General features: G+C 65.7%; 46 protein-coding genes, 3 tRNA genes, 1 other RNA gene and 2 pseudogenes (1 of these 52 running past the window's edge). 19 read left to right on the plus strand and 33 right to left on the minus strand.

What is annotated here, in order from left to right:
• The 10 genes and pseudogenes from FHT09_RS19040 to FHT09_RS19085 all read right to left on the minus strand — a co-directional run.
• A pseudogene (locus FHT09_RS19040) lies at positions 1-608 on the minus strand (xylose isomerase); the annotation flags it as partial.
• 47 nt (positions 609-655) lie between these two features.
• Positions 656-2149 (minus strand): xylulokinase, encoded by a 1494-nt coding sequence (gene xylB, locus FHT09_RS19045; protein WP_104606747.1) that lies wholly within the window; start codon positions 2147-2149, stop codon positions 656-658.
• Complete coding sequence (locus tag FHT09_RS19050; RefSeq protein WP_184417082.1) at positions 2146-4527, minus strand: glycoside hydrolase family 95 protein; 2382 nt, start codon at positions 4525-4527, stop codon at positions 2146-2148. Before FHT09_RS19050 ends, xylB begins: the two co-directional genes overlap by 4 nt.
• 91 nt (positions 4528-4618) lie before the next feature.
• A complete protein-coding gene (locus FHT09_RS19055; RefSeq protein WP_104606745.1) occupies positions 4619-7522 on the minus strand; it encodes a TIM-barrel domain-containing protein in 2904 nt (967 codons plus the stop codon).
• A gap of 123 nt (positions 7523-7645) precedes the next feature.
• A complete protein-coding gene (galD, locus tag FHT09_RS19060) occupies positions 7646-9316 on the minus strand; it encodes a GH35 family beta-galactosidase GalD (RefSeq protein WP_104606754.1) in 1671 nt (556 codons plus the stop codon).
• Positions 9317-9399: 83 nt separating this feature from the next.
• Positions 9400-11316 carry a sialate O-acetylesterase gene (locus FHT09_RS19065; RefSeq protein ID WP_104606744.1) on the minus strand — a complete coding sequence of 639 codons (1917 nt, stop codon included), beginning with the start codon at positions 11314-11316 and terminating at the stop codon, positions 9400-9402.
• Between the two features lie 103 nt (positions 11317-11419).
• Positions 11420-13681: a cellulase gene (locus FHT09_RS19070; protein ID WP_104606743.1), complete on the minus strand. Its 2262-nt coding sequence runs from the start codon at positions 13679-13681 to the stop codon at positions 11420-11422.
• 110 nt (positions 13682-13791) lie between these two features.
• Positions 13792-16533: a TonB-dependent receptor gene (locus FHT09_RS19075; RefSeq protein WP_104606742.1), complete on the minus strand. Its 2742-nt coding sequence runs from the start codon at positions 16531-16533 to the stop codon at positions 13792-13794.
• Positions 16534-16872: 339 nt separating this feature from the next.
• Positions 16873-19803, minus strand: coding sequence for a TonB-dependent receptor (locus FHT09_RS19080; protein WP_104606741.1), 2931 nt, complete (start codon positions 19801-19803; stop codon positions 16873-16875).
• A 261-nt stretch (positions 19804-20064) separates the two neighbouring features.
• Positions 20065-21036, minus strand: coding sequence for a LysR family transcriptional regulator (locus tag FHT09_RS19085; RefSeq protein WP_016903232.1), 972 nt, complete (start codon positions 21034-21036; stop codon positions 20065-20067).
• A 373-nt stretch (positions 21037-21409) separates the two neighbouring features.
• On the opposite strand from FHT09_RS19085, the gene FHT09_RS19090 reads away from it, so the two are divergent.
• From FHT09_RS19090 to fdxA, 5 genes are all read left to right on the plus strand, one after another.
• On the plus strand, positions 21410-22042 hold the full coding sequence (locus FHT09_RS19090; RefSeq protein ID WP_104606740.1) for a 2-dehydro-3-deoxy-6-phosphogalactonate aldolase: 633 nt from the start codon (positions 21410-21412) through the stop codon (positions 22040-22042).
• Positions 22039-23187, plus strand: coding sequence for a galactonate dehydratase (gene dgoD / locus FHT09_RS19095; RefSeq protein WP_104606739.1), 1149 nt, complete (start codon positions 22039-22041; stop codon positions 23185-23187). Before FHT09_RS19090 ends, dgoD begins: the two co-directional genes overlap by 4 nt.
• Positions 23181-24092, plus strand: a complete 912-nt coding sequence (locus tag FHT09_RS19100; protein WP_047130311.1) for an SMP-30/gluconolactonase/LRE family protein — start codon at positions 23181-23183, stop codon at positions 24090-24092. The genes dgoD and FHT09_RS19100 overlap by 7 nt, the downstream gene beginning before the upstream one ends.
• Positions 24089-24967, plus strand: coding sequence for a 2-dehydro-3-deoxygalactonokinase (locus FHT09_RS19105; RefSeq protein WP_104606738.1), 879 nt, complete (start codon positions 24089-24091; stop codon positions 24965-24967). Before FHT09_RS19100 ends, FHT09_RS19105 begins: the two co-directional genes overlap by 4 nt.
• A 117-nt stretch (positions 24968-25084) precedes the next feature.
• A complete protein-coding gene (fdxA, locus tag FHT09_RS19110) occupies positions 25085-25408 on the plus strand; it encodes a ferredoxin FdxA (protein WP_006453280.1) in 324 nt (107 codons plus the stop codon).
• Between the two features lie 99 nt (positions 25409-25507).
• On the opposite strand, the gene FHT09_RS19115 is transcribed toward fdxA, so the two are convergent.
• Positions 25508-26026, minus strand: coding sequence for a hypothetical protein (locus FHT09_RS19115; protein WP_047130309.1), 519 nt, complete (start codon positions 26024-26026; stop codon positions 25508-25510).
• A 16-nt stretch (positions 26027-26042) separates the two neighbouring features.
• Positions 26043-26951 carry a 4-hydroxy-tetrahydrodipicolinate synthase gene (dapA, locus tag FHT09_RS19120; protein ID WP_104606737.1) on the minus strand — a complete coding sequence of 303 codons (909 nt, stop codon included), beginning with the start codon at positions 26949-26951 and terminating at the stop codon, positions 26043-26045.
• A 92-nt stretch (positions 26952-27043) separates the two neighbouring features.
• Here dapA and FHT09_RS19125 point away from each other — a divergent pair, with 92 nt between their 5' ends.
• From FHT09_RS19125 to FHT09_RS19170, 10 genes are all read left to right on the plus strand, one after another.
• Positions 27044-27670 (plus strand): glycine cleavage system protein R, encoded by a 627-nt coding sequence (locus tag FHT09_RS19125; protein ID WP_104606736.1) that lies wholly within the window; start codon positions 27044-27046, stop codon positions 27668-27670.
• 13 nt (positions 27671-27683) lie between these two features.
• Positions 27684-28034 (plus strand): ribonuclease E inhibitor RraB, encoded by a 351-nt coding sequence (locus tag FHT09_RS19130; RefSeq protein ID WP_047130307.1) that lies wholly within the window; start codon positions 27684-27686, stop codon positions 28032-28034.
• Positions 28035-28071: 37 nt separating this feature from the next.
• Positions 28072-28554, plus strand: a complete 483-nt coding sequence (locus FHT09_RS19135; protein WP_104606735.1) for a peroxiredoxin — start codon at positions 28072-28074, stop codon at positions 28552-28554.
• Between the two features lie 82 nt (positions 28555-28636).
• Positions 28637-30034, plus strand: a complete 1398-nt coding sequence (locus FHT09_RS19140) for a PhoH family protein (RefSeq protein ID WP_104537800.1) — start codon at positions 28637-28639, stop codon at positions 30032-30034.
• Entirely contained in the window at positions 30034-30516 is a 483-nt protein-coding gene (locus FHT09_RS19145) for a hypothetical protein (protein ID WP_104606734.1), read from the plus strand. The genes FHT09_RS19140 and FHT09_RS19145 overlap by 1 nt, the downstream gene beginning before the upstream one ends.
• 6 nt (positions 30517-30522) lie before the next feature.
• A complete protein-coding gene (locus tag FHT09_RS19150; RefSeq protein WP_104606733.1) occupies positions 30523-31194 on the plus strand; it encodes a YoaK family protein in 672 nt (223 codons plus the stop codon).
• Positions 31195-31231: 37 nt separating this feature from the next.
• Entirely contained in the window at positions 31232-32041 is an 810-nt protein-coding gene (gene thiD / locus FHT09_RS19155; RefSeq protein WP_104606732.1) for a bifunctional hydroxymethylpyrimidine kinase/phosphomethylpyrimidine kinase, read from the plus strand.
• The gene (locus tag FHT09_RS19160; protein WP_104606731.1) at positions 32038-32919 is read left to right on the plus strand and encodes an alpha/beta fold hydrolase; all 882 of its coding nucleotides are present in this window, start codon (positions 32038-32040) and stop codon (positions 32917-32919) included. Before thiD ends, FHT09_RS19160 begins: the two co-directional genes overlap by 4 nt.
• A gap of 40 nt (positions 32920-32959) precedes the next feature.
• Positions 32960-33036: transfer RNA gene (locus tag FHT09_RS19165), tRNA-Arg, on the plus strand.
• 110 nt (positions 33037-33146) lie between these two features.
• Positions 33147-33223 (plus strand) — tRNA-Arg (locus tag FHT09_RS19170).
• Between the two features lie 145 nt (positions 33224-33368).
• On the opposite strand, the gene FHT09_RS19175 is transcribed toward FHT09_RS19170, so the two are convergent.
• Both FHT09_RS19175 and FHT09_RS19180 read right to left on the minus strand, forming a co-directional pair.
• Complete coding sequence (locus tag FHT09_RS19175) at positions 33369-34361, minus strand: DedA family protein/thiosulfate sulfurtransferase GlpE (protein ID WP_104606730.1); 993 nt, start codon at positions 34359-34361, stop codon at positions 33369-33371.
• Between the two features lie 44 nt (positions 34362-34405).
• Positions 34406-35350, minus strand: coding sequence for a LysR family transcriptional regulator (locus tag FHT09_RS19180; RefSeq protein ID WP_104606729.1), 945 nt, complete (start codon positions 35348-35350; stop codon positions 34406-34408).
• 133 nt (positions 35351-35483) lie between these two features.
• Here FHT09_RS19180 and FHT09_RS19185 point away from each other — a divergent pair, with 133 nt between their 5' ends.
• Together FHT09_RS19185 and FHT09_RS19190 are read left to right on the plus strand one after the other, a co-directional pair.
• Positions 35484-36185 carry a pirin family protein gene (locus FHT09_RS19185; protein ID WP_104606728.1) on the plus strand — a complete coding sequence of 234 codons (702 nt, stop codon included), beginning with the start codon at positions 35484-35486 and terminating at the stop codon, positions 36183-36185.
• Between the two features lie 61 nt (positions 36186-36246).
• Positions 36247-36321: non-coding RNA, sX9 sRNA (locus FHT09_RS19190), on the plus strand.
• Between the two features lie 303 nt (positions 36322-36624).
• Here the strand turns inward: FHT09_RS19190 and FHT09_RS19195 are convergent.
• From FHT09_RS19195 to rlmE, 15 genes and pseudogenes are all read right to left on the minus strand, one after another.
• Positions 36625-38505: pseudogene (locus FHT09_RS19195) on the minus strand (PAS domain-containing protein); the annotation flags it as partial.
• 235 nt (positions 38506-38740) lie between these two features.
• Positions 38741-38833: transfer RNA gene (locus FHT09_RS19200), tRNA-Ser, on the minus strand.
• Between the two features lie 85 nt (positions 38834-38918).
• Positions 38919-39131, minus strand: a complete 213-nt coding sequence (csrA, locus tag FHT09_RS19205; RefSeq protein ID WP_003481884.1) for a carbon storage regulator CsrA — start codon at positions 39129-39131, stop codon at positions 38919-38921.
• A gap of 138 nt (positions 39132-39269) precedes the next feature.
• The gene (gene alaS, locus FHT09_RS19210) at positions 39270-41918 is read right to left on the minus strand and encodes an alanine--tRNA ligase (protein ID WP_184417084.1); all 2649 of its coding nucleotides are present in this window, start codon (positions 41916-41918) and stop codon (positions 39270-39272) included.
• Positions 41919-42019: 101 nt separating this feature from the next.
• On the minus strand, positions 42020-42508 hold the full coding sequence (gene recX / locus FHT09_RS19215) for a recombination regulator RecX (protein ID WP_016904266.1): 489 nt from the start codon (positions 42506-42508) through the stop codon (positions 42020-42022).
• Between the two features lie 271 nt (positions 42509-42779).
• A complete protein-coding gene (gene recA / locus FHT09_RS19220) occupies positions 42780-43814 on the minus strand; it encodes a recombinase RecA (RefSeq protein ID WP_016904265.1) in 1035 nt (344 codons plus the stop codon).
• 172 nt (positions 43815-43986) lie between these two features.
• Positions 43987-44634 carry a transcriptional repressor LexA gene (gene lexA / locus FHT09_RS19225; protein WP_104537811.1) on the minus strand — a complete coding sequence of 216 codons (648 nt, stop codon included), beginning with the start codon at positions 44632-44634 and terminating at the stop codon, positions 43987-43989.
• 94 nt (positions 44635-44728) lie between these two features.
• Entirely contained in the window at positions 44729-46405 is a 1677-nt protein-coding gene (gene ubiB, locus FHT09_RS19230; RefSeq protein ID WP_104606725.1) for a 2-polyprenylphenol 6-hydroxylase, read from the minus strand.
• A gap of 572 nt (positions 46406-46977) precedes the next feature.
• A complete protein-coding gene (locus tag FHT09_RS19235) occupies positions 46978-47472 on the minus strand; it encodes a CinA family protein (RefSeq protein ID WP_164740302.1) in 495 nt (164 codons plus the stop codon).
• A 318-nt stretch (positions 47473-47790) separates the two neighbouring features.
• Positions 47791-49110, minus strand: coding sequence for a ribosome rescue GTPase HflX (hflX, locus tag FHT09_RS19240; RefSeq protein WP_104606724.1), 1320 nt, complete (start codon positions 49108-49110; stop codon positions 47791-47793).
• 11 nt (positions 49111-49121) lie between these two features.
• Positions 49122-49400 carry an RNA chaperone Hfq gene (hfq, locus tag FHT09_RS19245; protein ID WP_005915027.1) on the minus strand — a complete coding sequence of 93 codons (279 nt, stop codon included), beginning with the start codon at positions 49398-49400 and terminating at the stop codon, positions 49122-49124.
• Between the two features lie 77 nt (positions 49401-49477).
• On the minus strand, positions 49478-50461 hold the full coding sequence (gene miaA / locus FHT09_RS19250) for a tRNA (adenosine(37)-N6)-dimethylallyltransferase MiaA (RefSeq protein ID WP_104606753.1): 984 nt from the start codon (positions 50459-50461) through the stop codon (positions 49478-49480).
• Complete coding sequence (gene folP / locus FHT09_RS19255; RefSeq protein WP_104606723.1) at positions 50461-51363, minus strand: dihydropteroate synthase; 903 nt, start codon at positions 51361-51363, stop codon at positions 50461-50463. The genes miaA and folP overlap by 1 nt, the downstream gene beginning before the upstream one ends.
• 124 nt (positions 51364-51487) lie before the next feature.
• Positions 51488-53428 (minus strand): ATP-dependent zinc metalloprotease FtsH, encoded by a 1941-nt coding sequence (gene ftsH / locus FHT09_RS19260; protein ID WP_181141373.1) that lies wholly within the window; start codon positions 53426-53428, stop codon positions 51488-51490.
• Positions 53429-53488: 60 nt separating this feature from the next.
• Entirely contained in the window at positions 53489-54121 is a 633-nt protein-coding gene (rlmE, locus tag FHT09_RS19265) for a 23S rRNA (uridine(2552)-2'-O)-methyltransferase RlmE (RefSeq protein WP_047128569.1), read from the minus strand.
• A 65-nt stretch (positions 54122-54186) separates the two neighbouring features.
• Here rlmE and yhbY point away from each other — a divergent pair, with 65 nt between their 5' ends.
• Together yhbY and FHT09_RS19275 are read left to right on the plus strand one after the other, a co-directional pair.
• The gene (gene yhbY / locus FHT09_RS19270; RefSeq protein ID WP_104537813.1) at positions 54187-54492 is read left to right on the plus strand and encodes a ribosome assembly RNA-binding protein YhbY; all 306 of its coding nucleotides are present in this window, start codon (positions 54187-54189) and stop codon (positions 54490-54492) included.
• Positions 54493-54507: 15 nt separating this feature from the next.
• Positions 54508-54888, plus strand: coding sequence for an Mth938-like domain-containing protein (locus tag FHT09_RS19275; RefSeq protein ID WP_104606721.1), 381 nt, complete (start codon positions 54508-54510; stop codon positions 54886-54888).
• 214 nt (positions 54889-55102) lie between these two features.
• Here FHT09_RS19275 and FHT09_RS19280 read toward each other — a convergent pair whose 3' ends face one another.
• The 4 genes in view from FHT09_RS19280 to surE are tightly spaced (at most 18 nt apart) and all read right to left on the minus strand, a layout consistent with a single transcriptional unit that may run on beyond the window.
• Positions 55103-55879 (minus strand): peptidoglycan DD-metalloendopeptidase family protein, encoded by a 777-nt coding sequence (locus FHT09_RS19280; RefSeq protein ID WP_181141372.1) that lies wholly within the window; start codon positions 55877-55879, stop codon positions 55103-55105.
• Positions 55876-56490 carry a YqaA family protein gene (locus FHT09_RS19285; protein ID WP_104606719.1) on the minus strand — a complete coding sequence of 205 codons (615 nt, stop codon included), beginning with the start codon at positions 56488-56490 and terminating at the stop codon, positions 55876-55878. The genes FHT09_RS19280 and FHT09_RS19285 overlap by 4 nt, the downstream gene beginning before the upstream one ends.
• Positions 56491-56508: 18 nt before the next feature.
• Positions 56509-57186, minus strand: coding sequence for a protein-L-isoaspartate(D-aspartate) O-methyltransferase (locus tag FHT09_RS19290; RefSeq protein ID WP_104606718.1), 678 nt, complete (start codon positions 57184-57186; stop codon positions 56509-56511).
• Positions 57183-57671: the 3' portion of a 5'/3'-nucleotidase SurE gene (gene surE, locus FHT09_RS19295; protein ID WP_104606717.1), read on the minus strand. 291 nt of this gene lie beyond the right edge of the window; the window shows 489 of its 780 coding nt (coding positions 292-780); the start codon falls outside the window, past its right edge; it ends in the stop codon at positions 57183-57185. Before surE ends, FHT09_RS19290 begins: the two co-directional genes overlap by 4 nt.

Genomic DNA, 57671 nt, shown 5'->3' on the forward strand with positions numbered 1-57671 from the left:
GCATAGCCTTCGCGGCCGCCCCAGAACACGTAGTTCTCGCCGCCCAGCTCGACGGTGGCATCGATCGCGGCCTTGACCTGCACCGCCGCACGCGCGACGACGTTGAAGTCCGGATTGGTGGATGCGCCATTCATGTAACGCGGGTGCGAGAACAGGTTGGCGGTGCCCCACAGCAGCTTGACGCCGGTGTCGGCCTGGCGCTGCTTGGCGATGCCGACCATGTGCTTGAGGTTGCTTTCGTACTCGCCGATGTCGTCGGCATCCGGCGACAGATCCACGTCGTGGAAGCAGTAGTACGGCACGCCGAGCTTGGTGAAGAACTCGAACGCGGCATCGGCCTTGGCTTCGGCGCGATTCAACGCGGTGTTGCCGATATCCCACGGGTAGGCGCGCGTGCCCGGGCCGAACGGATCGGCGCCGTTGCCGCAGAAACTGTGCCAGTAGGCCACGGCAAAGCGCAGATGCTCGGCCATGGTCTTGTCGCCGATCTGCTTGGTGGCGTCGTAGACCTTGAACGCCAGCGGGTTGTCCGAGTCGCGGCCTTCGAAGCCGATCTTGCCGATGCCGGGGAAGTACTCTTTGGCGCCGATGTAGACGGTGTTGCTCATGGGGTGGAATGTCCTTGCTGCTGGGGGAGTTGTAGAAAGCGTGTCGATCAGCCGGCGTAGAGCGGGCTGACCACATGCAGGTGCTTGAGGAAGTGCTGGTAGTGCTGCTGATACTTGGCCACGCGTTGCGGATCCGGGCGCGCCGACAGGTCTTCGTCGATCTGCAGATGCTCCAGCACCACATCCGACAATGCGTCCGCACCGCCGTCATCGCGATCGCAGGCCCACAAGGCCTGCAGCGCGGCACCGAAGGCAGCGCCCTCGGGCTGGGTCGGCACCACGACCTGCAGGTTGAAGATATCGGCCACCATCTGCCGCCACTGCGCGCTCTTGCTGCCGCCGCCGGTGAGCAGGATGGTGTCGAACTGCAGACCCGCCGCGACGAAGGCATCGAAGCCGTTGCGCAGGCTGTAGGTCGCTCCTTCCATCGCGGCGCGATAGAAATGCGCCGGGGTGGTGTTGTGCAGGTCCATCCCGAACAGGCAGCCACGGGCGGCCGGCAAGTCCGGGGTGCGCTCGCCGTTGAAGAACGGCAGCAGCACCAGGCCATCGGCGCCCGGCGTGGTGCTGGCGATCAAGGCGTCGGTGTGCTCGCGGGTGATCGAGAACATGCGCATCACCGCCTCGGTGGCGACGGTGCAGTTCATGGTGCAGATCAGCGGCAGCCAGCCGCCGCTGGACGAGCAGAACGCGGCCCAGCGTGCCTCGTCGTCCACCACCGGGTGATCGGCGTAGGCGAACAGGGTGCCTGAGGTGCCCAGGCTCATGGTCAGGCGCCCCGGCACCACATTGCCGGTGCCGATGGCGGCCATCATGTTGTCGCCGCCGCCGGTGGTGACACGCACGCCGGCCGGCAGATTCAAGGCATCGGCGGCTGCGTCGGACAAGGCATAGACCGCGCCGGTGTCCACCAGCGGCGGCAGTGCCTCGCGCAGGTCGCGCTGCGCATCCACCGCGCCGAGCATGCGCTCGGACCACTGCCGCGTGCGCACGTCTAGCCAGCCGGTGCCGGAGGCATCGCCGACTTCGGCAAAGCGCTCGCCGGTGAGCCAGAAGTTCACGTAGTCGTGCGGCAGCATCACCGTGGTCATCGCCGCATACGCCTCGGGGCGATGCTTGCGCGTCCACGGCAACTTGGAGGCGGTGTAGCCGGCCATGATCGGGTTGCCGGCGGTGGCCACGCTGCCCGCGGCACCACCCACCGCATTCATGATTTCGTCGCACTCCAGTGCGGTGCTGGTATCGCACCACAGCTTCACCGGTGCGGTGACGCTGCCATCGGCGGCCACCGGCACAAAGCCGTGTTGCTGGCCGGAGACCGAGATGCCACGCACCTGGGCACGCTGCTCGCCGTCGAGCTGCGCGAAGCAATGCACGATGCCATCGATCCACCACTGCGCCTGTTGCTCGCGGGTGCCGTCGTCGCGGCTGATCAGTTCCATGGGCGCGGCGATCGTGGCGACCACGGCGCGCTCCTGCGGATCGTAGGCCACCAACTTGACGCTCTGCGTGCCCACATCCAGTCCTACGTACAAGCTCATTGCATCACCAATCGGTTGTTGTTGAGGCCCACCTGCCGGGTGCGACCGGCAGCCAGTTCCACATCCAGTGTCTGTCCTGCGTAAGCCAGTTGATAGCGCCCGCCACGCTCGCTGTGCACGCGTGCCTGCTGCAGGCGACCGCCATCCCATTGCAGGTCCACGCTGGCGCCACCGCGCACGCGCAAGCCACGCACACTGCCGCGCGGCCATGCCTTGGGCAAGGCAGGCAGCAGGAATACGCTGCCGCCCCAGCTTTGCAGCAGCATTTCGGTGATGCCGGCGGTGCCACCGAAGTTGCCGTCGATCTGGAACGGCGGATGCGCGTCGAACAGATTCGGGTAGGTGCGCTCGGGCGAGATCAGCAGTTGCAAGATGCGGTAGGCATGCTCGCCATCGGCCAGCCGCGCCCACAGGTTCAGGCGCCAGCCGATGCCCCAGCCGGTGGTGTTGTCACCCCGCGTTTCCAGCGTGCGCTTGGCCGCGGCGGCAAGCTCGGGCGTGTCACGCAGATTGATCTGGCTCGAAGGATGCAAGGCGTACAGATGCGAGACATGGCGGTGATGAATCTCCGGCGCCTGCATGTCCCAATCCTGCTGCCACTCCTGCAATTGTCCCGCCTTGCCGATGCGGTTGGGCGGCAATTGCTCGCGCAGCGCGCTCAGGTGTTGCGCGAAGGCGTCGTCGACCTTGAGCAGCTTGCTCATGGCGATGCATTGGGCGAACAGATCACGCAGCAGCTGCGCATCCATGGTGGGGCCGGCACACAGCGCGGCGTTGAACGGATGCTGGTTTTCCGGCGACATCGACGGGTTGGTCACCATCGCGCCGGTCTGCGGGTCGCGCACCAGGGTGGCGACGAAGAACTCCGCCGCGCCCTTGAACAAGGGGTAGATCCTGCCCAGATAGGCACGGTCGCGGCCGTAATCCCAGCGGTCCCACAGCTGCTGCAGCAGCCAGACGCCACCCATCGGCCACAGGCTCCACTTGGCGCCATCGATCGGCCCGGCCTGGCGCCACAGATCGGTGTTGTTGTGCACCACCCAACCCGGTGCATCGTACATCGTGCGTGCGGTGCGCGCGCCGGTCTTGGCCAGGTCGAACACCATGGATTCCAGCGGTTCGACGCACTCGTGCAGCGCGTTGGCCTCGCTGGGCCAGTAGTTCATCTCGGTGTTGATGTTGATGGTGTACTTGCTTTCCCACGGCGGCTGCATCAGGTCGTTCCAGATGCCCTGCAGATTGGCCGGCTGGGTGCCGGGCCGCGAGCTGCAGATCAGCAGGTAGCGGCCGAACTGGTGATACAGCGCGGCCAGCGCCGGGTCGTTGCCCTGCGCAAAACGCTGCACGCGCTCGTCGGTGGGCAGCGCTGCCGCCTCGCTGCTGCCCAGGTCGATCGCCACGCGCCGGAACAGCCGCTGGTGATCGGCCAGATGGGCCCGCAGCAATGCGGCATAGTCCAGCTTGCCGGCCGTGTGCATGCTTGCTGCAGTCAATGCGAGCGGATCGCCGTCGACTGCATCAAAGCGTTGGTAGCTGGTGGCAGCGGTGAGCAGCAGCACCACTTCATCGGCGGCCTCGATGCGCAGGCGGTCACGCAGACCGCTGAGCGTGCCGCCCTTGACCTGCGGCAGCACGCGCAAGGCAAAACGCAGCTTGCCGTCGATGCCGGCAAAGCTGCCGTTGCGGCCGCTGAACAGCAGCCCGCCCTGCTCCACCGTGACTTCGCCGGTCTGCGGGCTGTCGATGCCCACGCGCAGGGAAATCGCGCGTGGCCGATCGCAGGACAGGCGCACCACGATGCATTGCGACTGCGCCGACACGAACACCTCGCGCCGATGCAGCGCACCGCCGGAGCGGAACGTGGTGGTCGCCACGCCGGTATCCAGATCGAGCTGGCGGCGATACGCGCTGATGCCGTCGGCACGATCGAAATCCAACAGCAGATCGCCCAGCGGTTGATACGGCATCTGTTTGAGTGGACGCGAGAGCAGCTTGGCATCGGCCAGTGTTTCGGCCTCGGCATAGCGCCCGGCAAACACGAGCGCGCGCACCTGTGGCAAGGCCGCCAGCGCTTCGGGGCTGGTGGCGTCGTACGGGCCGCCTGCGTACAGCGTGTCCTCGTTGAGTTGCAGGCGTTCGTGGGCAATGCCGCCCCATACCATCGCGCCCAGCCGGCCATTGCCGACCGGCAACGCCTGCACCCATTCGTTGGCCGGTTCGCGGTACCACAGCTGCAAGGCATCGGCCGCAGCGACGGCAGGCAGCGATCGCTCGCCGGCAGCCTTGGCCGGCGCAGCAATGGCGGACGCAGCCGGCGCAGCGCCCAGCGCCGCGAGTGCGGCACCGGTTGCCTTGCAGACTTCCCTGCGGGTCAGCACGTGCACCGCCGTGCTGCATGACCGGACCTGCACGCCCGAGCCTTGCGGCGATCCGGCATCTGCGCACTCACTGACTGACAACCAGTTGCGATCATCGACGACGCGCTTTGCCGGACGCAATCTTGCGCTGCAACACGCTGACCGGATGGCCGTCGTACTGGATGCTGGCATCGGTCTTGGGTTCCAGCGCACCGGCGTCCTCACGCGGGCCGTCGACAAAGCGCACATTGACGGTGCGCTTGGCCTGCATGCCGGTCCAGTTGCCTTCGCGCTTGCCGATGCTCAGCTCGCCCTTGGCCTGGTTCCAGCTCATCGGAATGCGGCTGAACTCGCCCTTCTCGTAGCCGTAGCCCTTGCCGTCGTCCTCATACAGCGAGAACTGGCCGTCGGCGCCGGTGTAGACCACCACGGTGAGCGGCGCATCCGGCGTTTGATCCACGTATTCCTGCACCGGGCCGGTCGGCACGATGGAACCGGCACGGACGAACAACGGCATGCGCTCGATCGGGGCGGCCGCTTCGATGCTCTGGCCACCTTCGTAACGCTTGCCGGTGGCGAAATCCAGCCAGCTGCTGCCGGCCGGCAGATAGACCTGACGCGAGGTGGCGCCGAAGCGGGTCACCGGTGCGACCAGGAACGCCGGTCCGAACAGGTACTGGTCGTTGATGTCGCGAACCTTGGGGTCGTTCGGGAAGTCCATCATCATGCCGCGCATGATCACGCCATCGCGCTGATAGGTATCGCCGGCCAGGCTGTAGATGTACGGCAGCAGCGCATAACGCAGGCGGTTGTAGTAAGCCATGCTGTCGTAGAAGGGCGTGCCTTCCGGGGCGATGTTCCAGATTTCGCGGTACGGGAACTGGCCGTGCGAGCGGAAGATCGGCACGAATGCGCCGAACTGAAACCAGCGCGTATTGAGTTCGCGCCATTCCGGCAGGTGCGCCGGGTCCTGGTTCTCGTAGCGCTTCTCCACCGCAAAGCCGCCGATGTCGAAGGTCCAGTTGGGCAGGCCCGACAGCGCCATGTTGACGCCACCGGAGATCTGGTCGCGCATGTCGTCCCAGCGCGAGACGATATCGCCGCTCCACACCGCCACCGCGTTGCGCTGGGTGCCGGCATAGCCCTTGCGCGAGAGGATGAACACGCGCTTGTCGTCGGCCGCACGGTCGCCCACGTACACGCCATGGGTGTGCGGCAGCGGGTAGGAGTTGAAGTATTCGGTGGACGAGCCCAGCGCGTTGGGCGTGGTGCGCGCCTTGCGCTCGCCGATGTCCAGGTTGGAATGCACGTCCGGCTCGTCGGCGTCCATCCACCACGCATCGAAGCCCTTGCTGTTGAGCTTTTCGTTGACCTGGCGCCAGTAGATCGCCTGCGCCTTGTCCGAATACGGATCGTAGAACGAGTTCTTGTAGCCCTTGCCGATCCAGTCCAGCTCACCCACTTCCACGTTGCGCTTATACATGAAACCGGCCGCGTCCAGTTCCTTGTAGTTGGCAGTGGTGGGATAGAACTTGGGCCAGATCGAAATCATGATCTGCGCATGCATGTCGTGCACGGCCTTGACCATGCCGTCCGGATCGGGGAAGTGCTGCGGGTCGAAATCGTGCGAGCCCCAGGCATTCTCGGGCCAGTACGACCAGTCGAGCACGATGTTGTCCAGCGACAGCTTGCGCTTGCGGTATTCGGCCACCGCGCCGACCAACTCGTCCTGGCTCTTGTAACGCTCGCGGCTCTGCCAGAAGCCGTAGGCCCACTTGGGCAGCATTACCGACTTGCCGGTGAGTTCGCGATAGCCGGCCACGGCTTGATCGTAGGAATCGGCGGAGACGAAGTAGTAGTCGATCATCTGGCCGGCTTCGGACCACAGCGACAGGTCCTTCGCTTCGGCGGCCGGCAGCGGGTCGCGGTGCAGCAGCGCGATGTAGCTGGGGTCGATCAGGTCCCACTCGACCTTGACGGTGTGGCGCGTGCCCGGCTCCAGATCCAGCTTGAACTCGTGATTCCACGGGTTCCAGTTCTGGCGCCAGCGATCGACGACCAGCTTGCCGTCCACATACAGCTTGGCGTATTCGCTCGAATACAGCGAGAAGGTGTGCTCGCCGCCGGTGAGCGCTTCGATCTCGCCCTCCCAGGTGACCTGCATGCGGCTTTCCTTGTCCTTGGTGATCGCCTTCTTCGGATACTTGGTCAGGTCGCTGAGGTACTGGTAGTTCACCTCGCTCTCGCGACGTTCGACGATCTGCTTGCCGTTGATCGCGTAACGCGCGGTCAGCGCACCGGCCTTGCCCTTGGCGTCGTACAACTTCAGCGTCTTGGGCAGCGGCTGCAGGCCGCGCGGGTCGCCCAGGCGGCTGATCGAGTTGTTGTCCCACAGCAGGCCGTAGTTGCGGCTGGACACCAGGTACGGCACCGCCATGTCGATGTTGTTCTGCTGCAGCTCGACATTGCGGCCCTTCTGATTCATCCAGCCTTGCTGATGCTGGCCGAAGCCGTACAGGGCTTCGTCATCGGGCGACTGGAAGCGCTGACGCACGCTCAGGTACTGCTTGCCCTCCACTTTCAGCGGCGCAAAGCTGCGCCCGCCGGCAACCTCCGACAACACCGGCTTGCCACTGGCGTCGGCGAAGCTGACATGGCCATCGATGGTGGATACGGTGGCGGTGACCTTGCCGGTCTTCAGCTGCACGCTGTCGCCCTGCTCGGCCAGCTGGAAGTTGCCATCGCCCTGCACCGGCACGCGCATCAGGCTGGGGCTGCGCGCGAAGTCGCCGTCCGGGTCGGCACTGACGCGGATGATGCCGGCATCGACCACCTGCAGACGCACCGGTGCGGCGCCCTTGGCGCTCGGTACCACGGTGACGCCATCGGCGGCCTTGCGCACGTCCTGCGCGTGCGCGGCATTGGCCAGCAAGGCCAGCGACAACGCCAGGCACTGCGCAAGCGGTGTACGTCGGATGGCAGGCGCATGGCCGGCGGAACGGTTGATGGTTTGCATGTTCACTCCCTTGGAATTACGAAACGGTGCCGCGGGGGCGGCAACGCATGGGTTCATTGCGTTCGACCTGGAAGACGGCCTGCTGCGCAGCGATCGGGCTGTGCAGCAGGCGGCCAAGCAGGCTTACTTGTAGGTGGCCAGTTTGATCCTGAGCAGCTGCGGTGCGCTGGAAAAATTGACGCCGTAATCGGTCTGGTCGCCGTTCCAGTTGCGCTCGAACTTCCAGTCGCTGCCGTCGTAGACGCCTTCCTCGACGCGGTCGTAGAGCATGTTGGCAGTCGCCTCGCTGGCCGGATGCAGGGTCACGCGCACGTGGTAGCCGGTGACCAGGAATTCGTCCGGGCCGAGTTCGGCGATCAAGGCCGCGCCGATCGGCTCGGGGTTGCCCGGCGGCTTGCCCTGGAACCAGAACTGCGGCACGCCGTAGGTGATGGTGGCGCCCCAACGCTCGTTGAGCTGCAGCTCCTGCACCGCCTGGCCGGGTTCTTCGGCAGTGCCGTGCAGCTTGCCTTCGGACGCGGCCTTGGCGAACGGACGCATGCCGCGCTTGACCAGCTCGAATCCCAGCGCGAACGGGGCCAGGGTTTCTGCGTTGACGTGCTTGGCGCCCAGCGGATAGTTGGAGTAACGCGTGTAGTCCATGCCGAACGCCGACCACCCGATGCCGTCGTGGCCCAGCGCGGGGAACAGATAGCGCGCGTATTCGGGGCGGTTGCCGGTTTCGGCGACGAACAGCGCATTGTCCGGGCGGGCGTAGCGCTCCAGCACCGTGGTGTAGGTGCGGTATTCGGGCATGTAGATGTCCGGCGCCAGCAGGTCGATATGCGGGCCGGCGGCCTTCCACACATCTAGCACGTTGTCGGTGGGGCCGCCGCTGGCGTACTGACCCGGCTGGCCGGGATTGAACGGGCCACGCAGTGCGGCATTGACGTACATCGGCAGCGGGTATTCGGCTTTGCCGGCTTCGGCCACCTGGTCGATGTAACGACCGATCGACCAGGCATGGAAGATCTCGTCCGCATCGGCACCGAACACCTGCGCCCAGCTGCCCGGCTGCTTGTTCAGGCGCTTGAGCAGTGCGTCCGGCACCGGGCCGTCAAACAGCTGCTGCGCCATCGGCGAGAAGTCGCGCACGCTGCCGTAGGTGCCCGGCTCGTTTTCGGGCTGGATCATGATCACGGTGTGCTGCGGATCGACCCGCTTCAGGTGCTGCATGAAGGCGACGAAGGCCTTGCGGTCGGCATCCAGGGTGGCCTGCGCATGCGGCGACAGCGACCCGATCGCCTTGCCCTCGCGCGTCACCACGCGTGGGAAGCGCTGGTTATCGGTCTTGACCCAGTGCGGCGCATACGCCGGGCCGTTGTTCTTCCAGGTCGCAAACCACAGCAGCACCAGCCGCACCTTGTGCTCGCGCGCCTGCGTGAGCAGCGTATCGACGAAGGAGAAATCGAACTTGCCTTCTTCCGGCTCGACCTGCTCCCAGGCGATCGGCACCTGCACGGTATTGGGGCCCAGCACCTGCATCGCCGGCCACACCTTGTCCATCACGCCGGGATAGTTGCTGGAGTTGTTGACCTGCGCGCCCAGGATCAGGAACGGCGCCCCATCGACCATCAACGCGTGCTTGCCGTCCTTGCTGACGAACTGCGGCATCGGCGTCTGCGCAGCCGGCGCCGCTGCCATGGCAGGCGCGGTCGCTGCGGTGCCGGCAGTCGGCGCGACTGCGGCGGGCTTGGCTTTGTCGTCCTGCTCGCTGGATTGGCACGCCGCCAGGGCCAGCGTCAGCGCGGACAGCAGCAGCGGACGCAGGCAACGGCGTGCAGGGGAAGGAGCGATCACACGAGCAACGGGGGAATGCGTGGACATAGGACTCCGTGTCACCAGGTATCGGTGCGGAAGGGGGAGACGGGAAGGTGTTGGCGATTGACCAGGTTGGCGTCGTCCGGGTTTTCGCTCCAGCCGTAGCGCACCGCCACCGGTGCAGCCACCGCGTCGCTGCGTACGATCACGCGATCGCCCTCGATGCGCGCGGTAGCCGAATGGAAGTGTTGGTCGGCACCGGCGACGCGGAAGCCTTGCACTTCGCCACCATGACGCACCTGCAACGCACTGCCTTGCAGATCGAAGCTCAGCACCGCCTGACCCTGGGCAAAGCGCGCCTGCTCGAACACCGGCGCGCTGTACACCAGCGTTTCGCCATACGCCACATGCCGCGCAGCAAGCGCAAGGCGATGGCCGACATCGTGCTTGTTGGTGGGATGGATATCGGTGGGGTTGCCGAGATCGATGATCACCGCCTGCCCGGTCGCCGGCAGCGCCAGCGTCTTGGACTGCGACTCGCGCAACAGTGCCCACGGGCTCAGCTCGCCCTTGTCGCCGCCGGCCTTGAAGTTGGCCAGCTGCACCCACAGGAACGGCAGCGTTTTCGCGCCGCGTTCTGCGCGCCATTGCTGGATCATCGCGGCGAACTGCTCGCGATACTTCACCGCGCCGGTCTCGGTGGCATCGGTTTCGCCCTGATACCAGATCACGCCCTTGACCGGGAACGGCTGCAACGGATGGATCATCTGGTTGTACAGCAGCGTGAGCAGCTGATTCTTGTTGTCGACCAGCGATACACGCACGGCGGCGGGGCGGAACTTCCAGCCGCCCAACGCGCGTTTGGCACCGGCGCTGGTCTGCACGAAGCGCTGCTCGTCCGGGCCATGCATGCCGCCACCGCCGCTGAGATCCTCCACCCGCACGGCGATGTGGTTGACCCCTGCATGCAAGGCCGAAGCCGGCACGGTGTAGACGCGCGGCAGGTTCCATTGCTTTTCGGTCGTGCCCACCTGCTGGCCATTGACGTAGGTGATGTCCGAATCGTCGATCTGCCCCACGCCCAGCGTGATACCGGCCTTGGCGTCGGCAGCGCTCAAGGTGACGGTGGTGCGATACCAGGCGATTCCGTCCATGCCGTCATAGCCGCTGGACTCCCATTGCTGGGTGGTCGGGATGCTGTCCCAGTCGCTGTCGTCGAACGTCGCTTCGCGCCACTGCGGCATCTCGCCATCCACCTTGGGCCAGCGCGCGATGCGCTTGCCGGTAGCGGCCCGCGCGGCGGCATCGCGCTGCTTGATCGCCTCGATCGCGCCCTGGTTCTGCCCGGCATTCAAGCCCAACGAGGCTGCATCCATCCACGCCTCGATCGCGCTGCCGCCCCAGGTGCTGTTGACGATGCCGATCGGCACGCCGGCACTGGTGCGCAGCTCCTTGGCGAAGAAATAGCCGACCGCAGTGAACTCGCCGGCGTTGTCCGGCGTGGCGGCCTTCCAGTCGCCGCCGGTCAGGCGCGCTTCCGGCTGCAACGACCACGACTTGGGCACCTTGAAGTGCCGCAACTGCGGGTCGTTGGCGGCGGCCACCGCCTGCGGGCCATCGCTGGCCTGCGCCAACGGCCACTCCATGTTCGATTGACCGCTGGCCAGCCACACATCGCCGACCAGCACATCGCGCACCTGCAACTGGCCGCCGTCGCCCTGCACGCTCAGCACATAGGGGCCACCGGCGGTGTGTGCGGGCAAGCTCACCTTCCACTGCCCCTTGGCATCGGCCTTGGCGGTGGCATGCTTGCCGTCGAAGCTGACCGTGATGGCGGCATTGGGCGCGGCCCAGCCCCACACCGGCATCGCCTGGCCGCGCTGCAGCACCGCGCCATCGCTGAACAACACAGGCAAACTCGGTTGCGCCAATGCGGCGGGGCTGGCCAGGACCAGGCCCAACAGGCAGCCACGGCGGATAAGGGAAGCGGTCATGCAGTGATCTCCAGAAGCGGCGCGGCCACTCGCGCGGCGATGCGACGGCGCCTGCCGCCATGCTCGGTAAGACAGCGCGCTGACGCGCACAGGCACGCAGCGCTCATCGTGGGTCGCCGTAGAAGATGCCACGCCCACCGGTGGCGAAGTACACGCGCCCCGGGATGCGCGGATCGCCGGTAACGCTGTAGGGCTTGCCGAACCGGTGCGCGTCGTCGTTGATGCGCAACCACTGCGCGCCTTCATCGTCGGAGCGGAACACGCCGTCGACTCCATCCACGCGGCCGGCCAGATACAGCGCCGGCGGTGCGCCATCGCGCAACGCCTTGCCAATGCCCAGCGAACGCGCCTCGTCCGGCCTGGACAAGGTCTGCAAACGCCCGTCCTGCCAGCGCATCACGCCCAGCGCGGGGCTGGCCAGATACACCACCCCTGCCCGCCACGGATCCGGGCGCAGCTGCGGGCGCGCCCGTTCGTCGCGCGCCGGGTTGCCGGCCTGTGCACCGGTGTCGCGAAAGTTCACTGCACCATCGCGGCTCTCGTACAAGCGCCCGCTGGCGGTATCCACTGCATACCAGCGCCGCGCATCGACGCGATCGGCCACCGCCACCGCGGTCTCGGGCAGGCCCTGCACACGTTGCCAGTGCTTGCCGAAATCGGCGGTGCGCCAGTTGCCACCTTTCTCGGGCGCCCACACCACCTGCGACGCATCGGCGGCAATGGCGATGTTGCCGGCGCCCTGCCCGGCGGGCGGCTCGCTGGCGAACGCCGTCCACTGCGCGCCGCCATCGCGCGAATACAGCGCACGGATCTCGTTGTTGCGGCGATCGCGCACGGTGCCGCTGCGCACCACCCACTGCGCGGCCTGCCCGGCGGCATCGATGCTCTCGCCATTGGTCAGGCGCGGGCCGGCGTACTGCAACTGCGCACGCTCCAGATCGTCATGCCGGAAGCCGTCGATATCGCCCAGCGCACTGAGCAGGTGCGCACCTTGCATCGGGCTGAGCAGATCCAGCGGCACGGTCTCCTCCAGCCCGCGATCCTGGAACCACCACTGCAACGGCCGCTGCTGCCTGGCGAAATCCTGCAGGTTGCGCGAGGCCCAGATGCCGTAGCCGGTGACGAACAAGGCGTGGTTGCTGTCGAACGGATCGATCGCCAGCGCGCCCATCCAGTGCGGCGAGGCCTGTGCGGTCCACGGCGCTGCGCTGTGATCGAACTGCGCGCCCGCCAGCAACGGCGTCCAGCTGCGCCCGCCATCCACGCTGCGGAACAGCTCATCGCGCGGGCTACGACGGCGGAAGGTACTGGCCAGCAGCACCTGCGGCTGTTGCGGATCCACCGCCACCGCGCCCCAGCCGAAGCCATCGCCGCTGGCCGGCTGCGCGAGCGGGCTGATCTCGCTCCAGCGCGCCTGCGCCGGGGTGTATTTCCACAGCGCGCCGCCGGCCATCAGGTCCGGCCCGGGCTGGTCGCCGTAGCTCAGATACCACTGCCCATCGCTGCCGCCTGCCATATGACTGGGACGCAGGCCCTTGGGCTGCCCGGCCACCGCCGACCAGCTGCGACCGGCGTCGTCGGAAACATACAGACTGGTCTGCGCGGTGGACACGCCGACATAGATGCGCGGGGTCGGACGGCCGGCGCGGCCGCTGGCGGCATCGAAGACGACAAAGGCAATGCCCACTGCCTGTTCGCGTCCGACATGATTGCGCGCCGTCGCGCCCGCCAAGGCCCCGGCAGGAAATGCGTCCACCCGCGCCCAGTGCGCGCCGCGATCGTCGCTGCGCCATAGACCCGCATCGCGTGAGCCGAGCAACAGCACACGGCCATCGTGCGGGTCCACCGCCAGCCGTTCGCCATTGGCACGGCCCAATTGATTGCCGCCGAGTTTGAACGGCAACTCGGCACGCTCGAAACTGCGGCCGCGATCGAATGAGCGCAGCACCGCGGCATTGCCGGCGCGCTCGTGCATGTAGGTGCCCGCAGCCAGATACAGCGCCTGCGGGTCGGCAGGATCGACCGCGAATGCGTCGATCCCCATCAGGTTCCAGTCGTCGGCGCCCAGCCAGTCGGTCAGCGCCACCCACTGCTGCGCGCGCGCATCCCAGCGGTACGCACCACCGACATCGGTGCGTGCATACGCAAGGTCGCGCTCGGCGGGATGAAACAGCACACCGGTGACGAATCCGCCACCGCCGATGGCGACGCTGCGCCATTGGTAAGGCCCCTGCACCGCCGGGTCAGCGGCCTGCAGCGGCAAAATCGAAAGCGACAACAGCACCAGCAGTGCCAGCCATACACGGACCGGCCACATCGCTGCGGTAACGCGGCGCACAGTAGGCGGATCGATCACAGCGATCATTCCTCCGGCTCCTCTTGCGATCGACGGCATGCCGTCGATAGGAAAAACACCGGTCCGACGGGCTGCCTGCACAGCTCGCCGGACCGGAGACGCACTTCCTACGGCGCGTTCTACAGGCTGGCCCGCAATGTCAGGCCATACCGACGATCGTTGATCACGAAGTCACGGTAGCGCGACTCGGTGCCCAGATAGCTTTCGCGACGGGTATCGAGCAGATTCACGCCATCGAGCGAAATCGACCACACATCATTGATGTTGAAACGCAGCGAGGCATCCAGCTGGCCGAAGCCCTTGTTGTAGACCGGCAGGTTGCCGGTGCCGTTGCCCGCGGTGGTCACCAGCCAGTCGCTGCGCCAGTTGTAGGCCACACGGCCCTGGAAGCGCGAGGTTTCGTAGCTGAGGATCGCGTTGTAGCTGTTCTTGGACAGGCCTTCCAGCGGCACGGTCAGCGCCTGGCCGTTGGTGTCGGTGGCAGTGGGGCTCGGCGCCTCGCTGTCAACATAGGTGTAGTTGGTCTGCAGGCCGAAGCCGCTCAACCAGCCCGGCAGGAAGTCGAAGAACTGCGTATAGCCCAGTTCCGCACCGCGGATCTTGCCGGCATCGCCGTTGACCGGACGGGTGATCTGCCACACGCGTCCGTCGTAAACCTCGTTGAACACGCTGTCGGCGATGAAGCCTTCGACCTTCTTGTAGAACAGGGTGCCGTACATCATCGAACCCTGACCGAAGTACCACTCCAGCGCGGTGTCGAACTGGTCGGCCTTGACCGGCTCCAGATCAGGGTTACCTGCCCTGCCGGTAAAGGTCGAGGCCCCGTTGGACGAAGTGCCAGTGCTCAGGCTCAGGTTCGGGTTCAGGCGGTCAAAGGTCGGGCGTGAAATGCCGCGCGATGCCGCAAAACGCCACTGCAACTGGTCGCTCAGCATCCAACGCAGGTTCAGGCTCGGCAGCACGTCGGTATAGGTCTGCTGCGCATCCACCGGAATCAGGCCGCCACCTTCGCCATCAGTTCCGGTACGAACGCCCGTCGAGCCGACTTCGGTCCTCACCACACGCACGCCGATGTTGCCGTCGAACGGAATCGAGTCGCTGTCCACGCCGAAGCGCAACACGCCATAGGCCGCATAGGTCTTCTCGGTCTGCGCGTTGATATTGTTGGGCGAAAACTGCAGAGGGCTGGCACCGAAGGTGGCCAGGGTCTGCTCGTAATTGGCCACTGCCGCATCCGATGCAGTCAGGGTCGGGCCGAATGCCCTGCTTTGGCCACGGAAGAAATCGGTGATGGGATTAGGCACCAGGCCGATCGTCGGGTACTGGGAGAACGGAATTTTATCTTGCTGGTCAGCCACGCATGCATTGAGGCACAAGAAGCGATAGATGTTGCCCTTGGTCTCGGCATCGCGGTCGGTGTAGCGCACACCGGCCTTGAAGCTGCGCACGAAGTCGCTGTCGAAAGCCAGGTCCATATCGGCGCGCCAGGCGAACTCGGTGCCCTTGTTGTCGTCCTTGTTGTCCAGGTGATAGCGCCAGCCGTCGTAGTTGTTGGCATCGGCTAGATAACCTTCCGCGCCGCTGGCATCGGTCACCGACAGGCGCGGCAGATCGCCACGGAAATCGACATTGAACTGGGGGCTAGTGGTCTGACCGGTAGACAAGATGTATCGCGTGCCTGTGGTGGTGGCATCGACGTATTGGAAGTCGGTGCTCAGAGTCAGCTTCTCGTTGACCGTCCACTTGGCGCCTAACGAGTAGTCGGTGGTCACCGAATGCCGCTCGGTCAGACTAGTGTTGGATTCGGTCGGTACGTTCTGGAACGAGCCATTGACGAATTCATTGCGATTGTTGACTTCGATGCCTGGCAAGCCCTGCATGTTGTTCTGGCCAGTCAACGCAAAGAACGAATAGTCGTGCCAGCTGAAGTCATATTCCGAACGCAGCACCTGCGTGTAGACCTCGACCGAATCGTTCGGACGCCATTGCATTGCGAACGCACCGGTCTTGCGCTCACGCTCACCAACGGTGGTGTTGATGCCAGCGCCGTGGGGTACAGAAACTTCCTGGCCGACGTAACCCGGCAGATCGGTCTGCGTGTACCACGGCTCGATCGAGATGGTGTCCTGGCGGAACGGGCTCTTCTGCTGCGAGTAATTCACAAGCAGGCCGATCTCGCCGATGCCGGTCTGCCAGCGATCGCTGAACAGGCCCGAGAACGCCGGCTTGCCGTCGTCGGCCAGGTCGTAATAGTTGTACTGGACGCTGCCGGCGATCTTGCGGCCGTCGTAGTCGAACGGCAGGCGCGTGCGCAGATCGACGGTGCCGCCCAGGCCACCTTCGATCATGTCGGCCGAGGGATTCTTGTAGACGTTGACGCCGCCGAGCAGTTCGGCCGACACGTCCTCGAAGCTCAGGCCACGGCCATCGTTGGCGGTGAAGATGTCACGGCCATTGAGTTCGGTGCGCACCTGGGTCAGGCCGCGGATGGCGATCGAGCTGCCTTCGCCGTAGTTGCGCGAAATCTGGATGCCGGAGATACGCTGCAGCGCCTCGGCGACATTGTTGTCGGGCAGCTTGCCGATGTCTTCGGCAACGATGGAATCGACGATCTGCTCGGCGTTCTGCTTGACCAGCTGCGCCTTGGTGACGCTGCTGCGCGTGCCGGTGACCTGCACGGTGTCGAGCTGCTGGGTGGTGGCGTCCTGGGCCGGGGCGGCAGTGGTGGTCGCGTCCTGCGCGTAGGCCTGCGCGCTCAACAGCGTGGCCACACTGAGGGCCATCACGGAGCGGCGGAAATCACGGATCGAACGCTGACCCACAGTCCGGCCTGCCGGAATGTGGCGATGTTGCACTGACATGGTGCTCCCTCCCAGGACGCATGTACTTCTAGTTTTTAGCGGGCCGGTGCGCGAACGCCCTGCCCGTCGTTGGTGCTGGCCCGCATCCGCCCACGACCGGAAGGCCGGGCGGGTGCGATGCGTGGTAATCCTGACGAGGCTTACCTAGCGGCTGCGGCCGGAGCATAGGGCGGCGCCGTCGTGCCACACCAATGAAATATTCCTGGAAAGGTATTCGTAAAACCTATAGCAACGCCGACAAACCCGCTGGGTCTGGCATTGCGGATCCGGATGGCCGGATCGGCCAAAGCGGGCTCAAGTCTGCGAGCCCGCACACGGCGGTTCCGTGATGGCCTTCGCTTACCAGTTCATGCGCAGCACCAGCGAATAGCGCCGGTCGTTGACAAACGAGGAGCGCGTATACAGACGCGGGTCCACCTCACCGCCTTCGTACGAGGTCGGCCCCATCAGCACCTTGGTCACCGTATTGGTCAGGTTGTTGGCCTGCACGCCCAGTTGCAGGTGCTCGTTGAAGCGGTAGAAGAACGAGCCGTCGAGCTGACCATAGTCGTCGGCCCAGGTCGGCAGACGGGTGGACGCATCGCTGGTGGTCAGCAGGTAACGCGAGCGCCAGTTGTAGGCCAGACGCAGCGACAACGGGCCCTTCTCGTAGATACCGGCCAGGTTGTAGCTGCGCCGCGACAGGCCTTCCAGCGGCAGCTCGACCCCGGTAACGGTGGTATTGGTGTACGGGTCGGTGGCGGTGTTGGCGCCGCCCTGACTGTCGACGAAGGTGAAGTTGGCATTGACGCCGAACCCGCTCAACCAGCCCGGCAACTGGTCGAAGAACTGGGTATAGCCCAGCTCCGCGCCGCGGATGGTGCCCTCGTCCATGTTGTACGGGCGTGTCACCAGCCAGGGGCGGTTGTCGTAGATCTCGCTGCGGGTCTGGGTGGAGAAGTAATCCTTGACCTTCTTGTAGAACAGCGTGGCGTACAGCATGTCGCTGGTGTCGAAATACCACTCCAGCGCGGTGTCGAACTGGTTGGCCACCATCGGCTTGAGGTTCGGGTTGCCGGCGGTGCCGACAAAATCGGTGGCCTGGCCGGCGTCGTTGGTTTCCACGTTGAGCAACACATACGGCTGCAACTGGGTGTAGTCCGGGCGCGCCATCGCCTTGGAAGCGGCAAAGCGCCACTGCAGGCTGTCGGTGAAGCGCAGACGCAGGTTCAGGCTGGGCAGCACGTTGGTATAGCTGCCCTGGGAATTGTTCTCGAAGTACTGCCCGGTATAGCGCGCCTGCAGTTCCGGCAAGACATTGAGCCCGGCCAGGTTCTGGAACTGGCCGAAGCCTTCGGCCTGGGTCTTGGTCTGCACCACGCGGATGCCGATGTTGCCGTCCACCGGCATGCCCCAGGCCTCGTCGTTGCCGAAATACAGTGCCGCGTAGGCGGCCTGGGTGCGTTCGAACTGCCGGTTGGTGTCCTGCGGCTGATAGCTGTCCGGCGCCCAGCCGTAGCCGCGCAGCGCCACGATCTGCTGGATCATCTGCGAGGCGGAGCGGTAGTTGTTGACCAGGCTGCTGTTGGGCACCACCAGCGTGGTCGGCACGTTCACTCCACCGCGGAAGAAATCGGAGAAGGTGAACAACGACGACTGGTCGGTCATGAACTCGGACATAGTCGCCAGGCCGTTGCTGGTGCCGGGAATGGCGGCCCAGTTGTCGGAGATCACGCCCCAGTTGTAACCGGAATTCTTGTTGATCTGATTGCGGTCGGTGGCGCGCATGCCGAAGCGCGCAAAACGCAACCAGTTGCTTTCATCGAAGGTGTATTCCAGATCCACGCGCGTGGACAGCTGCCGCCCGCGGTTCTTGCCCAGGTGGTCCATCGCCGCCGCCCAGAAGTAGTTGGACGGGTCCTGGGCAAAGGCCGGGTTGGCGATCTGCACGCTGGGATACTTGCCCGACACGTCGTACGACAGGCCCGGCAGATAGGTCGCACTGAACACGGTGAAATCCAGCTGTTCGTTCTCCGACTCCACCAGTTGCATATCGCCCTTGATCTGCAGGTTGTCGTTGAAGAAATGGCTGAAGCCCACCGACATGTCGGTGGTGGTGGTGCGCTGTTCGGAATAGCGGTTGTCGGTATTGAAGCGCACGCCGTCGCCGGTGAGCACCCCGCGCCACGAGCTGGACACCGGCGAGCCGCGCAGGAAGGCGCCGCGCTCGTCGTAGTCGAAGCTGGTGCCCGGTGCCGGCGTGATGCTGTTGTTGCTGTCGTTGAAGAACGCGGCGCGCTCCTGCCAGTTCATGTCGTAGCGCGAGCGCAGGAACTGCGCATAGATCTCGGTGGCATCGCTGGGCCTCCACTGGAACGCCGCCGCGATCCCGTCGCGCTTGCGCTCGAAATCCAGCTGACGCCAGTTCACCCCGCCCGGCACGAACACCTCGCTGCGCCCGCTGCCGGCCAGCACGGCCTCATCGGTCCGCCGCACGTACGGCTCCACCTGGATGCCGTCCGAGCGCGTGGCCAGCTCCGAATGCGCCACATCGATCATGAAGCCCATTTCGCCGATGCCGGTGTTCCAGCGGTCGCTGAACAGGAACGAGGCCGACGGCTTGTACTTCTTGCTCATGTCGCCGTAGTTGACATCGACGTTGCCGCCGACGATCCGGCCCGGATTGTCGAACGGCATGCGCGTGCGCAGATTGACCGTGCCGCCCAGCCCGCCTTCGATGATTTCCGCCGAGGGGTTCTTGTAGACGTCCACACCGGCCATCAACTCGGCCGGCACGTCTTCGAAGCTCAGGCCGCGGCCGCTGGCAGCGCTGAAGATGTCGCGCCCGTTGAGTTCGCCACGCACCTGGGTCAGGCCGCGGATCATCACGCCGCTGCCTTCGGCGGAGAAATGGTCAGGGTCGCTGCGTGCGGCGAAGTGATCGATAGTCACGCCGCTGACGCGCTGCAGGGTTTCGGTGACGCTGCGGTCGGGCAAGGCGCCGATGTCCTCGGCACTGACCGAATCCACGATCTGACTGGCGTCGCGCTTGATCACCTGCGACTTGATCAGGCTGGCGCGCACGCCGCGCACTTCCACCGTATCCAGATCCACCGCGCTGTCGGCGGTCTTGCCGGCCGGGGCGGTCGGGGACGGTTGCGTCTGTTGTGCGTACACCGGTGCGGCGAGCAACAGCCCGATGCCCACCGCCATGGCGGAATGACGCAACCGCGGGGTACGACGTGCGTGCACGCCCGTCCCTGCCGAGGCATGGCTTGAGAACTTGTGCATCTGAATCCCTCCCAGGACGCAAGACGGCTGAAGACTGGTTATCGCGGCTCGTCAACCGGCCGCATGATCGTGCAGGGCGCGGACGTCGCCGCCCGGCTCCACATCCCACCACATGGCGGTTTGCCCGCCGATCACCTGCCCGACTTCACGTGCGCTTCAGCGTGCGATCTGACTCACAGATATAGGCGCGTGGTCTAGCGCCAGCCAATGAAGAATTCACGGCTTGGTATGCCCTGCCGGAATACAAATGGCAGAGCCTGCTTAACCAGTGGATTCCGGCCCGCGCAGACCGGGATACAAACGCCGCGCGGTGGTGCGTAGCGCCTGCAGAATGCGCTCGGCACCCGGCGGCAAGATGTAATCGCGCCGACGAATGATGCCGAACGACTCCATGCGGACGCCCAGCTCGATCGGCAGCACGGTCAGCAGCTTGGCCTGGATCAGCGGCGCCACCGATTCCACCGGCAAGGCGGTCAGCATGTCGGTGCCGCGCAGCAGCGTGGAGGTCACCGGCAGCGACGAGGTCTCGATCGCATTGGTCGGCGTCTGCACGCCGTGCTCCATGAACATCGAATCCAGCCGCGCGCGCAGCACGCTGTCGGCCGGCGGCAGGATCCAGCCATGCCGCACCAGATCCGCATGCTGCAGGCCGGCCCGGCTGGCCAGCGGATGGCCGGCACGCGCGATCACCGAATGCGGCTCGTCGGCCAGCGGCTCGAATTCCAGCTCGCCCACGCCCTCCGGCCCCAGGATGCGGCCGATCACGATGTCCAGCTGGCCGTCCAGCAACTTGGCCACCAGCGGGCGGCTGTAGTCCATTTCCACCCGCACCAGAATGTCGGGAAATTCGCGCTTGACCTCGGCGATCGCCTGCGGCACCAGGTTGGTGCCCGGATTGACCACGGTGCCGATCGAGGCCTGCCCCATACGCCCGGCACGCAATGCGGCGATTTCTTCCTGCGCCCGGCCGATTTCCGACATCGCCGCACGCGCACGCCGGATCAGCACATGGCCGTACCAGGTCGGCTCCACCCCGCGGGCATGCCGCTCGAACAGTTTCACACCTAGCATGTCTTCCATTTCCGCCAGCAGCTTGGAGGCGGCCGGCTGGGTCATGCTGGCAGCCTCGGCCGCACGCAGTACCGAGCGTTGTTCGTGCAGATGCAATAGCAGCAGCAGCTGGCGGGTCTTGAGGCGGGCAGCGTTGAACCAGGGAGTGCCGGAATTTGCCATGGGAGGTCGCCACGCAGCTGTATTCGTAGGAGGAATAGAATATGCCGAAAATTTCATTTGCAGCACATATCTCCCCGCGCGAGGCTATCGAACGCCGCAGCAGGAGCCCCTACCTCCCGGGCGCGGCCAGAACAGACGTGACCCATCTTTCCCGAGGTGGCAACACGCACGCCATGATTGCGGAGGTGGACGACGATGACGGCAACTTGCCGGCCAATTGCAGGCCGTGGGAGTGCGCACGCAAGTGCCGCAGCCACTTCGTCGCGACTGCCTGCCGCTCTCCGCGCGCCGCCATGCAGCGCAGCAACCTCCCCCGACGTTGGCGACCATCCGGTCGCCGACGGCCGTTTTCCGCTCTATCGCGAGTAACACGATGACTTCAGACTCCACCGCCAGCCTGTTCGCCCTGCCGCTGATCGCCATCCTGCGCGGCATCACGCCGGAAGAAGCGCTCGACCATGTCGGCGCATTGATCGACGCCGGTTTCGACGCGATCGAGATCCCGCTCAATTCGCCGCGTTGGGCCGAGAGCATCGCGCTGGCCCAGCAGGCCTACGGCGAGCGCGCCTGGATCGGCGCCGGCACCGTGCTGCGCAACGACGATGTCGATACCCTGGCCGAGATCGGCGCGCGCTTCATCGTCACCCCGAATACGCGCCCGTCGCTGATCCGCCATGCGGTGTCGCGCGGGCTCACCGTGGTCGCCGGTTTCGCCACCGCCAGCGAGGCGTTCGACGCCATCGATGCAGGCGCAACGATCCTGAAGCTGTTCCCCGCAGCCACCTATGGCGCCGCGCATGTGCGCGCGCTGCGCTCGGTGCTGCCCAAGCACATACCGGTCTATGTGGTCGGCGGCGTCAGCCCGCAGACCCTGGCCGGCTTCCTTGCGCAGGGCGCCGCCGGGGCCGGCATCGGTGGCGAACTGTACAAACCCGCGCAATCGCTCGAAACGACCCAGACGCATGCACGCGCCTTCGTGCAGGCCTACCAGGAACTGCAAGGATGAAGATCACCCGCCTCACCACCTACCACGCCGCACCGCGCTGGCTGTTCCTCAAGGTCGAGACCGACGAGGGCATCACCGGCTGGGGAGAGCCGGTCATCGAAGGGCGCGCGCGCTCGGTGGAAGCCGCCGTGCACGAACTGGCCGGCTACGTCGTCGGCAAGGATCCGGCGCGCATCAACGACCTGTGGCAGACCATGTACCGCGCCGGTTTCTACCGCGGCGGCGCCATCCTGATGAGCGCCATCGCCGGTATCGACCAGGCCTTGTGGGACATCAAGGGCAAGGCGCTGGGCGTGCCGGTGTACGAGCTGCTGGGCGGGCTGGTGCGCGATCGCATGAAGACCTACCGCTGGGTCGGCGGCGACCGCCCGGGCGCGATCATCCAGCAGATCACCGACTACCGCGCGCTGGGCTTTGACACCTTCAAGTTCAACGGCACCGAGGAGATGAAGCTGATCGACAGCGCGCGCGCGGTCGATGCGGCGGTGGTCAAGGTCGCCGAGATCCGCGAGACCTTCGGCAACAGCATCGACTTCGGCATCGACTTCCACGGCCGCGTCGGCGCGCCGATGGCCAAGGCGCTGCTGCGCGAGCTGGAACCGTTCAAGCCGCTGTTCGTCGAGGAACCGGTGCTGGCCGAGCAGGCCGAGTACTACCCGCGCCTGGCCGCAAGCACCTCGATTCCGCTGGCGGCCGGCGAGCGCATGTTCTCGCGCTTCGAATTCAAGAACGTGCTGTGCGCCGGCGGTATCGGCATGGTGCAGCCGGATCTGTCGCATGCCGGCGGCATCACCGAATGCGTCAAGATCGCCGCGATGGCCGAGGCCTACGACGTCGGCTTCGCCCCGCACTGCCCGCTCGGCCCGATCGCGCTGGCCGCCTGCCTGCACGTGGACTTCGTTTCGCACAACGCGGTGCTGCAGGAACAGAGCATCGGCATCCACTACAACGAAGGCGCCGACCTGCTCGATTACGTCGTCAATAAAGACGATTTTCAGTGTGTCGATGGCAGTATCGCCGCACTGCCCAAGCCCGGGCTCGGTGTGGAGATCGACGAAGACATGCTCAAGCGCGCAAACGAAAATCCGCCGGACTGGCGCAACCCGGTCTGGCGTCACAGCGATGGCAGCATCGCCGAATGGTGAGCACGCCCGAACACACCGCCGTGCTGGCGGTCGACAGCCGCTGCACGCATGGCGAAGGTGTGCTGTGGTGCGAGCAACGTGAAGCGCTGTACTGGGTGGACATCAGCGAGAAGCGGCTGTGGCGGCATCATCCGCACAGCGCGCGCACGCAGTACTGGACGCTGCCGGACCGCCCCGGTTGCCTCGGCCTGATGGACGACGGCCGCGTGCTGATCGCGCTGGCCAAGTCGATCTGCATCGCCGACCCGGACAACGCCGACGCCGACACGCTGCCGCTCGAGCACCTGGCCGACATCGAAGCCGACAACCCGCACACGCGCAGCAACGACGGCCGCGCCGACCGCAACGGCAACCTCGTGTTCGGCACCATGGACGAGCACGACCACAAGGCTGCGCGCGGCGCGATGTACCAGTTCTCGCTGCGCCACGGCCTGCGTGCGTTGCCGCTGCCGGGCGTGTCGATCCCCAACTCGATCTGCTTCAGCCCCGACGGCCGCACGCTGTATTACTGCGACTCGCTGCGCCCGCAGATCCTGTGCTGCGATTACGACGCCGCCACTGCGCAGACCAGTAACGTGCGCGTGTTCACCACGCTGGACCGCGACGATGCCGAGCCGGACGGCTCCATCATCGACAGCGAGGGTCATCTGTGGAATGCGCAGTGGCGCGCCTGGCGCGTGGTGCGTTACCGCCCGGACGGCAGCATCGAGCGCATCGTGCAGTTGCCGGTCAAGCACCCCACCTGCAGCGCCCTCGGCGGTGCCGCGCTGGACCGGCTGCACGTGATCAGCTCGCGCCTGGACCACAGCGCCGACGAACTGGCCCGCACCCCGGAAGCCGGCGGCCTGTACGTCTGCGACGTGCCGATCAGCGGCCTGCCCGAGAGTCGGGTGGCCAGCGCATGATCGCCATCGACTGGGGCACCAGCAGCCTGCGCGGCTACCTGCTCGCTGCCGACGGCACGGTAGTGGAGCAACGCCGCGGCAGCGGCGGCATCCTGGCCTGCCAGGGCCGCTTCGCCGAAATGCTGAGCACGCTGATCGACGGCTGGGACGGCCCGCTGCTGCTGTCGGGCATGATCGGCAGCCGCAATGGCTGGGTCGAACAGGCCTATCTGCCCTGCCCGGCCGATACCGCCGCCCTGGCGCAGGCGATGCGCAGCTACACCGACCTGCTGCCCGGCCGCACGCTGTGGTTCGTCCCCGGCGTGAGCACCGGCGGGCACCGCGGTGTGCCCGATGTCATGCGTGGCGAGGAAACCCAGCTGGTCGGCCTGATCGCCGCACTCGGCGACGGCGAACACGTCGCCTGCCTGCCCGGCACGCACAGCAAGTGGGCGCAGATCGCCAACGGGCAACTGACCGGTTTCGCCACCGTCATGACCGGCGAGCTGTATGCGGTGCTGCGCCAGCACAGCATCCTGGGCAAGCTGATGCAGGACGACCCTGCAGACCTGGACACCGACGCCTTCGCGCAAGGCGTCGACCGCAGCGCCGCGCCCGGCGGCCTCAGCCACCACCTGTTCGGTGCCCGCACGCTGGGCCTGTTCGACCGCCTCGCCGCCACCGCGCTGCCGTCCTACCTTTCAGGCCTGCTGATCGGCCACGAACTGCGCGACCAGTGCGGCACTCACGCCAGCGTGCACCTGGTCGGCAGCCCCGGGCTGGCGCAACGCTACGCGCTGGCGCTGGCGCAGTTGGGCGTGCAGACGCAGCTGCATCCGGAAGATCTGGCTGCGACGGGATTGTTCGCGCTGGCCAGGCAGCGCGGGCTGGCCTGACCGGAGACGGTCAGGACCACGCCGAGCGGCCAGGGCTGGAGGCCGACACATCCCGGCCAACCCCACACCGGCCACCGGACTGCTTTAGAATTGACAGGCTAAACGCCGGATTCCGCCATGCCTTTTGTTGTCACCGAAAACTGCATCAAGTGCAAATACACCGACTGCGTCGAGGTCTGTCCGGTGGATTGCTTCCACGTCGGCCCGAATTTCCTGGTCATCGACCCGGATGAGTGCATCGACTGCACGCTGTGCGAGCCGGAATGCCCGGCCAATGCGATCTACCCGGAAGACGACGTCCCGGCAGGCCAGGAAGGCTTCGTCGCGCTCAACGCCGAGCTGGCCAAGGCCTGGCCGGTGCTGACCGTTCGCCAGGAGCCGCTGCCCGATGCCGCCGAGTGGGACGGTAAGCCCAACAAGTTGCCGCTGCTGCAACGCTGAATCAGCGCCTGGCAGCATCCAGCCGGGCAACCACGCAGCAAAAACGCAGAACGGGCGCCCGAAGCGCCCGTTATGCTGTCTGCGATTGCTGCAGCGGTCTCAGCCGCCCAGCTTGCCCTTCAACGCCGTGATGACCGCCACCGGCGCTGCCGCCGTGGCCGGCATGCCGCGCGGATCCACCGCCGACACATAGCTGCCGGCGTCGACCTTCACCACGCGCACCAGGAAGCTGGACCCCTCGTAGCTCACGTCGTAGGAACCGAGCATCTGCGCCTTGCTGGCGATGGTCAGGCCGGGGATGTCGGCCAGCGCCGCGCCGACCTTGGCGAACACCGCGTCGCGCTCGCCCGGCACGGTGAAGCCGCTGTTGGCGCTGGCAGACGGCGGCGCCGAGGCATTCTGCTGTGCGGTCGATGCCAGCGTCGGCACCTTCATCGCACCGGAGGTGTCGGGCAGGTTCAGATCCGGCGGCACTTCCAGCGGACGGGCTTCCGGGGCCAGCGCGTAGTCACCGCGTGCGCCCTTGTGGAACCAGCTGCAACCGCTCGTGGCGGCGACGGTGGCGGTCGCCAGCAACGCGAGCGAGAGCACGCGGACGGGGGAAACGGAATGACGCATCGATAGATCTCCTGGGTCAGGCCGCGAGCATTTCGCGGCTGGAAAGCGCTTCCAACGCAACAGCGTCGGCGGCAAGGCGGTCGGCGGCAGGCTGGTGCGCCGCAGAGAGGGGCAGTAACGGCAGACGCAGGCCGTGCCCGATCCCGGCGCGCTGCAGCAGCGCCTTGACCGGGATGGGATTGGATTCGATCCCGCAGAAACTGTGGTACTCGCTCAGGCGTGCGTCCCACGTAGTGGCCGCCTCGCGCTGGCCATCGCGGGCCAGATCGCACAGCCGCCGGTACGCCGATGGCAACGCGTTGGACGCCACCGAAATCAGCCCGTCGGCACCGGACAGCATCGCCTGCGCGGCGCTGCCGTCGTCGCCGCTGAGCACTGCAAAGGACTCGCTGCGCAGCGCCACCAGCGCGGCGACGCGCTCCGGTTCGCTGCGCGCTTCCTTGATGCCGACGATGTTCGGATGGCCGACCAGCGCGGCAACCGTCTCCGGCAACAGGTCGCATCCGGTGCGCCCGGGCACGTTGTACAGCACCATCGGCAGCCCGCCGTTGTCGGCAACCGCCAAAAAATGCGCCTGCAGGCCGGCCTGGGTCGGACGCACGTACGGCGGCGTCACCACCAGCGCGTACCGCGCACCCAACGCCGCGGCGCGGCGCGTCTGCGCAATGGTCTTGGCGGTGCCTGACAGGCCGGTACCGGCCAGCACCGGCACGCGGCCGGCCACCTGCGCAACCGCGGCACGCAACAAGGTGTCGTACTCCTCGTCGCTCAATGCCGCGGCCTCGCCGGTGGAACCGGCGACGACGATTCCCTGCACGCCGCCGTGCAGTTGCTGTTCCAGCAACCGCCGCCAGGCATCCAGGTCGAGTGCGCCGTCCGGACCGAAAGGGGTCGCCAGCGCGGTGATGATGCCGGAAAGGGACAAGATTCTGCTGCTCTTACGTGACAGGAAAGGCCCGCGCGCACGCGGGTTGTGGCCGCCTGCATGTTACTTGCGGCGCGAAACCACGGGCAAGTATGCTGGTCACCGCCAGGGCGCCTGCCCGGGCGGCCATTCAGCCTGATGCAATGCCGGAAGCCCCTTTGACCGACTCGACTCCCCGGCCTTCGCCGACCGAAAACCACCTCCTGATCAACGCCTACACGACGCATCCGGAGTCCCCCCTGTTGCCCGTCACCCGCCGCATCGCCGACAGCGGCTGCAATCTCGTGGACGCCCGCCTGGCTACGGTGGGGCGCGATGTCTCGGTCACCGCCCTGGCCACCGGCTCCTGGGATGCGGTCGCTAAGCTCGAAGCGATGCTGACCCGGCTCGAGCGCGAGGAAGGCCTGAAGCTGGTGTGGTACCGCACCGGCCCCAAGCAGACCCAGTCCAACCTGCTGCCCTACATCGTCGAAGTCATCGCCGCCGACAAGCCGGGCATCCTGTTCCAGCTGGCCGATTTCTTCGACCGCCAGGGCATCACCATCGAGAACCTGCAGAGCACGCGCTACCGCGCCATGCAGACCGGCGCGGAGATGTTCTCTGCGCAGGTGACGATCGGCGTGCCGGCCAACATGCACATCGCCGCGCTGCGCGATGATTTCCTGGAATTCTGTGATCACCTCAATCTCGACGCGATCATGGACCCGATGAAGTTCTGAGGCAGACGTTCCGATGGCCATTGCCCTTTCCGCGCTGAAACAGATGTTCGCGCACATCCGCTCCGAGACCGACTGGAATCTCGACGGGCCGTTGCGCTGGGAGTATTTCTTCGCCGACCCGGCGCAGCAACCGCTGCAACACCTCGCCGAGCAACTGACCCAGGACGGCTATCGCGTCATCGACATCTTCCTCGGCGAACGCGACGAAGACGATGGCGACGACGAGGAGTCGTACTTCCTGCACGTGGACAAGCTGGAACAGCACACCATCGAGTCGCTGAATCAGCGCAATGCGCAGTTCGATGCGCTTGCCAAACGTTTCCATGTGGCTGCTTATGATGGGATGGACGTCGGTCCGGCATGACCGCGCCGTACGCCCCTCCACTTAGGGCTGAGCAACGATGACCGACGCTGTACTGGAACTACCCGCTGCAAGCTTGGACCTGCCACTGTTGCTGTCCGGCGGCACCCACACCACGCTGCGCGGCTACGCCGGCAAATGGGTGGTGCTGTATTTCTATCCGAAGGACAGCACGCCCGGCTGCACCACCGAAGGCCTGGACTTCAATGCACTGCTGCCGCAGTTCACACAGGCCGGCGCGGTCGTGCTGGGTGTCTCGCGCGACTCGGTGAAGTCGCACGACAACTTCTGCGCCAAGCAGGGGTTCGCCTTCCCGCTGATCAGCGATGGCGAGCAGGCCCTGTGCCGCGCCTTCGATGTGATCAAGGAAAAGAACATGTACGGCAAGCAGGTGCTGGGGATCGAGCGCAGCACCTTCCTGCTGTCACCCGAGGGGGCCGTGGTGCAGGCCTGGCGCAAGGTCAAGGTCGCCGGCCATGCCGACGCCGTGCTGGCCGCGTTGAAGGCGCACGCCGGACAGTGATGCCCCCTGGTTTCCCGTGTCCTCCATCACCCTGCCCCGCAGGCGTGATGGCTCGCCCCTGCTCCATCACTTGGAAGACCCAATGACCCAAGGCAAGCGCATCTACGTGCTGGACACCAACGTGCTGATGCACGATCCCACAGCGCTGTTCAAATTCGAGGAACACGATGTGTTCCTGCCGATGCAGGTGATCGAGGAACTGGACAACGCCAAGAAGGGCACGTCCGAAGTCAGCCGCAATGCGCGCCAAGTCAGCCGCTTCCTGGACGAACTGCTGGAGAACACCAACGCCGAGCAGATCCAGGCCGGCATCCTGCTCAGCCATCCGCAGGGTATCCAGCTCAAGGGCCAGGCGGCGATCGGCCGGCTGTACTTCCAGATCCATCCGATCGACCCGGGCCGCACCTTCGGCGCGATGGTCCCGGACAACAAGATCCTGGCCTCGGTGCTGGCGCTGTGCGAAGAGCATCCGGATGTGCCGGTCATTCTGGTGTCCAAGGACATCAACCTGCGCATCAAGGCCTACATCAGCGGCCTGAACGCGGAGGACTACCAGAACGATCGCGCGCTGGACGATTTCAGCCTGCTGTTCACCGGCGCCATCGAGCTGCCGGACAACTTCTGGGAAAAGCACAACCAGGACCTGCGCAGCTGGAACGAGCGTGGCCGCACCCATTACGAGATCGTGCTGGCCGACGACGAAGACTGGTATCCGAACCAGTACCTGTATCTGCCGGGCGAGGATGAAGTGGAACTGCGCGTTGCCAAGGTCGGCGGCGGCAAGGCCACGCTGTGCCTGGTCGATGATTTCCGCAGCGGCCAGCACGCGGTCTGGGGCATCGTGGCGCGCAACCGCGAGCAGAACTTCGCGCTCAACGCCTTGATGGACCCGGAGATCGACTTCGTCACCCTGCTCGGCACCGCCGGTACCGGCAAGACCCTGCTCGCGCTGGCCGCCGGCCTGGCGCAGACGATGGATCAGCAGCGTTACCGCGAAATCATCATGACCCGCGCTACCGTCAGCGTCGGCGAAGACATCGGCTTCCTGCCCGGTACCGAAGAGGAAAAGATGACGCCGTGGATGGGCGCGCTGACCGACAACCTGGAAGTGCTCACCCACAACCAGGACGGCGGCTCCTGGGGGCGTGCGGCCACCAACGACCTGCTCGCCAGCCGCATCAAGATCCGTTCGATGAACTTCATGCGCGGGCGCACCTTCCTGTCGCGCTACCTGATCCTGGACGAGGCGCAGAACCTCACCCCCAAGCAGATGAAGACGCTGATCACCCGTGCCGGCCCCGGCACCAAGATCGTGTGCCTGGGCAACGTCGAACAGATCGACACGCCCTACCTCACCGAAACCACCTCGGGCCTGACCTATGCGGTGGACCGCTTCAAGGCCTGGCCGCACAGCGCGCATATCACGCTGCGTCGCGGCGAGCGTTCGCGCCTGGCCGACTTTGCCTCGGAGGTGCTGTGATGCACATGCTGCGCGGCGCTGCGGCTCTTGCCGTCATGGCACTGGCCGGTTGCGCGACCGCGCCGCCGCCAGCAAGCGTGCCGACCAACCTCAAGAACGGGCAGTCCTGGGTCATCACCCGCCAGGGCATTGCCGAGCAGGTGTTGGACACCTGCTCGCGCGACAGCCCGGCGCGGCATCCGGGCCAGGTCACCGGCTACTGGACACCGAGCCAGCAGCAGATCGAACAGCTCGAATCCAGGCAGGATGCCTTGACCCCGACCATCCCCGAGCCGCGCGATTTCGACCGCCAGTACGTGGGTGTGGTGATCCAGGGCCAGCAGCTGATCTACATCAATGCCTTCAGGCTGCCCAACGATCCGCCAGTGAAGCCGGCCAAGGAAGCGATCCGGGTATGCGACGGCGGCAGTGCCTTCTGGGGCGCGCTGTACGACCCGCAAACCGGCGCGTTTTCGCAGGTCGCCGTCAACGGCACACCCTGACCGGCGATGGGAATCCTGCTGCCGCGCTGGGTCTGGATGGGCGCGGTGGCATTGTCGGGCGTGGCCGGCATGGTCAACGTGGTCGGCTACCTGGGCTCAGAGCACCAGGTGGTCAGCCACCTCACCGGTACCACCAGCCTGCTCGGCGTGGCCCTGGTGCAGAACAGCGCGCCGGAGATCGGTTTTCTCTGGGGCATCCTGATCGCCTTCTGCGCAGGCGCCATGCTCAGCGGCCTGATCATCCAGGACGATGTCCTGCGGCTAGGGCAGCGCTACGGTGCGGCGCTGCTGCTCGAAGCGTTGCTGTTGCTGGCTGCGATCCCGCTGTTCAAGCTGCACCATGTCGGCGGCGCGCTGGTCGCCGCAGGCGCCTGCGGCCTGCAGAACGCCATGGCCACCACCCTCAGTGGCGCGGCGGTCCGCACCACCCATCTGAGCGGCATGTTCACCGACCTGGGCATCGGCCTGGGGCACCTGCTGCGCGGGCGCCCGCTGCAGGTGCGCCGGCTCACGCTGAGCGGACTGATCATCGGCGGCTTTCTCGGCGGCAGCATGCTCGGCACCTGGCTGTTCCTACGCTGGCACTATGACGCGCTCTACCTGCCGGCCGGCCTCACCGGATTGACCGGTGCAGGCTATGTTGGCTACCTGCAATGGCGTCGCTGGCGTACGCGATGATCCGCACAACCACCAGGCGGCAGGGCAGACTCCACGCATGACCACGTCCAGCACGCTGTGCGCCCTGACCATCGCCGGCTCCGATTCCGGCGGTGGTGCCGGCATCCAGGCCGATCTCAAGACCTTCGCCGCGCACCGTGTGCACGGCCTGTCGGCGATCGCCGCATTGACCGCGCAGAACACGCGCGCCGTCACCGCCGTGCATCTCCCGCCGATCGCGTTTTTGCAGGCGCAGGTCGATGCCTGCTTTGCCGATTTCCAGATTCAGGCGGTCAAGCTTGGCATGCTCGCCAATGCCGAGGTCATCCATTGCGTGGCCGATCTGCTCCACACCCATCGCCCACCGTTCGTGGTGCTCGACCCGGTGATGGTGTCCACCAGTGGCGCCCGCCTGCTCGAAGATGCCGCGCTGGAGGCCCTGCGCACACGCCTGCTGCCGCTGGCCACGCTGATCACACCCAATACGCCCGAAGCCGAACTGCTGACCGGCCGCCGCATCGACGGTAGCGACGCCGCCGAGCACGCCACCGCCGCCCTGCTCGAACTCGGTGCCAACGCGGTACTGCTCAAGGGCGGCCACCTGCACGAGGGCACGCGGGTGATCGACCGCTTCGATGACGGCGTCATCCAGGACGTGTTCATGCATCCGCGCCTGCAGGTCGATGCGCACGGTACCGGCTGCAGCCTGTCGGCGGCCATTGCCGCGCAGCTGTGCCAGGGCCTGTCCCTGCGCAATGCCTGCGAAGCGGCGATCGACTACGTCGCGCGCGCCATCGGCCTCGGCCATAGCCCCGGTCACGGCGAGGTGCTGGTGCTGGACCATTTCGGCGCCGCGCCCAGCCCATGAGCGTGCAGGCCAGCACGCTTGCCGTCGCCGCCGCGGATGGACACGCCTGGCAGGTGCTGCGCCACGCACCGGCGCGGCCGATCGCCAGCCTGCTGTGGCTGCCGGCACTGGGCGTTGCTGCGCGACACTACCAGCCGTTCGCGCACGCCCTGGCTTGCGCCGGCATCGCGGTGTATCTGCACGAATGGCGCGGCCATGGCAGCAGCACGCTGCGCCCCTCGCGCCAGCACGACTGGGGCTATCGCACGCTGCTTGCCGACGATATCCCCGCCAGCCGGGCGCTGCTCGACCTGCATGACCCGCGGCTGCCGTGCATGCTGGGCGGTCACAGCCTGGGCGGCCAACTGGCTTGCTGCCATGCCGCGTTGCAGCCCACACGGATTGCGCAGCTGTGGCTGGTCGCCAGCGGCTCGCCGTACTGGCGCAATTTTCCGGTACCGATGCGCTACGGCCTGCCACTGATCTTCCGGCTGCTGCCATGGCTGGCACGCACGCAAGGCGTGCTGCATGGACGAACGCTCGGTTTCGGCGGCACCGAGGCGCGCAGCCTGATCGCCGATTGGGCGCAGGTCGGTCGCAGCAATCGTTATCGTGCGGCCGGCACCTCGTGGGATCTCGAGCAGGCGCTGGGCCAGCTCGAGATGCCGATCAGCGCAGTGACCTTCGCACGCGATCGCTTCGGCCCGCCCGGCGCCTTGCAAGCCTTGCTGCAGAAAATGCCGCAGGCACGCGTCGAACTCGTCGCCTTGGACGATGCGCAACTGGGCGCGCGCAGCGATCACTTCGCCTGGATGAAGACGCCTGCCGCCGTGGCCGCTGCGCTGCGCCGGCGTCTTGGCGATGAGGGTAGCGACAATCGAATGTCACAAAGGGATTGACGAGGACTCCGGGCATCCGCATAATTCCGCTCCTGACGACGCGCCCGTAGCTCAGTTGGATAGAGTACCTGGCTACGAACCAGGCGGTCGGGAGTTCGAATCTCTCCGGGCGCACCATCTTCAGAAACAACAAGAGACAGCCTTCAACCGCTGTCTTTTTAGTTACAAAGGTCCGATCGCACCGCGAAGGACCTGCAAGTTAGGAATGCAAGTCAAAACAAGATAATGCGCCCGTAGCTCAGTTGGATAGAGTACCTGGCTACGAACCAGGCGGTCGGGAGTTCGAATCTCTCCGGGCGCACCAATCTTGAAGAAAACGACCAGCTTGCTGGTCTTTTTTTTGCCTATCGTTCGAGTGCACGGCGTGGCTGCGCTGGTACCACGCAGCGAACATGACGCAGCAAGTGCCAAAGACCAGCATGTGCGCCGCAAACACCGCGTCACTGCGGTCAGGCCATCGCACCCAGCGCATCGGTCCGGGCAACCCCCGCCACCGGCAGCAACGAGGTCACCGGATGCCCGGCGTCGCGCCACGCATCCAGCCCACCCAGCAACGGCCGCACGTCGCGATATCCGCGCTCGCGCATCCGACCGGCCAACCACGCCGCCGACACCTCGGCCGGACACGCGCAGTAGATCACCACGCTGCGATCGCGCGGCACGCTGGCCAGGATCTGCGCGAGCTGACGCTCGTCGGCGAACACCGCGCCGGGAATCGTGTACGGCTGCAGATCGCGATGGCCCGGCGCCCGGATATCCAGAACTGCCGGCCGTAGCGCTTGGTCGCCATCGAGCAGCGGCACCAGCTCCTCCACCGCGATACGCGCATGCTCCAGCGAGCGCAGCAAGACCTGCCGCCGCCACCAACGCCAGCCGACATAGCAGGCCAGCGACACGGCCAGCACGACAACCGCCCCGGACCCCAGATCGGACAGCACTGCGAGCACGCCCTGCACCTGGTGCGCAAACAACGCGCCCAGGCTCAGCCCGACCAACGCCCACAGCGACGCACCCAGGGCGTCGTAGCGCAGGAACGCCGCCGGGCGCACCCGCATCGCACCGGCCATCGGCACCGAGACCATCGACAGACCGGGCACGAACTTGGCCACCGTCAATACCCGTACACCCCAGCGCGAGAAGAACCGCTCGGTCTTTTTCATGCAGGTATCGCGTGACAGCGACAGCCGGCACAGCGACTGCAAGGTGCGATTGCCGAAACGGCGGCCGGCCAGATACCAGGCCAGGTCGCCGAGCAGACTCGCCAGCACCGATACTGCCAATGCCGTCAATCCGGCCAGCCATGCATCGCTCCCGCCCTGCAGCGCGTAGCTAGCACCGACCAGCACCAGGGTCGGCAGCGCTGGCACCGGCAGGCCCAGTGACAACGCCAGCACGTTGGCAAACACCAGCGCCAATCCGTACTGTTCGATCAAGCCTTGCATGCGGCGACCCTGCGCGACGGCGAGGGCCCATTATCCGCCCTTCCTCACACGCGCGACTGCCCGGCGGCGGCGGAACGATACGTTTCGGCAAGCGACTGCAGCCAGCCATCGAACAGTCCCTCCCGACGTAGTGCGCGCCGCCACCAGCCCAGTGCCTCTCCCTCCTCGCCCGGCCGCCATGCCAGGTAGAAGGTTTCGTCGGGTTTGCGGGTTTCCACCTGCAGCTCGCACAGCCGGCCCTCCTGCAGCGCGCCGCGCGCATACGGCTCGGGCAGAAAGCCGTAGCCGGCACCGGCCAGCTGCAGTTGCAGCTTGGCCTGCATGTCCGGCACGGTGAGCACATCGCGCGCGGAGAGCAGGCCCACCGTGCGTGGCAGCAGACGCCGCGCCGAATCCGCCACCGCGATCGCACGGTGTTCGGCCAGCTCGGCCGCGCCCAGGGTGCCGGCGCCCGCCAGCGGATGCGTGGAGGCCACCGCGAACACGAAGCGCAGCGTGCCGATCGCCTCGGCGACATAGCCGCCACCGCTCGGCCCCTCGCCTGCCGCGACGATCAGATCCACGCGCCGATCCAGCAGCGCCTCCCAGCTGCCGGACAACGATTCGCTCACCACGCGCAGACGTGTGCTATCGGCCACCGTGTAGAAGTCCAGTATCTGCGCCTGCAGCAAGGCCACCGGCAGGATCGCATCCAGCCCGATCGCAAAGTCCGACTCCCAACCCGAGGCCACCCGCCGTACCCGCACCTCCAGCTCCTGCGCGGCCCGCAGCAGCTGCCGCCCTTCGCGCAGCAACTCACGCCCGGCCTGGGTCGGTGTCGCCTTCGGACCGACCCGTGCGAACAGCTGCACGCCCAGATCGTCCTCCAGCTTGGAGACCGTGTAGGAAATCGTCGACGGCACCTTGAACAACACCTTGGCCGCGGCCGTGAACGAGCCGCGGCGGTCGATCGCATCCAGGATCTGCAACGCTTCCAGGCTGATCTTCATTGTTCGATTTTTTCGATGATAACGCCCAAATCTACTCGCTTTTTGACGCCGATGCGGAAGTGGAGACTACCCATCAAGTGGCCGGAACACCGATTCACTCCCGGCAACACCGACCCTTTCAAGGAGAAGCAGCATGCTGAATGTCCGCAAGAGCGAAACCCGTGGCCGCGCCGAACACGGCTGGCTGTCCTCGCGTCACACCTTCTCTTTCGCCAGTTACCACGACCCGCGCCACATGGGCGTCGGCCCGCTGCGGGTGATCAACGAAGACAAGGTGTCTCCAGACGAAGGCTTCGGCACCCACGCCCACCGCGACATGGAGATCATCTCCTACGTCCTGGGCGGCGCACTGGAGCACAAGGACAGCATGGGCACCGGCTCGGTCCTGCACTACGGCGATGTGCAGCGCATGAGCGCCGGCAGCGGCGTCACCCACAGCGAGTTCAATCACTCCGCCAGCGAACCGGTGCACTTCCTGCAGATATGGGTGATGCCCGAACGCAACGGCATCGAGCCCAGCTACGAGGAAAAGCATTTCGATACCGACAGCAAGCGTAACCAGCTGCGCCTGATCGCCTCGCCCGGCGGCGAGGACGGCTCGCTGCGCCTGCACCAGGATGCGCGCCTGTATGCCTCGATCCTCGATGGTCAGGTGCGTCTGCAGCAGCCACTGGCCGAAGGCCGCATCGGCTACGTGCAGGTGGCGCGCGGCAGCTTGAGCGTCAACGGCCAGGCGTTGTCGGCCGGTGATGCGCTGCAGATCACCGACGAGCCGGAGATCGTGCTGGCCGATGCACGCGATGCAGAAGTAGTGGTGTTCGATCTGCCGAAGTAAGAGCGACTGACAGAACCACTGCGCAGCCGCCAGGCGGGCGCGGCCGGTGCTCGGAATCGGCACGTACCACACGTACACTCCGATTGCTGCGCGCCGTCCGCACCGCCTGACGACTGCTCGCTACGTTTTGTTAGCCGCTCCAAGCGCCCCCCGCCCAACGTGCAGTGTGCCGCAGACAAGCCCGCACGCTGCGGGCTGGGGCTTTGCCCACATCAAGAAGCCCGCTTCCGGCGGGCTCTTTGTGCTCAATCCAAGTTGCAAGCAAGCCGCGGGCGATGACGCATGCTACGCATGACGCAGTCGCGTCCACACCGCCGCACAGCACTGCATCACTGCGCGGGGATCACGCAGCCTGTGGCCTGGCAGGCCTGGCAGGCCTGGCAAGCGGTTGGACCGGGGACTCACTCTGCACGGCAGCGGCCTCTGTGCCGTCATCGCCATCGCCATTGACCAAGGCAAACAGCGCATCGGCATCTGCTTCCAGCACACGCGCCGAGCGTGCCAGATTGTCGACCATCTGCGCCTGATCGCGCGCCTGCACACCGATCGATTGCAGCGCGGTGTTGGCGGTGGAAATATCCCGCGCCTGCTCCTGACTGGCAGCGGCAATCTGCTCCACGGTCTCAGTGACCCGCAGCACCGAGCTGACCATGTCCTGCATCACCATCCCGGCCTGCTCGGCCAGGCGCGAACCATCGCCCGCCTGGTCAGTCGCGTTGTCGATCAAGCCACGGATTTCCTTCGCCGAGACGCTACAGCGCTGCGCCAAGCTACGCACTTCGGTCGCTACCACGGCAAATCCACGCCCCTGCTCGCCAGCGCGCGCCGCTTCCACGGCTGCATTCAGGGCCAGGATATTGGTCTGGAACGCGATGCCGTCGATCACCTCGATGATCTGGCCGATGCGATCGGTGGCCAAGCGAATGCCGGCAGTGGTCTTGACCATGTCGGCGATGACGGTGGCGCCGCGTCGCGCAACATCGGCCGATGCCTCGGCCATGCGCTGCGCCGAACCTGCGCTGTCGGAATTGGTGCGTACGGTTTCTGCCAGTTGATCGATGGTGAACGAGGTCTGCGCCACGGCCGCCGACTGCGTGGATGACCGGCTCACCAGCTCCTGATTGCTGACCGAAATATGGTGCGACTCGCGTTGCACGTTCTGCGCGACGCTCATGGTCTGCTGCATCAACCGACGCATGCGCTCGGCCGAGCGCACCTGACCGGTGACATCGGTGGCGTACTTGACCACCTTGTACGGGCGCCCGGATACATCCAGGATCGGGTTGTAGGACGCCTGGATCCATACCGAACTCCCGTCCTTGCGCAGCCGCCGGTACCGGCCCGCGTCGAACTGCCCGCGCGCCAGCTTCGACCAGAAATTCCGATAGTCTTCGGAGGCGCCGTAGCTTGCGTCCACGAAGACGCGGTGATGCTGGCCGATCGCCTCCTCGGCGGAGTACCCCAAAATGGCCAGGAAGTTCTCGTTGGCACTGAGTACACGCCCCTCCAGATCGAACTCGATCACGCCCATCACCTTGTCGATGGCCTGGATGCGTCCATCGGCATCGGCCGAATCGATCACCTGACGGGTCACGTCGGTCGCGTACTTGACCACCTTGTACGGCCGCCCGTGCTCGTCGAGTACCGGGTTGTAGGACGCCTGGATCCACACCTCGCTGCCGTCCTTGCCAATGCGCTTGTAGCGGCCGGCATCGAACGCGCCGCGCCCGAGCGACTCCCAGAACGCACGATAGGCCGCGGACTGACGCGTTTGCGTGTCCACGAACATGCCGTGATGCTTGCCGCGGATCTCGTCGAGCCGGTAGCCCATGACGGCAAGGAAATTCTCGTTGGCATCGAGCACCGTGCCATCCAGCGAGAACTCGATGACCGCCATGACCTTGTCGATCGCCTCGATGCGGCCTTCGAAATCGGCGGTCTGACGCACCTGCGCGGTGATGTCGGTGGCGTATTTGATCACCCGATAGGCCTTGCCCGCGCGATCCAGCAACGGGTTGTACGAGGCGTTGATCCATACTTCGCGCCCGTTCTTGTCCAGGCGGCAGAACCGCCCGGCATTGAAGTCGCCGTGACGCAGCGCCTGCCAGAACTGTCGATAGCTTTCGCTGTCGCGATCCCCGGAGGTCACGAACATGCGGTGATGCTGACCGACGACCTCGTCCAGCCGATAACCCATCAGGGACAGGAAGTTCTGGTTCGCATGCAGGATGCGGCCATCAAGATCGAACTCGATCACCGCCATCACCCGGTCCACCGCATCGGCCTTGTGCTGCAGCCCACGGCTCCGGAAAGAAAACAGGCGTCCAAGCAGCGGCGGTAGGCGCATTGGGTCGAGATCCGAGAGAGGTGTCACAGCCTTAGCGACCCACGCCTGGGTTACTTGAATCGCTGCCTGCCGCGCGTTTGTGGCAATTCAGACGGTGCCGCCGGTGTTGCTGCCGGTCGTGCACGGTTGCCGTCAGCACACCCCTCACCTACCCTTCGACACAAATGAAAACGCCCGCAAATCAGCGATTTGCGGGCGTTTAGAACACTGGCGGAGCGAGAGGGATTCGAACCCTCGATAGAGTTTTTGACCCTATACTCCCTTAGCAGGGGAGCCCCTTCAGCCGCTCGGGCATCGCTCCAGTTTTTTTGCGTCCTGCCGCGTTGTCCGTTGCAGGCCGCGAAGAATACCGGGTAAGAGGGGCTAACGTAAACCCTTTATGACGATCAATTCGAAGAATCGTCGCCGTGATGCGCACCGGACGCGACCGGCTCATCCCCACGCTGGATCCGCTGATAGATTTCTTCGCGGTGTACGGCAACATCTTTCGGTGCGGTGATGCCGATACGCACCTGATTACCCTTGACGCCGAGCACGGTCACAGTGACCGAGTCGCCGATCATCAAGGTTTCGCCTACCCGGCGAGTGAGGATCAACATTGTGCAAATCTCCTGGAACCGGTGGGTTTCCCACCAGCATCGGCGGCCTGCGGACAAGGCGCGCCCTAGGTAAAGGGAATAGACCGGAAATGGTAGCGGGACACCCTGCCAACCAGCAAGGCATACCAGGACAAGTGTTCAGCCCAAGTGTTGCTTGACCCAGGAGGGCACGCCTTCCAGCGCGGTCGCAAGGGCGGGACCATCCTCGCCACCACCCTGGGCGAGATCCGGACGACCGCCGCCCTTGCCACCGATCTGACTGGCGATATGGGCGAGGAGTTCCCCCGCTTTGACCTTGCCGGTTGGGCTTCCGTTCACGCCGGCTACGAGCGCAACCTTGCCGGCAGCAGCGCCTGCCAACACGACGACCGAATCGCCCAACTGCTGCTTGAGACGATCCATTGCATCGCGCAAGGCCTTGGCGTCGAAGCCCTCCAGACGCACGGCAATCACCTTGACTCCCGCCACATCAACAGCGTTGGAACCCAGGTCTGCAGTCGCGCCGGAGGCCAACTTGGCCTTGAGCGACTCCAGCTCACGCTCAAGCCGCTTCTGACGCTCGGTGAGCGCGCGAACCTTGTCGACTACCTCGGTGGCGTTGCCGCCGAGCAGGCTGGCCGCCTCGTGCAGACGTCGCTCTTCATCGGCAACATGGTCCAGCGCACCCTGCCCGGTCACCGCCTCGATACGACGCACGCCCGAGGACACACCGCCTTCGGAGGTGATCTTGAACAAGCCGATGTCGCCGGTGCGGGTGACATGGGTGCCCCCGCAGAGCTCGGTGGAATAGCCACCCATCTTCAGCACGCGCACGTTCTCACCGTACTTTTCGCCGAACAGAGCCATCGCGCCGAAATCCAGCGCCTCCTGCATGGCCATGTTGTGCACTTCGACACTGTGGTTGGTGCGCACCTCGGCATTGACTTTGCGTTCGATCACAGCGAGCTCTTCTGACGTGATCGGCTGGAAGTGCGAGAAGTCGAACCGCAACCGGTCCGGCGCAACCAACGAACCCTTCTGCTGCACGTGGGTGCCCAGCACCTCGCGCAAGGCCGCATGCAGCAGATGCGTGGCCGAGTGGTTGAGGATGGTCTTGCCGCGACGCTGCACGTCGATCCCGCCCGCCAGCACATCGCCCAATACGAGCGCACCTTCGGCGATGCGCCCCACATGGCCATGAAACTGACCGGCAAACTTCTGGGTGTCGGCGATCTCGATGGAGACATCGCTGCCGCTCAACTGGCCGCTATCGCCGACCTGACCACCGGACTCGGCGTAGAACGGCGTGCGATCGGTGAACACGATGACCTCGTCGCCGGCTTCCGCCCGCTCGACCGGGCGGCCCTGCTTGAGCAACGCAACGACCTTGAGCGCATCGGCGTCGTAGGCCTCGTAGCCCAGAAACACCGTCGGCGACATGGTGGCGACCAGATCGGCCGGCAATGCGACGCCGCCACCGAACTTGCCGGCGGCACGCGCGGTCTCGCGCTGACGCTCCATGGCGAACTCGAAGCCCTCCATGTCCACGCGCAAGCCGCGCTCGCGTGCGATATCGGAGGTCAGATCGACCGGAAATCCGTAGGTATCGAAGAGGCGGAACGCATCGGCACCGGGGATCACTTCCTGCGCGCGTGCGGCGACGTCGTCGAAGATCTTCATGCCGGCGTCCAGCGTCTCGGCAAAACGCTCTTCTTCGGCCAGCAACGCGCGCGCAACGGTCTCCCGCGCGACCACCAGTTCCGGATAGGCTTCGCCCATCAGCTCGACCAGGGTCGGCACCATCTTGCTGAAGAACGGCTGGCGCACCCCCAGCATCCAGCCGTGCCGCAGCGCACGCCGGATGATCCGGCGCAGCACATAACCGCGGCCTTCATTGGACGGCAGCACACCGTCGACGATCAGGAACGAACAGGCGCGGATGTGATCGGCGATCACCCGCAGCGACTTGTTCTCCAGATCGGCGACGCCGGTCAGCGCACTGGCCTTGCCGATCAAGGCCTGGAACAGATCGATCTCGTAGTTGGTATGCACGTGCTGCAGGATCGCAGCCAGACGCTCCAGGCCCATGCCGGTGTCCACGCACGGCGCCGGCAACGGCACCAGGGTGCCGTCGGGCTGGCGGTCGAACTGCATGAAGACCAGGTTCCAGATCTCGATGAAGCGATCGCCATCCTCGTCCGGCGAACCGGGCGGACCACCGGCGATATGGTCGCCATGGTCGAAGAAGATCTCGGTGCACGGGCCGCACGGGCCGGTATCTGCCATCTGCCAGAAGTTATCCGACGCGTATGGCGCGCCCTTGTTGTCGCCGATGCGCACAATGCGGCTTTCCGGAATGCCGATCATGTCGCGCCACAGCGCGAAGGCTTCTTCGTCGGTGTGGTAGACCGTGACCAGCAGCCGCTCGGCCGGCAGCTTCCAGACCTGGGTCAGCAGCTCCCAGGCCCAGCTGATGGCGTCCTTCTTGAAGTAGTCGCCGAACGACCAGTTGCCCAGCATCTCGAAGAAGGTGTGATGGCGCGCGGTGTAGCCCACCGAATCCAGATCGTTGTGCTTGCCGCCGGCACGCAGGCAGCGCTGCACGTCGGCCGCGCGCACATAACTGCGCTTCTCCGCACCAAGGAAGACGTCCTTGAACTGGACCATGCCGGAATTGGTGAACAGCAAGGTCGGGTCGTTGCCCGGCACCAGCGGCGCGGATGGCACGATGGTGTGGCCTTTGCCCTCGAAAAACGCGAGGAAGTCACTACGGATCTGGGAAGTGCTGAATTTGGCGGGTGCGTTCATGTGCTGGCATTGGGCGGGCGGCAGTCCCGGTCACCCAATGAGATGTGGGCGCAGATGAGCGGAACAACCTGAAACCACGAAGGGTAGCAGGCCTGACGCCCTCAGTCCTCAAGGTCGAAGCGCGTGGCGCTCCGAATGCTGTTGCCATCAAAACCACGCCGGGCCAGCAGATCGGCGGCCTTGCGCCGTTGCGGCAGATCGGTTGGACCCTGGTCGCCAAAGCGACGGCGGATCAGATCACGTGCGTTTTCGGTCCAGTCGCCTTCAAATGTCGCCATTGCGGCGCTGATGGCATCGCTGTCCAGGCCATGGGTGCCGAGTTCGGCGCGGATATGCAGTGGGCCGTAGCCCGAGCCTGCACGATTGCGTACGACCGAGGCCGCAAAACGGGTATCGTCCTGCCAACCCTCGTCCGCCAGGCGCTCCACGGCCGCCTGGGCAGCGTCCGGCTCGATACCGCGCGCCAGCAGCTTGCGATTCAATTCCTTGCGCGAATGCTCGCGCCGCACCAGCAATCCCAGTGCACGTTGGACCGGCGTCTGTTCCTTGAACCGGCGTCCCCGCTTTGGCGCGGGCTGTTGCTCGTCCATCGTGGGTGTCCCAAGTACCAAAATCACACAACCTCAATGCGCCATCCATGGCGCCTGCCCTCCTGGCCTTCGATAGATCTACCGCGGGAAGCAACGGCACTGACTCCGCCGTCCCCGCGATAGAAAACCTGCCGCAGCCATCAGCGCTGCCGGTCCCCCATCAGGCGGACGCGGCAGGCAGGCAGAACGGGGTGGCCCACTCGGACGTCCCGGTTCGCGCTTGCCGCCACACCTGCCTGATGACGACTCGTCCCGCGCCGCCTGGCGGCTGTTATTCCTTCTCGACGTCGTCGCCGGCTTCGCGCGGCGCTTCGGCCGGCTGGAACTTCTCGCGCAGTTCGGCTTCCAGCCGCACCGCGACCTGCGGGTTGTCGCGCAGATAGCCGCGCGCGTTGTCCTTGCCCTGCCCGATGCGTTCTTCGCCATAGCTGTACCAGGCGCCGGCTTTTTCGACCAGTTTGGCTTCCACGCCCATGTCGATCAGCTCACCTTCGCGGCTGATGCCTTCGCCGTAGAGGATTTCGGTCACGACCTGCTTGAACGGAGGCGCCAGCTTGTTCTTGACCACCTTGATCTTGGTCTGATTGCCGATGATTTCGTCGCCCTTCTTGATTGCGCCGATACGACGGATATCCAGACGGACCGACGCGTAGAACTTCAGCGCGTTGCCGCCGGTGGTCACTTCCGGACTCTGGCCCGGCATCATCACCCCGATCTTGTGGCGAAGCTGGTTGATGAAGACCACCAGCGTGTTGGAACGCTTGATGTTGCCGGTCAGCTTGCGCAGCGCCTGGCTCATCAGGCGGGCCTGCAGACCCGGCAACTGATCACCCATTTCGCCTTCGATTTCGGCCTTCGGGGTCAGCGCGGCGACCGAGTCGACCACCACGATGTCCACCGAACCGGAACGCACCAGCATGTCGGCGATCTCCAGCGCCTGTTCACCGGTATCCGGCTGCGACAGCAGCAGGTCGTCGACATTGACGCCCAGCTTGGCGGCGTAGATCGGGTCCAGCGCATGCTCGGCGTCGATGAAGGCTGCGGTGCCACCCTTTTTCTGGCACTCGGCAATCGCCTGCAGGGTCAGGGTGGTCTTGCCGGACGATTCCGGACCGTAGATTTCGACCACACGGCCCTTGGGCAGGCCGCCGATCCCCAGCGCGATGTCCAACATCAGCGAGCCGGTCGGAATGACTTCGACGGCCTCGATCACACGGTCGCCCATGCGCATCACCGAGCCCTTGCCGAATTGCTTTTCGATCTGGCTCAGTGCGGCGGAAAGGGCGCGCTTCTTGTTCTCATCCATCTGGGTGATCCTTGTCAGTGATTTCGGTGTAGGGCTAATGTAACGGCGGTGTATCGCACAGGCTGAGACTGGCTGCGACATACTCAGATTAGAGTGGTGACCATGGCGGTGGCAGCGGGGAATCCTGCATTACCAACTCGGGATAACGCCATTATGTCCGTCGGCGCAGCGCTCAACGATTCGGCCTCAGCAGCCCGCAATACAGGCCTTCGATCGCGAAATCCTGGTCCGGCAACACTTCGATCGGCGCATAGTCCGGGTTGCGCGGCAGCAGGCGGATACGGTCCTTGCCGATCTTCAACAACTTGACCGTGATCTCCTCATCGATCCGCGCCACCACGATCTGCCCCGAACGCGCGTCGCGGGTGCGGTGCACCCCGATCAGGTCGCCATTGAAGATGCCTTCGTCGCGCATCGAGTCGCCCTGTACCTTGAGCAGATAGTCCGGCGACGGCGAGAAGAACACCCGATCCAGCACCACGAAGTCGTCCGAGCCGATATCCGCGCCGATCGGCAGGCCTGCCGCCACGCGCCCCAGCACCGGCAGGCGCAGGACATCGTCGCGCATCGGTTCGTTTGCAGCGGCAGGTGGGGTGCGCGACTGGGCGCCCTGCCCGGCCAAGCGGATGCCGCGGGCCTGGCCGGGGACGCGACGGATCGCACCGGCCTGTTCCAATGCCTCCAGATGGTATTGCGCGCCGCGTACCCCCTTGAAGCCGAAGGCGCGCGCGATCTCGGTCTGCGAGGGCGGTACGCCATCGGCATCGATGCGCTCGGCGATCAAGGCCAGGATTGCTTGCTGGGTATCGGTCAGGTCCATGGTTAGTAGTATTACTACTAACTGACGCCTGCGCAATAGCCGTGTGGTGCGCGATGCGCGGTTCTGCAATCGGGGGGCGACACGCGCGTCGCGTCTAACGGCGGCTCCGCCAGATGGAGAACAGGATCCAGACGCCGCAGATCGCTGCGCCGATGAAACCACCGACCCCCAACGCAAGTAGCCAGCGGCTGGCACTGCCACCGACACTGTTCATGACGATCGACGAGCCGATCACCAGCGCAGCAGTCACGATCCCCATGGTGAGCCGGTTGGCCGCGCGATCGACCTGTTCGCCGAACTCGCGCAAGGCACGCGTTTCGATCTGCAGTTGCAGCTTGCCGCGTCGTGCGGCCTGCAGCAGCCGTTTGAGATCGCGTGGCAGATCGCCGATCAGGTCGATCGCACCGGTCACGGTGCGACGGCTGCGCCGCAGCATCGCGCTCGGAGCATAACGCTGCAGCACCACGCGTTCGAGATACGGTCGCGCCTCGGTGGCCATGTCGAAATCCGGATCGAGCTGACGGCCCATGCCTTCGAGCGTGAGAAACGCCTTGATCATCAGCGCCAGATCCGACGGCAGGGTCAACCCGTGATCGCGCAGGATCGAGGTCACATCGCCCAGCATCGCGCCGATGCGCAGCTCTTTCAGCGGCACCCCGCGGTACTCGTCGACGAAGGCGCCGATATCCTGCTGCAGTCGCGACTCATCGATCTCCAGGCTAGTGCCGGCCCATTCCAGCAGTACGTCGATGACCGCTTCGGCGTCGTAGCTGACCATGCCATGCAGCAGTTGCGCGACCTGGAAGCGACGCTGCTCGGAAACGCGTCCGACCATGCCGAAATCGATGACGGCGATGCGCCCGTCGCGCAGATAAAAGATGTTGCCCGGATGCGGGTCGGCGTGGAAACAGCCATCATGCAGCACCATCTTCAGCACGATCCCGGCACCGGTACGTGCGAGCGCCTTGCGGTCCAGGCCTGCCGCATCCACAGCCGCCAGATCCCGCCCCGGGATGCCATCGATGAATTCCTGCACGTTGAGCGATTCGCAGGTCCACTGCCAATAGACGGACGGCACCACCACCTGGGCGTCGCTGGCGAAATTGGCTGCGATGCGCTCGGCATTGCGACACTCGGCGGCGAAATCGAGTTCGCGCCGCAAGGAGACGGTGAATTGCCGCACCACTTCAGCGGGGCGATAACGCTTGAGATCGGGCGCACGCGTTTCCACGATTTCCGCCAGGCGTGCCAGCAGCCGCAGATCCGCATCGATAACATCGCCGATGCCGGGGCGGCGGATCTTCAGCACCACCGGTGTGCCATCGGCCAGCCAGGCGCGATGCGTCTGCGCCAGCGATGCCGCAGCCAAAGGCTGTTCGTCCAGGCGTGCGAACACGCTTCCCGGCTCCGCGCCCAAGGCTGCGACCAGTTGCGGGCGGAGCTGTTCGAACGGTAGCGCAGGCACTGCGTTCTGCAGCCCGCTCAGCTCTTCGATCCACTCCGGCGGCAGCAGGTCCACACGCGTGGCCAGCACCTGTCCCAGCTTGACGAAGGTCGGCCCGAGTTCCTCGAGCGCGCGCCGCACCCGCATCGCCGCAGACATGCGCAGGCGGCCCTCGGCGTTGTGCCAGTGCAGCAGCTTGCCGGCGCGTTCCAGCACGTCGGCCAGGCCGATGCGACGCACCACATCGCCGAATCCATAACGGATCAGCACCGCAGCGATTTCCTGCAGCCGCCCAAGGTCCCGAACGGTGCCGAGTGCTTCCCACATCAGCGCACCGCCTGCGATTGTGCTGCGGCACCGAGCCCTATCGCATCAATGTGCATCGCTGCCCGCCTGGCGTGGCTGGAAGTGCGCATTGACCATGCACCACTACGCGCAATGCCGGTGGCTGCATGATCGCTCGCGCACAAGACCGCGCACTGACCGGCCGCCTCGAGCGTCGGCTGCGGGACGGCTGCGCGCCGATCACCCAGCAACGCCAGCACGCTGCCAGCAGATCGGTGCGGGGCGGACAACAACAACGCATGAGCGGAAAGCGGCAGCATCGGCACGCAGGTTGGCAACGAGACCTTGTTTGTAGCCGATCTGCACGTGCCTGTCGCGTCATGGGCGCCTGCGGGCTTAGCCGAGGTTGCGCTGACGCATGGATCTTGGTGCCGATGATCGAGGCTGGAAACACTGCTGGCAGAACCTGCGGAGCGCACAACGAACGCACTGCCATCAAGGCTGCATTGCAGCCACGTACCAAATGCGCAATCGCTGACTGTCCAATAGAATCGCCGCAGCCAGAGTCACGCGCTTCGCAGCATGGCGTGCGCGCGCCTTCTTCCGCACCGGGACTAGAGCAATGCGCTCAGGCCCCGCAGCGCGGCGACCACGGTCTGACGACGCACTGCATCGCGATCGCCAGCGAAGTGGAACAACTGCGCAGTGGCATAGCCGCCACGCCGCTTCCAGCCGATCCATACCGTGCCGACCGGCTTGTCCTCACTGCCGCCACCCGGCCCGGCGATGCCGGTCACCGCCACCGCGATGCTCGCACCGGAGTTGACCAGCGCGCCGGACACCATTTCGATCACCGTTTCGCGACTGACCGCACCATGCACTTCCAGCGTGTGCGGCCGCACACCCAGCAAGGCCTGCTTGGCCTCGTAGCTGTAAGCGGCCATGCCGCAATCGAACCAGTGCGAGGATCCCGCTACATCGGTGACCGCCTTGGCGATCCAGCCACCGGTACAGCTCTCGGCAGTGACCAGGCGCTCACGCGCGGCAAGCAGTTGCTGACCAAGGTGTTCGGCCAGCTGCTGCAGTTCGGAATCGGCGGACATGGACATGGGCACGACGAATGAAGAAACAACCGACGTTTTAGCCGAATTTGCCGCGCCTGTCTGCGCTGGCGCCCATCCCGCGCCAGCGCAGACGGGGCCGGGGTTCAGTGGCGGTATGCAGCCAATGGCAGCAGGCATCGGTAGCGCTGGCGGCCGGATCGCAACGGTGTCGGCGGCGATGGCCGACATTCTTATGCCTGCACAGACACCCATCCGGTCGCGCAAACAAACGGGATGCCAGGACCGAGACCGACGCACGATCGCCGCCGCCTGCACCCTGACAACGGCGATCCGCACGGCCGGCGCAAGCCGACCGTGTAGCGATCACGACTCCCAGTCTTCTCGACGATCGGGCAGCATCGCGCGCAGTGGCGCACCGTCGTTGCCGGCAGCCAGGCGCTCGGCCTCGACCATCGGCAGGTCCACATCCAGCAACCAGCCGTCCTCGTCTGACTGTTCGCCGCGCACCACCTCCAGTTGATGCAACTTGGAGCGCAGACGGCCGGCGGACGGCGGCAACCGCAATTGCCCGGTCACATGACGCAGATCCAGTCGCTGCCCGAGCGCGTGCTGCAACTCCTGCAGCCCGCGCCCGTCGCGCGCAGAAACCCACACGCGTTCGCGCCGCGCCTGGTCGGGAATGCCGTCCTGCGCATCGTGACGCACCTGCGCGCCTTCGATCTTGTCGATCTTGTTGAACACCAGCAGTTGCGGCAAATCACCTGCGCCCACCGCGTGCAACACCTCATCGACCTGCTGGATGCGTTCCTCGCGCAGCGGGTCGGCCGCATCGACGATATGCAACAACAGATCGGCGTCGCGCGCCTCGGACAAGGTCGAACGGAATGCGGCGACCAGCTGGTGCGGCAGATCGCGCACGAAGCCGACCGTATCGGCCAGGATCGCACTGCCACCGGGCAACGCGATGCGGCGCACGGTGGGATCGAGCGTGGCGAACAACTGGTCGGCCACGTAGGCCTCCGCACCGGTCAAGGCGTTGAACAGCGTGGATTTGCCGGCGTTGGTATAACCGACCAACGCAATCCGCGGCAGCTCGCTGCGCATGCGCGCACGTCGCATCTGGGTGCGCTGCACCTCGACCTTTTCCAGCCGCTGCTGCAACTGCTCCACCCGCTTCTGGAGCAGGCGGCGGTCGGTTTCCAGCTGGGTTTCGCCAGGGCCGCGCAGGCCGATCGAACCACCGCGCTGACGCTCCAGGTGGGTCCAGCCGCGTACCAGGCGGGTGGCCATATGCCGCAACTGCGCCAGCTCCACCTGCAGCTTGCCCTCGTGGCTGCGTGCCCGTTGCGCGAAGATGTCCAGGATCAAGCCGGTGCGGTCGATCACGCGCCGCTCCAGATAGCGCTCCAGATTGCGCTCCTGACCGGGCGACAAGGTGTGGTTGACCAGCACCAGATCCGCGCCGGTGGCCTCGGCGGCGGCCTTGATCTCTTCCAGCTTGCCGCTGCCGATCAAGGTCGACGGATTCGGTTTGTCGATGCGTGCGGTGAGCGTGGCCGCCACCGTGGCGCCCGCCGACTTGGCAAGGTCGGCGAACTCCTCCAGCACATCCTCTTCGGCAGGCCCACCGGAATGGGTCTGAATCAACAACGCGTGTTCACCCTTGCGGGAGCGATCAAACACGCACTACTCCATTACTGCTCGACGTCGTCATCTTCCGCCTGGTTGCCTTCATTGGATTGCACATACCCACCACCCGGTCCCACGCGCACATTGCGCGCCGGCACGACCGTGGAGATGGCGTGCTTGTAGACCATCTGACTCACGGTGTTGCGCAGCAGGACCACGAACTGGTCGAACGACTCGATCGTGCCCTGCAGCTTGATGCCGTTGACCAGATACACAGAGACCGGCACCCGCTCGCGCCGCAGCGCATTGAGGAATGGGTCCTGTAAAGATTGCCCCTTAGCCATCGAAAACTCCTCTTCATTATTGTTCTTATAGTCCCGGTCGATACCCGCCATCCCCAGCTGGCCCCGGAAACGGGATGTTACACGCCTGAAGCCTGCCGCACAGTGGGACGTTGGCCGAGGAAGTCGACAAGTGCGCTTTCCAATCGATGGCGGTCACGCTCCGGGTCGAACCAGCGCGCGTCGAGCTCGCCACGTAGCCAGGTGAGCTGGCGCTTGGCCAGCTGACGGGTGGCCTGCACCGCCCTGTCGCGGAAGTCGGCCAGGCTGCCGGCCCCATCCAGATACTCCCAGGCCTGGCGATACCCAACGGCGCGCACCGCTGGCAGATCCAGCGGCGCAGCGACCGCACGCAAGCGCGGCAGGGCCCGCAGGCGTTCCACTTCGGCCAGGAAATCCTGAGCCAGCATCGTGTCCAGGCGCTGTTCGATGCGTGCATGCAGCACCGCGCGCTCGCGCGGCGCCAGCACCACCTTCAGTACCCGCACCGGCAAGCGCGGGCCCGGCGGTCGCGCCTGCCAGTAGCTGATCGGCCGGCCGCTGATCCGGTAGACCTCCAGCGCGCGCTGGATCCGTTGCGGATCGGTGGTATGGATCCGCGCAGCCGCGACCGGGTCGACGTCGGCCAGTTGTGCGTGCATCCGGGCCCAGCCAAGCCGCCCGGCTTCGGCTGCGATTGCCGAGCGCACCGCCGGGTCGGCCTCGGGCAACTGCGACAGCCCCTCCAGCAAGGCGCGGAAGTACAGCCCGGTGCCGCCGGCCAGAATCGGCAGCTTGCCGCGCGCCACGATCTGCTCGATCGCCTGCCGCGCATCGCTGGCGAATTCCGCCGCCGAGTAGATCTGCCAGGGATCGCGCAGATCGATCAGGTGGTGTGGCACCGCCGCGCGCATCGCGGCATCCGGCTTGGCCGCACCGATGTCCAAGCCGCGGTATACCAGTGCCGAATCGACGCTGACGATCTCGCCGTTCCAGCGCTGCGCGGCGTCCAGCGCCAGCGCGGTCTTGCCGCTGGCGGTCGGCCCCATCAGTGCGATCGCCAGCGGGCGGCGGTCGGCCGGCATCAGTCCTCGTCCGGCCAGCGAATGCTCGGTGCCGCAGGCGCGTTCACGCGCGGCAGCGGAATCGCCGCCATCGCGTTCCACACCTTCAGGGCATCCACGGTGGCGGCCACATCGTGCGCGCGCAGCAACATCGCGCCGTGCTGGGCGGCGAGCAGATGCGCGGCGACCGAGCCGTACACGCGCTCTGCGGCGACCTGGCGCCCGGTCAGCTCACCGATGCTGCGCTTGCGCGACAGCCCCGCCAGGATCGGAAGGCCGAACTCCTGCAGCCGCTGCAACTGCGCCAGCACGGTCAGATTGTGCGTAGTGGTCTTGTCGAAGCCGAAACCCGGGTCGAGGATCAACCGGCGCTTGTCGATCCCGGCCATTTCGGCAGCGAAGATGCGCTCGGCGAGGAAGCGATGCACCTCGGCCACCACGTCGTCGTAGTGCGGCGCGTCCTGCATCGCATGCGGCGCGCTGCGTGCATGCATCAACACCACCGGCACCCGCAATTCGGCCGCAGCATCCAGCGCACCCGGCGAGCGCAGCGCATGCACGTCGTTGATCATGCCGGCGCCGGCCGCGACCGCCGCGCGCATCACTTCCGGCTTGAAGGTGTCCACACTGATCGGCACAGTGGTCTGCTGCGCCAATGCCTGGATCACCGGGATCACGCGCTGCAGTTCTTCCTCCAGCGACACCGGCGTGGCGCCGGGACGGGTGGATTCACCACCGATATCCAGCACCGCAGCGCCCTGCTCGACCAGACCCAGGCCATGCGCGATGGCGGCCTCGCAGCTGGCGTGCTGGCCGCCGTCGGAAAACGAATCCGGCGTGACATTGACGATCCCCATCACCTGCGGCGCGTCCAGTCGCAGCACGCGACCGGCGCAATCCAGCTTGAGGGCGGTGTCGAACATCAGTGGTGTCTCCTTGGATGGTTGCGATAAGCGCTGACCGGGCGATGCGGCCCTACAACGCATCAAGGCCGGGAATCGCTTCCCGGCCTTGATGAATGCGTCTGCAGCTGGGCGATGCGCGGCGTTACAGCTGCTCGGCCGGCCCGGCAATCGGCGGCAACGGACGCGGGCTGCCCTTGTCGTTGTTGTTGCCGCCGTCCTTGTCGGACTTGCCCCAACCCGCCGGCGGCGGCGGCTCGCGGCCTTCCATGATGGCATCGATCTGCGGCACGTCGATGGTCTCGTACTGCAGCAGCAGCTGCGACATCGCATGCAGCTTGTCCAGGTTCTCGGTGAGGATGGCCTTGGTCTTGCTATAGGCCTTGTCCAGGATCGAACGCACCACTTCGTCGATCATGCGCGCGGTCTCGTCGGAGACGTTCTTGTGCTGTGTCACCGAACGCCCCAGGAACACCTCGTCTTCCTCCTCGCCGTAGGCCACCGGGCCCAGCTCGTCGGACAGGCCCCACTTGGTGACCATGTTGCGCGCCATCTTGGTCGCACGCTCGATGTCGTTGGACGCGCCGGTGGTGACCTTGTCGCCGCCGAAGATCAGCTCTTCCGCCACGCGGCCGCCGTACAGCGAGCAGAGCTGAGATTCGATTGCCACCCGATTCATCGAGTACCGATCGCCTTCCGGCAGATACATCGTCACGCCCAGGGCGCGACCGCGCGGAATGATCGTGACCTTGTAGACCGGGTCGTGCTCGGGCACCAGGCGACCGACAATGGCGTGGCCTGCCTCGTGATACGCGGTGAGCGTCTTCTCGTCCTCGCTCATGGCCATCGAGCGGCGCTCGGCACCCATCAGGATCTTGTCGCGGGCACGATCGAAGTGGTCCATGCGGACTTCCTTCTCGCTGCCGCGTGCGGCAAACAACGCCGCCTCGTTACACAGGTTGGCCAGGTCGGCACCGGAGAAGCCCGGGGTGCCGCGTGCGATGACCATCGGCACCACGTCGTCGGCCAACGGCAGCTTGCGCATATGCACGCGCAGGATCTGCTCGCGGCCCTTGACGTCCGGCAGGCCGACCACGACCTGGCGATCAAAACGACCCGGACGCAGCAACGCCGGATCCAGCACGTCGGGGCGGTTGGTCGCAGCGATCACGATCACGCCTTCACCGCCTTCGAAACCGTCCATTTCGACCAGCAACTGGTTCAGGGTCTGCTCGCGCTCGTCATGCCCGCCGCCGAGCCCGGCGCCGCGATGACGACCCACTGCATCGATTTCGTCGATGAAGATGATGCACGGTGCATGCTTCTTGGCCTGCTCGAACATGTCGCGCACACGGCTGGCACCCACGCCGACGAACATTTCCACGAAGTCCGAGCCGGAGATGCTGAAGAACGGCACCTTGGCTTCGCCGGCGATCGCCTTGGCGAGCAGCGTCTTGCCGGTACCGGGCGGTCCGACCATCAGCACGCCGCGCGGAATCTTGCCGCCCAGCTTGGTGAACTTGGTCGGGTCGCGCAGGAAGTCGACCAGCTCGCCAACCTCTTCCTTGGCCTCGTCACAACCGGCAACGTCGGCAAACGTAATCTTGACCTGATCCTCGCCCTGCAGCTTGGCGCGCGACTTGCCGAAGCTCATCGCGCCCTTGGCGCCACCGCCACCGCCCTGCATCTGGCGCATGATGAACAGCCAGAAGCCGATGATCAGGATGACCGGCAGAAAGTTGAGCACCAACGACCAGAAGCCGGGCCCGGTGGAGGGCTTCTGGCGGGTCATCTCGATGTTCTTGCTATACAACACGTCGACCAGCTTGTCGTCGCGCGGGCCGTAGACGGTGGCTTCGCTGCCGTCGGTGCGCTTGAAGCGGATCGCGTTGACCGCCAGGTTGGTCTCGTCGGTGTAGTCCACCAATTTGACGCGTCCGGAGTCCACTTCCTTCAGGAACTGGGTGTAGGTAATCGAGTCGGGGCCGACACCGCCCGCCATCCGCGGCGAGAAGCTCTGGAAGACGACCATCAGCACAACCGCGACGACCACCCACAGCAGCAGATTTTTGGTCAAGTCGTTCATCCTCATTGGCTCCGGTGCCCTCTACTCTTCAATTCTTGAAACACGGTGGTCATTGGCAGCTTACTTGATCTGGACACGCTTGCCCTGACCGAGCGCATAAACTTCCGGGGAGCGCTTGCGCGAGGCCGCCGGTTTGCGAATCGTCACCTTGTCATAGCGGCGGCGAAGCTCACGAATGTAGTCGTCGGACCCGACACCCTGGAACAGCTTGATCAGGAACGCCCCGCCCGGTTTGAGGTGGGCGTCGGCAAATTCCATCGCCAGTTCCGCAAGGTGCATCATCCGCGGTTGGTCGACCGCATCCATGCCACTCTTATTGGGGGCCATATCGGACAGCACAAGGTCCACCGGCACATCGCCCAGCATCGCCTCGAAATCCGATAGGACGGTTTGCTCCCTGAAGTCGCCGTGAAGGAACTCCACGCCGGCAAGCGGCGGCATCTCCAGGATATCCAGCGCCACGACCCGGCCGCTGTCGCCCATGGACTTGCGTACTTGCTGCGACCAGCCGCCTGGTGCGGCGCCCAGGTCGACCACCACCATGCCCGGCTTGAGCAGACGGTCGCGCTGGAGCAGTTCTTCCAGTTTGTAGGCCGCGCGCGAACGCATGCCTTCGGCCTGCGCCTTCTTGACGAACGGATCGGCGAAGTGTTCCTTGAGCCAGCGCTGGCTGCTTTTACTACGGGAAGGCATCGGCAAAGGGGTCTGTACGGGTCGCCATGATACCCTGAACACCCTTTGCTGCCTTTTGATCCTGCATGTCCATTGTTCTCACCTCCGCCCAGAACCGTTTCCTGCGCGGCCAGGCCCACGATCTCAAGGCACTGCTGCAGACCGGCGGAAAAGGGGTCACGCCGGCATTTCTGGCCGAACTCGAGGACGTGCTCGAGCGCCACGAACTGATCAAGGTGAAGGTGACATCGGAGGATCGCCAGGCCCGTGACGCCATGATCGCCCAACTGACCGAGCAGACCGGCAGCGCGCTGGTGCAGCGGATCGGCCACGTCGCCATCCTGTACCGCCCCAGCAAGGAAAAGCGCCAGATCGTGCTGCCGCGCGGCTGACCCGACAGGTTCGACATGCCTTTAAGCCAGGAACACCCCGATTACGCCTATGCGCTGCGCGCGGCCGATGGCCGCCATGCCAAGGTGAACGACCAGATTCTGCAACGCAGTTTCATCCTGATGCCCGACGAGCTGGTGGAAGGCTGGCCGGTCTCCGCTCTGGAGCAACTCCAGGTCGCGCACATGGACGCGGTGCTGGCGCTTGCCCCGGCGGTGATCCTGCTCGGTACCGGCGAGCGGCAGCAGTTTCCGAAGACGGACGTACTGGCAGCCTGCCTGACCCGCGGCATCGGCCTGGAAGCGATGACCAACGCGGCCGCGGCGCGCACCTACAACGTGCTGGCCAGCGAAGGCCGCCGGGTGGCGTTGGCGATGATTCTGGAAGGCCGGGATTAGGGAATCGGGAATCGGGAATCGGGAATCGGGAATCGGGAATCGGGAATCGGGAATCGGGAATCGGGAATCGGAAAAGCAGGCCGAGCTAAAGTTTTTCTGTCAAACAATAATTTGACAAAGACTAAGATGCCGCGCCTTTGCCGGGCATCGCACGCGGCCCACCGATAAAGCTCCAGGCCAAGGCTGTTGCGATTCCCTATTCCCTATTCCCTATTCATTTTTTAGGTAGATACAACAGCGGATCCACCGGCTTGCCGTTGTAGCGAATCTCGAAGTGCAACATGTCGCGGGCAGCGCCGCTGCGGCCCATTTCGGCGATCTGCTGACCGGCCTTGACGCTCTGGCCTTCGTTGAGCAGACGCTTGCGATTGTGCCCGTAGGCGGACAGCCACTGGTCGTTGTGCTTGATGATGATCAGTTCGCCGTAGCCGACCAGGCCGGCGCCGGAGTACACCACCACGCCATCGGCCGCGGCACGCACCGCCTGCCCGCTGGCGCCGGCGATGTCCACGCCCTGTTTGGTGGTCTCGCCGGTGACGAAGGTGCCGACCACCACGCCATCGGCCGGCCAGCGCCACGGAAATCCGCTGCTGACCGGTGCTGCGATCGGAGCGCTCGGACGCGGCGGAACCACCGTACCGGCGGTAGAGGTGCTGCCGCCCTGTCTGCTGGCTCCGGGCGGGTAGAGCTTGAGGGTCTGGCCGGGATAGATAGTGTTCGGTGAGGACAGGCCATTCCAGGCTGCCAGATCCGGCGCGGTGATGTTGGTGCGGCGCGAGATGGCGTACAGCGTGTCGCCGCGTTGGACGGTGACGCTCGCACCCGGGCGCGGCACCGACGGACGCGGTGCTGCGGACGGACGCGCGGACGACGAACCGCCGCCGGCTCCAGGCGAACGCGTCACCGTGGCGCTGCTGCAGGCGCCCAGCCCGACGGCAAGTGCGAGCAGGACTGATGTCTTACATACCGAATTCATCTGCAACTTGCTCATCCGTTGGTTGTCTTCCACACCAGCCACCCCGCTCCCACCGCCAAGACGGCCATGGCCACCCAGCCCAGCGGCTCGATCCAGCGATGCAACGCGGCCTCGGCACGCGCCCCACCCAACCGGATCGCGCCGGCCACCAGATACACGCGCTTGCCGCGCCCGACCAACATGCTGGCGATGAAAGGCAGGATCGGCACGCCGACCACGCCCGAGGCCCAGGTAAAGATCTTCAACGGAATCGGGGTAAAGCCCACCAGCACCAGCGCCCAGAAGGCCTTCCACGGCGAATCGGCGACCAGCGTGCGCAGCGTCTCGATCTGCGTCTGGATCTTCGCACTCCAGCCCAGCCATTCGATCAGCGGCTGCAATGCGGCGAAGGCGAAATGGCCCAGCAGATAGCCGACCAGCGCACCGCAGACCGAGCCGATCAGGCTCAAGGTGGCGAACCACAAGGCGCGCCTGGGTTCGGCCAGCGACATCGGCGCCAGCATCACCTCCGGCGGCACCGGAAAGATGAAACCCTCCACGAAACTGAGGCCGGTCAGCAGCGCCGGAGCGCGGCGATGACGCGACCAACGGATGGCCACGTCGTACAACGGCCCGAAGATCTTCATCGAGAAACTCTCATGGATTCAATCCAGCATGCCCGACAACAGCGGGACGAACGTGACCGGCGCCAGAACCTGCTGTTCGATCGCGCCGTCGGCATTGCGCGTGAGTTGCACCAGCGACTGCGACGAGGCACCACCGACCGGTGCGACCAGCCGCCCGCCGACCGCCAGTTGGTCGACCAGCGCATCGACCAGCGCCGGCGCGGCGGCGGTGACCACAATGGCATCGTAGGGGCCGTGTTCGGGCCAGCCGATGCGGCCATCGTCGTGCTTGCTGCGCACGTTCATGCCCAGGTGCCGGAAGCGCTTGCGCGCCTGCCGCAGCAGATCGCCGATGCGCTCGACCGTGTACACCTCCAGCCCCAGCGCGGCCAGGATGGCCCCCTGGTAGCCGGAACCGGTGCCCACTTCGAGCACCTTGGTCGGGCCGACCTGCAGCACCGCCTCGGTCATGCGCGCGACCACCCAGGGCTGCGAAATGGTCTGGCCGTGGCCGATCGGCAGGGCCGTGTCTTCGTAAGCGCGCGAGGCCAGCGCTTCGTCGATGAACAGATGGCGCGGCACGGTACGCATCGCGTTGAGCGTGGCCTCGTCCTGGATGCCGGCCTCGCGCAGGCGCTCGACCAGCCGGTCGCGCACGCGCTGGGAGGTCATGCCGATCCCGACCGATTCCGGTTGCAGACGCAGCCTCGGCGTCATGCCGGCGTATCCAGCGCGGCGGTCAAGCCGCCCACCCAGCCGGCCACCGTCTCCAACGCCTGATAGCGGGTCAGATCGACATGGATGGGGGTGATCGAGATATGCCCGGTGCGCACGGCATGGAAGTCGGTGCCGGCGCCGGCGTCCTGCTCCGGCCCGGCCGGGCCGATCCAGTACACGGTGCGGCCGCGCGGGTCGCGCTGCGGCACGCAGGGCTCGGAACGGTGGCGGTTGCCCAGCCGGGTGACCTCGAAACCAAGCACATCCGACCAGGCCAGGTCCGGCACGTTGACGTTGAGGATGGTGTCGGCCGGCAGCGGATCGGCCTTCAGCCGCGCCACGATCTCCACCGCGGCGCGCGCGGCGGTCTCGTAGTGATGCGCCTGGTGATTGTGCGTCACCAGCGAGACCGCCACCGCCGGCAGGCCGAGGAAACGGCCTTCCATCGCGGCGGACACGGTGCCCGAATAGATCACGTCGTCGCC

Origin of the sequence: Xanthomonas sp. CFBP 8152 (genome assembly GCF_014199025.1) — a bacterium.
Lineage (GTDB): Bacteria > Pseudomonadota > Gammaproteobacteria > Xanthomonadales > Xanthomonadaceae > Xanthomonas > Xanthomonas arboricola_B.

Coding starts and splice junctions, on each gene's coding strand:
- FHT09_RS19145 (WP_104606734.1), top strand. CDS start 30,034: ATGCACATGCTGCGCGGCGCTGCGGCTCTTGCCGTCATGGCACTGGCC.
- FHT09_RS19100 (WP_047130311.1), top strand. CDS start 23,181: ATGGTGAGCACGCCCGAACACACCGCCGTGCTGGCGGTCGACAGCCGC.
- FHT09_RS19055 (WP_104606745.1), bottom strand. CDS start 7,522: ATGCAAACCATCAACCGTTCCGCCGGCCATGCGCCTGCCATCCGACGT.
- FHT09_RS19175 (WP_104606730.1), bottom strand. CDS start 34,361: ATGCAAGGCTTGATCGAACAGTACGGATTGGCGCTGGTGTTTGCCAAC.
- FHT09_RS19290 (WP_104606718.1), bottom strand. CDS start 57,186: ATGACGCCGAGGCTGCGTCTGCAACCGGAATCGGTCGGGATCGGCATG.
- FHT09_RS19105 (WP_104606738.1), top strand. CDS start 24,089: ATGATCGCCATCGACTGGGGCACCAGCAGCCTGCGCGGCTACCTGCTC.
- FHT09_RS19160 (WP_104606731.1), top strand. CDS start 32,038: ATGAGCGTGCAGGCCAGCACGCTTGCCGTCGCCGCCGCGGATGGACAC.
- FHT09_RS19150 (WP_104606733.1), top strand. CDS start 30,523: ATGGGAATCCTGCTGCCGCGCTGGGTCTGGATGGGCGCGGTGGCATTG.
- FHT09_RS19140 (WP_104537800.1), top strand. CDS start 28,637: ATGACCCAAGGCAAGCGCATCTACGTGCTGGACACCAACGTGCTGATG.
- FHT09_RS19130 (WP_047130307.1), top strand. CDS start 27,684: ATGGCCATTGCCCTTTCCGCGCTGAAACAGATGTTCGCGCACATCCGC.
- thiD (WP_104606732.1), top strand. CDS start 31,232: ATGACCACGTCCAGCACGCTGTGCGCCCTGACCATCGCCGGCTCCGAT.
- FHT09_RS19275 (WP_104606721.1), top strand. CDS start 54,508: ATGCCTTTAAGCCAGGAACACCCCGATTACGCCTATGCGCTGCGCGCG.
- FHT09_RS19280 (WP_181141372.1), bottom strand. CDS start 55,879: ATGAGCAAGTTGCAGATGAATTCGGTATGTAAGACATCAGTCCTGCTC.
- FHT09_RS19135 (WP_104606735.1), top strand. CDS start 28,072: ATGACCGACGCTGTACTGGAACTACCCGCTGCAAGCTTGGACCTGCCA.
- yhbY (WP_104537813.1), top strand. CDS start 54,187: ATGTCCATTGTTCTCACCTCCGCCCAGAACCGTTTCCTGCGCGGCCAG.
- FHT09_RS19125 (WP_104606736.1), top strand. CDS start 27,044: ATGCTGGTCACCGCCAGGGCGCCTGCCCGGGCGGCCATTCAGCCTGAT.
- FHT09_RS19065 (WP_104606744.1), bottom strand. CDS start 11,316: ATGACCGCTTCCCTTATCCGCCGTGGCTGCCTGTTGGGCCTGGTCCTG.
- xylB (WP_104606747.1), bottom strand. CDS start 2,149: ATGAGCTTGTACGTAGGACTGGATGTGGGCACGCAGAGCGTCAAGTTG.
- lexA (WP_104537811.1), bottom strand. CDS start 44,634: ATGGACCTGACCGATACCCAGCAAGCAATCCTGGCCTTGATCGCCGAG.
- recX (WP_016904266.1), bottom strand. CDS start 42,508: ATGGACGAGCAACAGCCCGCGCCAAAGCGGGGACGCCGGTTCAAGGAA.
- recA (WP_016904265.1), bottom strand. CDS start 43,814: ATGGATGAGAACAAGAAGCGCGCCCTTTCCGCCGCACTGAGCCAGATC.
- FHT09_RS19075 (WP_104606742.1), bottom strand. CDS start 16,533: ATGTCAGTGCAACATCGCCACATTCCGGCAGGCCGGACTGTGGGTCAG.
- csrA (WP_003481884.1), bottom strand. CDS start 39,131: ATGTTGATCCTCACTCGCCGGGTAGGCGAAACCTTGATGATCGGCGAC.
- rlmE (WP_047128569.1), bottom strand. CDS start 54,121: ATGCCTTCCCGTAGTAAAAGCAGCCAGCGCTGGCTCAAGGAACACTTC.
- FHT09_RS19285 (WP_104606719.1), bottom strand. CDS start 56,490: ATGAAGATCTTCGGGCCGTTGTACGACGTGGCCATCCGTTGGTCGCGT.
- FHT09_RS19115 (WP_047130309.1), bottom strand. CDS start 26,026: ATGCGTCATTCCGTTTCCCCCGTCCGCGTGCTCTCGCTCGCGTTGCTG.
- miaA (WP_104606753.1), bottom strand. CDS start 50,461: ATGCCGGCCGACCGCCGCCCGCTGGCGATCGCACTGATGGGGCCGACC.
- alaS (WP_184417084.1), bottom strand. CDS start 41,918: ATGAACGCACCCGCCAAATTCAGCACTTCCCAGATCCGTAGTGACTTC.
- hfq (WP_005915027.1), bottom strand. CDS start 49,400: ATGGCTAAGGGGCAATCTTTACAGGACCCATTCCTCAATGCGCTGCGG.
- ubiB (WP_104606725.1), bottom strand. CDS start 46,405: ATGTGGGAAGCACTCGGCACCGTTCGGGACCTTGGGCGGCTGCAGGAA.
- FHT09_RS19180 (WP_104606729.1), bottom strand. CDS start 35,350: ATGAAGATCAGCCTGGAAGCGTTGCAGATCCTGGATGCGATCGACCGC.
- FHT09_RS19090 (WP_104606740.1), top strand. CDS start 21,410: ATGACTTCAGACTCCACCGCCAGCCTGTTCGCCCTGCCGCTGATCGCC.
- FHT09_RS19070 (WP_104606743.1), bottom strand. CDS start 13,681: ATGATCGCTGTGATCGATCCGCCTACTGTGCGCCGCGTTACCGCAGCG.
- FHT09_RS19085 (WP_016903232.1), bottom strand. CDS start 21,036: ATGGCAAATTCCGGCACTCCCTGGTTCAACGCTGCCCGCCTCAAGACC.
- folP (WP_104606723.1), bottom strand. CDS start 51,363: ATGTTCGACACCGCCCTCAAGCTGGATTGCGCCGGTCGCGTGCTGCGA.
- FHT09_RS19185 (WP_104606728.1), top strand. CDS start 35,484: ATGCTGAATGTCCGCAAGAGCGAAACCCGTGGCCGCGCCGAACACGGC.
- FHT09_RS19080 (WP_104606741.1), bottom strand. CDS start 19,803: ATGCACAAGTTCTCAAGCCATGCCTCGGCAGGGACGGGCGTGCACGCA.
- dgoD (WP_104606739.1), top strand. CDS start 22,039: ATGAAGATCACCCGCCTCACCACCTACCACGCCGCACCGCGCTGGCTG.
- ftsH (WP_181141373.1), bottom strand. CDS start 53,428: ATGAACGACTTGACCAAAAATCTGCTGCTGTGGGTGGTCGTCGCGGTT.
- fdxA (WP_006453280.1), top strand. CDS start 25,085: ATGCCTTTTGTTGTCACCGAAAACTGCATCAAGTGCAAATACACCGAC.
- FHT09_RS19235 (WP_164740302.1), bottom strand. CDS start 47,472: ATGTCCATGTCCGCCGATTCCGAACTGCAGCAGCTGGCCGAACACCTT.